Source organism: Salmonella sp. NW1250 (genome assembly GCF_051812965.1).
In the GTDB taxonomy this organism is placed as follows: domain Bacteria; phylum Pseudomonadota; class Gammaproteobacteria; order Enterobacterales; family Enterobacteriaceae; genus Salmonella; species Salmonella enterica.
In genome coordinates this window covers 57672-115342 of sequence record NZ_JAMNDD010000012.1, presented here as the reverse complement: position 1 = coordinate 115342, position 57671 = coordinate 57672, and the positions used below count along the sequence as shown (strand labels likewise).

The following is a 57671-nucleotide window of genomic DNA, read 5'->3' as shown; positions in this document are numbered from 1 at the left end:
TTTAACGGGCTGTGATTTCATTAATATATTAATGATTAGATTTATGCTTTCGCTGTACATTTAGCAAGCTGAAGTAAAGTATTTGTGATGTGATTAACAATATTTTCACAAATTTATTATTAAATGCATACATATCAAAGAGTTAAATAAAACTGCTTGTTTCTGTTAAACTTTGGACATAAAACAGATGTCATAGCTCACATCGGTAAACACGATTATTCAGGTATTAATAATTCTGCAAAAGAGAAACGCTTATGCATGATTCATTAACCATCGCCTTGCTTCAGGCGCGCGAAGCGGCAATGACCTATTTCCGCCCCATCGTTAAAAGCCACAATCTGACCGACCAGCAATGGCGCATTGTGCGAATCCTGGCCGATAGCCCCTCTATGGATTTTCACGAGCTGGCCTTTCGTACCTGCATTTTGCGTCCAAGTCTGACCGGAATATTGACGCGCATGGAGCGAGACGGACTGGTGTTGCGACTCAAGCCGGTTAACGATCAGCGTAAGTTATATGTCATGTTGACGGAGCAGGGACAAACGTTGTACGCCCGTGCCCGGAGCCAAGTTGAAGAGGCTTATCGAAAAATTGAGGCCGATTTCACGCCCGAAAAAACACAGCAATTGATGCTGCTGCTGGACGATCTTATTGCTCTGGGGCGCCAGCATCCTGATAGCGAAGCGGAAGCATAGTATTCTTACCTTCCCACGCCGCCGACACGGGAATCCCCTCCCGCTTACAACGTTGACGGCGATCGCATTTTACTCTTCTTCTTCGACGTTCATCTGAAAAGTACCCGCCGTTGTCCTGAAAGTCTCTTCACAGTTTACGCTTCTGTCTATTCAATTAAACAACAAATAAGAAACATATTATTAACAAAGCATTCCGATTAACGAGGAAGAGGCCGCAATGAAACCTGAAGATTTTCGTACTGATAACAAGCGTCCGTTAACGGGCGAAGAGTATTTAAAAAGCCTGCAGGACGGGCGGGAAATTTATATTTACGGCGAACGCGTTAAAGATGTTACAACACATCCGGCATTCCGCAATGCCGCAGCCTCTGTCGCACAACTGTATGACGCATTACATAAACCGTCGATGCAAGATACCCTGTGCTGGAATACTGATACCGGCAGCGGCGGTTATACGCATAAATTTTTCCGCGTGGCGAAAAGCGCTGACGATCTGCGCCAACAGCGTGATGCTATCGCCGAGTGGTCACGCCTGAGTTACGGCTGGATGGGACGCACACCGGATTACAAAGCCGCCTTTGGTTGCGCTCTGGGCGCTAACCCAGCCTTCTACGGCCAGTTTGAGCAGAACGCCCGCAACTGGTACACCCGTATTCAGGAGACCGGCCTGTACTTTAACCATGCAATCGTCAACCCGCCCATTGACCGCCACAAACCTGCCGACGAAGTGAAAGACGTCTATATCAAGCTGGAGAAAGAGACGGACGCCGGGATTATTGTCAGCGGGGCGAAAGTCGTCGCTACTAACTCCGCCCTGACTCACTACAACATGATTGGTTTCGGCTCAGCCCAGGTGATGGGCGAAAACCCGGATTTCGCTCTGATGTTTGTCGCGCCAATGGATGCCGAAGGCGTAAAACTTATTTCGCGCGCCTCGTATGAAATGGTCGCGGGCGCGACGGGCTCGCCGTTTGATTATCCACTCTCCAGCCGCTTTGATGAAAACGATGCCATTCTGGTGATGGACAAGGTGTTGATCCCGTGGGAAAACGTGTTGATTTACCGTGATTTCGATCGTTGCCGTCGCTGGACGATGGAAGGCGGTTTTGCCCGTATGTATCCACTGCAAGCCTGTGTTCGTCTGGCGGTTAAACTTGATTTCATTACCGCGCTGCTGAAAAAATCGCTCGAATGTACGGGTACCGTAGAGTTCCGGGGCGTGCAGGCCGATCTCGGCGAAGTCGTAGCCTGGCGCAATATGTTCTGGGCATTGAGCGATTCTATGTGTTCTGAAGCAACCCCGTGGGTAAACGGCGCCTGGCTACCGGACCACGCCGCGCTGCAAACCTATCGTGTGATGGCCCCAATGGCCTACGCGAAAATTAAAAATATTATTGAACGTAACGTTACCAGCGGCCTGATTTACCTGCCTTCCAGCGCCCGCGATCTGAATAATCCGCAAATCGACCAGTACCTGGCGAAATACGTACGCGGCTCTAACGGAATGGACCATGTTGAACGTATCAAAATTCTTAAATTGATGTGGGATGCCATCGGCAGCGAGTTTGGCGGTCGCCATGAGCTGTACGAGATTAACTACTCGGGCAGCCAGGATGAAATTCGTCTGCAGTGTCTGCGTCAGGCCCAGAGCTCCGGCAATATGGATAAGATGATGGCAATGGTCGATCGCTGCCTCTCCGAATACGATCAGAATGGCTGGACGGTTTCGCATTTGCACAATAACGACGACATCAATCAACTGGATAAGCTGCTGAAATAACGCGGCAGGAGGTTCTCATGCAAGTAGATGAACAACGTCTGCGTTTTCGCGATGCGATGGCAAGTCTGGCGGCAGCGGTCAACATCGTAACCACGGCGGGTCACGCCGGACGCTGCGGTATCACCGCAACAGCGGTCTGTTCCGTCACCGATACGCCGCCCTCCGTGATGGTATGTATTAATGCCAATAGCGCCATGAACCCCGTCTTTCAGGGCAACGGCAGGCTGTGCATTAATGTACTTAACCATGAGCAGGAGCTGATGGCGCGCCACTTTGCCGGTATGACGGGGATGGCGATGGAAGAGCGTTTTCACCAGCCATGTTGGCAAAACGGGCCGCTGGGCCAGCCGGTACTTAACGGCGCGCTGGCCGGTCTTGAAGGCGAGATCAGCGAGGTACAAACCATTGGCACGCATCTGGTGTATCTGGTGGCGATCAAAAATATTATTCTTAGCCAGGATGGGCATGGCCTGATTTATTTCAAACGCCGTTTTCATCCGGTCAGACTTGAGATGGAAGCGCCTGTTTAACCGTCACTCATGCCCACAAGCGGGATAACCACCGCTTGTGGGAGAAGAGTCGATACGCTGAAGATTTTTATTCCCGCCGCGATGTTTGCTCGCCATAAATCGCGGCGATTAATACAATCTAAGAGCCTATCCCACCAGGCGTTATTGGCGCAGCCAGTTTGGACACGGACAGCGCGCAAAAACCGGAGCGTACACGTAGTACGTGAGGTTTGACTCGCTACGCTCGCCCTTCGGGCCGCCGCTAGCGGCGTTCAAAACGCTAACGCGTTTTGGCGAGCACTGCCCAGGTCCAAAATGGCAAGTAAAATAGCCCTAATGGGATAGGCTCTAAATTAGCTCCCGCGATAGGTTGAATAACCATACTGACTTAATAACAGCGGCACATGATAGTGCTCATTCGTTTTGCTGATATGAAACTCGACGGGAATCTCCGGGAAAAACGTATCCAGTTTTTTACTTTCAAAATACTGGCCGGTTTTAAAAATAACGCGATAATCCCCCGGCGCGGCAGCTTTTTCGGGCCACAGTGCTTTAATACGTCCGTCCTGGTCGGTATGCCCGGTGTTTAATTGCGTCCATCCGTTATCCTTTTTCTGCTCCAGTACCACCTCCACGCCGGGCGCCGGTTTGCCTGTTTGCTGATCGAGAATATGTACGCTGAGAATATTGTTGCCAGCGGCCAGCGCCATTGCCGGGGCTGCAACAAGAGACGCTATCGCGGTAGCCAGTATATATCGTTTCATGCTTCACTCCTTTACGGTATTGATGCAGGAAAATATATCTGGCGCGTCCAGGATTAACCTTACACGGACATGACAATTATGTCATCTTGTTGGAGATTTACGGATTCGCTAACAAGCCTATGGCATACTGCGTTGATGAAGATTTTATTGATTGAAGATAACCAGAAAACCATTGAGTGGGTACGTCAGGGACTCACGGAAGCAGGCTATGTGGTTGATTATGCCTGTGATGGACGAGACGGATTACACCTGGCCCTTCAGGAACATTATTCATTGATTATTCTTGATATTATGCTGCCGGGGCTTGATGGATGGCAGGTTTTACGCGCGTTACGCACTGCGCATCAGTCCCCTGTTATTTGCCTGACGGCGCGCGACTCGGTTGAGGATCGCGTCAAAGGTCTTGAGGCGGGCGCTAATGATTACCTTGTTAAGCCTTTTTCCTTCGCCGAACTGCTGGCCCGGGTGAGAGCTCAACTCAGACAGCATGTCCCTGCCTTTACTCGACTGACGATCAATGGTCTGGACATGGATGCCACAAAGCAATCAGTGTCACGAAATGGCAAACCGATTTCCCTGACCCGCAAAGAATTCCTGCTCCTCTGGTTACTGGCGTCCCGGGCAGGAGAAATCGTGCCCCGAACCGCGATCGCCAGCGAAGTTTGGGGAATTAACTTTGATAGTGAAACCAACACCGTTGATGTCGCGATTCGTCGGCTGCGCGCCAAAGTAGACGATCCATTTGAAAAGAAGCTCATTATGACCGTCCGGGGGATGGGTTATCGATTACAGGCGGAAACGTCGCAGAATGGTTAAGTTATCAATGACGCTGCGCCTGACAATTTCTTTTATCGCCATCCTTATCCTCGCCTGTACCGGCATTAGCTGGACGCTCTATAACGCGCTGAGCAAAGAATTAACGTATCGGGATGATATGACGCTAATAAATCGGGCGGCGCAAATGCAGCAACTGTTACTGGATGGCGCCAGGCCGGAAAATCTGCCGCTCTATTTCAATCGGATGGTGGATACGAAGCAGGACATCTTATTGATCCATTCAGCAACAGGCCACAATGTTGCGATTAATCATAGCGGCATCCCCGACCAACGCTTTAACGAGATTCCGCTGACTAAAAACATCACCCACGAAACCTTATTTCGCCAGGCGGTACAAGGCACGGAGCTGACCGCGGTACGAGTAAACGCCAGAAGCGGCAATGACCCGCTGACCCTTACTATCGCCAGGCTGGCGACGGAAAGGCGGCAAATGCTGGCGCAATATCGCCGTAACAGTTTGCTGATTAGCCTTATCGCGATCCTCGTCTGTTCGGCGCTCAGTCCATTAGTCATCAGAAACGGGCTGCGGGCCATTACGTCGCTCAGCCGACTCACTGCGGCGACAGATAGCGGCACACTTCGCCAGCCGTTGGCGGAACAGGCGTTACCCGTTGAGCTCAGGCCGCTTGGACAAGCGCTAAATACCATGCGCCAGAAGCTTTCCGACGATTTTGAACGCCTGAACCAATTTGCCGACGATCTGGCGCATGAGCTGCGCACGCCGGTTAATATTTTACTGGGGAAGAATCAGGTGATGCTGAGTCAGGAACGCAGCGCCGAAGAGTATCAACAAGCCCTTGTCGATAATATTGAAGAGCTGGAGGGACTGTCGCGACTGACAGAAAATATTCTCTTTCTGGCACGCGCGGAGCACCAGAATATAGCGGTAAAAAAACAGCCTGTTTCGCTCAATGCGCTGGTCGAAAATATGCTGGATTATCTTAGCCCCCTTGCCGAGGAGAAGCGCATCTGTTTTATAAATCAATGTCAGGGAACGGTATGGGCTGACGAAATATTATTACAAAGAGTGCTCTCAAACCTGCTGACGAATGCCATCCGTTATTCTGATGAAAACGCCGTGATACGTATTGAAAGCGCTTATGATGATAACGTTGCAGAAATTCGGGTCGCTAATCCGGGCAGCCACCCCGCCGATGCGGATAAGCTTTTCCGGCGTTTTTGGCGAGGAGATAATGCCCGCCATACTGCCGGTTTCGGCCTGGGGTTATCGTTAGTTAACGCGATTGCTCTATTACACGGTGGTTCGGCATCTTACCGCTATGCCGATGAACATAATATCTTTTCGGTTCGTCTGCCTGATAGCGCTGATAGCTAAGGTCAGTACAGGTTCTGTTCCCCTTCCCTGCCACAGGGCTGTGGTTATCAATACAACCTCAATAAAGAGAAAATAAAGGATGCCGGCAAAGAATATTGCTGGCTCGATCACTTTCTCGGTTTCCAATCCAGGGTCAATTCATCCCATAACGCGTTATTCAGTGGGAACCTTTATGAAAAAGTATCTTGCATTCGCCGTTACGCTGCTGGGTATGGGTAAAGTCATCGCCTGTACTACCCTTTTGGTAGGCAATCAGGCTTCGGCTGACGGCTCCTTCATTATCGCGCGCAACGAAGATGGCTCGGCAAATAACGCCAAGCATAAGGTTATTCACCCCGTCGCGTTTCATCAACAAGGCGAGTATAAAGCACATCGGAACAATTTTAGCTGGCCGCTTCCGGAGACAGCGATGCGCTATACGGCGATTCATGACTTTGATACTAACGATAACGCCATGGGTGAAGCCGGTTTCAATTCGGCGGGCGTCGGAATGAGCGCAACGGAAACCATTTATAACGGCAGAGCGGCGCTGGCTGCCGATCCTTACGTGACAAAAACGGGAATCACGGAAGACGCCATTGAGTCCGTGATCCTGCCAGTGGCGCAATCGGCGCGTCAGGGCGCCAAATTACTGGGAGACATTATTGAACAAAAAGGCGCGGGCGAAGGTTTCGGCGTCGCGTTTATTGATAGCAAAGAGATATGGTATCTGGAGACGGGAAGCGGCCATCAATGGCTGGCAGTACGACTTCCGGCAGATAGCTATTTCGTTTCCGCCAATCAGGGACGTTTACGGCATTACGATCCGAATGATAATGCGAATTATATGGCGTCACCAACGTTAGTAAGCTTTGCGAAAAAGCAGGGATTATATGATCCGGCCCGCGGCGAATTCGACTTTCATCAAGCCTATTCGCAGGATAACAAAAACGATACCACCTATAATTATCCGCGCGTCTGGACGCTACAACATCAGTTTAATCCGCATCTGGATACGGTCGTTAGCGAAGGGGAAACATTTCCTGTTTTTTTAACGCCAATAACGAAAATTAGCGTGGCGGCAGTAAAAAACGCGTTACGCAATCACTATCAGGGAACGTCGCACGACCCTTATGCCAGTCATAATCCACAAGAACCATGGCGACCTATATCCGTTTTTCGTACCCAGGAGTCGCATATTTTACAGGTCAGACCGAAATTACCGCAGGCTATCGGTAACGTAGAATACATCGCCTATGGAATGCCATCTCTTAGCGTCTATCTCCCCTATTATCAGGGAATGCGTCATTATCAACCCGGAGATGATAAAGGAACCGATCGGGCGAGCAACGACTCTACCTACTGGACATTCCGCACGTTGCAAACGCTGGTTATGCAGGACTACAATGCGTTTGCGCCAGATGTGCAACACGCCTGGAAAACATTTGAACAGCAAACAGCTAAGCAGCAGTATAAGATGGAGCAGAGCTATCTGAGATTATATGCGTCGCATCCGAAAGAAGCGCAACGCTTACTGCAAAATTTTGAAGATAAAACGATGCAAAATGCGCAGACGCTCGCCCGTCGCCTGACCAATAATATTATTACGACAATGGCTTACCGCACAGATATGAAATATCACTTTTCAAGTACGCAACCATAAATTCAATGACAATCTATTAGCCACTCATACACAATAAGATAAAGCGGCACCAGAATTAGCCAGATATAAAAGACAATAATTATTATGGATTCATAGAGAGGATAGTTTATGACACTCCAGGCAAATATCAGCAGAGAGACAAAAGCGGCAAAAACCCAGGAGGTATATAAGCACGTTGTTCTTTTCAAAATGGCCGCCTCCTCTCACATAAAACGACAACTACAGCTTATGTCCCGTGTTACATAACTTTTCCCGACAGGCCTCTTTTACCCATGCTGAAAAATTCCGCGTCTTTTCAGATTTCAACGCGAATTCTATCTGTTCAAGCATGGAATAGGAAAAACGAATATTCTTCGTCACGGTCTTACTTGTCCGGGGCTTTGCTGGCATACACACACCTGTATAACATTTGATGTAACGCCGTTACTTTACGCAGGAGTAAATCGGTGAATTTGATCTGAGTCAAGAAGGTGGTTTTTCAATAAAAGTTGTGCCCTAAATTGTGAAGTTTGTAGATTTTATGAACATTTGGTGTACCGATCTCCCCCCATGATCGCCACTACGTATGGACGTCAGGATGCCTCCCCGCCTGATCAGAAGCGTTTCCTCATTAAAAAGGACATTTTTTTAAAGTTCCTGGCGCATAAAAGTCACATCCTTTTAAAGGGTTGTTAACCCTGTTGAATGTTCCCACTCCCCTATTCAGGAATATTAAAAACGCTATGCAAATACAGAGCTTCTATCACTCAGCTTCACTAAAAACCCAGGAGGCTTTTAAAAGCCTACAAAAAACCTTATACAATGGAATGCAGATTCTATCAGGCCAGGGCAAAGCGCCGGCTAAAGCACCCGCCGCTCGCCCGGAAATTATTGTCCTGCGAGAACCTGGCGCGACATGGGGGAATTATCTACAGCATCAGAAGACGTCTAACCACTCTCTGCATGACCTCTATAACTTACAGCGCGATCTTCTCAACGTCGCGGCAACCGTTCTGGGTAAACAAGACCCGGTTCTAACGTCAATGGCAAACCAAATGGAGTTAGCCAAAGTTAAAGCGGACCGGCCAGCAACAAAACAAGAAGAAGCCGCGGCAAAAGCATTGAAGAAAAATCTTATCGAACTTATTGCAGCACGCACTCAGCAGCAGGATGGCTTACCTGCAAAAGAAGCTCATCGCTTTGCGGCTGTAGCGTTTAGAGATGCTCAGGTCAAGCAGCTTAATAACCAGCCCTGGCAAACCATAAAACATACACTCACGCATAACGGGCATCACTATACCAACACGCAGCTCCCTGCCGCAGAGATGAAAATCGGCGCAAAAGATATCTTTCCCAGTGCTTATCAGGGAAAGGGCGTATGCAGTTGGGATACCAGGAATATTCATCACGCCAATAATTTGTGGATGTCCACGGTGAGTGTGCATGAGGACGGTAAAGATAAAACGCTTTTTTGCGGGATACGTCATGGCGTGCTTTCCCCCTATCATGAAAAAGATCCGCTTCTGCGTCAGGTCGGCGCTGAAAACAAAGCCAAAGAAGTATTAACTGCGGCACTTTTTAGTAAACCTGAGTTGCTTAACAGAGCCTTAGCGGGCGAAGCGGTAAGCCTGAAACTGGTATCCGTCGGGTTACTCACCGCGTCGAATATTTTCGGCAAAGAGGGAACGATGGTCGAGGATCAAATGCGCGCATGGCAATCGTTGACCCAGCCGGGAAAAATGATTCATTTAAAAATCCGCAATAAAGATGGCGATCTACAGACGGTAAAAATAAAACCGGACGTCGCCGCATTTAATATGGGTGTTAATGAGCTGACGCTCAAGCTCGGCTTTGGCCTTAAGGCATCTGATAGATATAATGCCGAAGCGCTACATCAGTTATTAGGCAATGATTTACGCCCTGAAGCCAGACCAGGTGGCTGGGTTGGCGAATGGCTGGCGCAATACCCGGATAATTATGAGGTCGTCAATACATTAGCACGCCAGATTAAGGATATCTGGAAAAATAACCAACATCATAAAGATGGCGGCGAACCCTATAAACTCGCACAACGCCTTGCCATGTTAGCCCATGAAATTGACGCGGTGCCCGCCTGGAATTGTAAAAGCGGCAAAGATCGTACAGGGATGATGGATTCAGAAATCAAGCGAGAGATCATTTCTTTCCATCAGACCCATATGTTAAATGCGCCTGGCAGTCTTCCGGATAGCGGTGGACAGAAAATTTTCCAAAAAGTATTACTGAATAGTGGCAACCTGGAGATTCAGAAACAAAATACGGGCGGGGCGGGGAACAAAGTACTGAAAAATTTATCGCCAGAAGTGCTCAATCTTTCCTATCAAAAACGAATTGGGGATGAAAATATTTGGCAGTCAGTAAAAGGCATTTCTTCATTAATCACATCTTGAGTCTTGAGGTAACTATATGGAAAGTCTATTAAATCGTTTATATGCCGCGTTAGGCCTGGATGCGCCAGAAGATGAGCCACTGCTCATCATTGATGATGGGATGCAGGTTTATTTTAATGAATCCGATCATACACTGGAAATGTGCTGTCCCTTTATGCCATTGCCTGACGACACTCTGACTTTGCAGCATTTTTTACGTCTTAACTACGCCAGCGCCGTCACTATCGGCGCTGACGCAGACAATACTGCTTTAGTGGCGCTTTATCGCTTGCCGCAAACCAGTACCGAAGAAGAGGCGCTCACTGGTTTTGAATTATTCATTTCAAACGTGAAGCAATTGAAAGAGCATTATGCATAATTTAATACGTCAACATACTTTCTTAATGAGATAAAACGCGATACGTATGCCCTTTACAAGAGATAAAACCAGAATCTTTGGTGGAAATGTAAGGGGCAAACGTTCCTCTTTCTCATTTTGCTCTGTTTGCGGGAGCATTTTTAGTGTGTAAGTATTCCTGCTCATCAGGTTTTTACGCCATCTACGCACATTTATTCTGCTATAAGTTGAAATGCTGCAAAAAATATTGGTACTTATTATTTTTTCTTTAAGTAAATTTTCGCTCAACAAACTTAATTGTTTATTCAATGATGATGAAGCGTAAGCTATGCTGGAAATGAAGGAAGTCAATAGCAAGGATAATCTGATTATTCATGGGTGATATTATGAGACATCGTATATTTTTACCATTGCTTCTGGTGTTGTCGGCTACAGCCTTTTCGGCATCGGCGATGGCTGCCAGTGATTCCCCCCCACCACCAGATAATACAAAACACGCCTCCCGTGACTGGCCACCAGACCCCGAAGCATTGATTCGCCCACGCTGGTGTGACAACTGGCCATCAGATATAGAGATACCAGATTTTTGGTGTCAAGTATGTGGTTGTTAATTTTTTACAGAAAACTATAACAACCATATCAGAACTGAGGGTATATCTGGTCATGTATGTTTCATCAGTTCCTGGTGAACTGAATATGACTTCAGGCTGGCGTGTTTTATTAACGTCAGCCTGATTTTTTACAACATCATATGACTGGCTCACAGGCACAGCCAGCGCGTTCTATATCTAAGCTGGTGATTGTAACGACCCCGACAGTACTCTTTCACCGTTATGGCAGAAATCATCGCCTCTTGTCAGGTGCCTGACACCTACTCATACTCAACCAAAGCTCTAAATACAAAAATCACCTTATATCCTTTTTTATTATTCCTTGTATAAATGTGACTTGACTCACACCTATAAGGAATCGACTCACATCTATAAGAAGGAATCAAAATGCCAATAACTAACGCGTCCCCAGAAAATATATTAAGATATTTGCATGCGGCCGGTACCGGTACGAAAGAAGCAATGAAAAGTGCAACTTCACCACGCGGTATACTGGAGTGGCTTGTCAATTTTTTTACCTGTGGTGGAATAAGAAGAAGCAATGAAAGATGCTTTCGGGAGGTAATTGGAAAACTGACCACATCATTATTATATGTAAATAAAGATGCTTTCTTCGATGGTAATAAAATATTTCTGGAGGATGTCAACGGGTGTACTATATGTCTGTCATGTGGAGCAGCATCCGAAAATACGGATCCCATGGTCATTATTGAAGTGAACAAAAATGGAAAAACTGTAATGGATAAAGTTGATAGCGAGAGATTTTGGAATGTATGTCGAATGTTAAAGCTGATGAGTAAACATAATATACAACAGCCTGATTCACTTATAACCGAGGATGGTTTTCTGAACCTGCGCGGAGTAAACCTGGCTTATAAAGATTTCCAGGGGGAAGATTTGTCAGAAATAGATGCTTCTGATGCAGATTTCCGTGAAACAACTCTTTCTAATGTAAATTTAGTCGGTGCAATTTTGTGTTGTGCAAATCTACACTCTGTAAATCTAATGGGTTCAAACATGACTAAAGCAAACCTGACTCACGCAGACCTGACTTGCGCTAACATGTCCGGTGTAAACTTAACCGCTGCAATTCTATTCGGCTCAGACTTAACTGACACCAAACTAAATGGTGCAAAATTAGATAAGATAGCTCTAACTTTAGCGAAAGCATTAACAGGAGCCGATCTGACAGGTAGTCAACATACCCCTACTCCACTCCCGGATTACAATGATAGAACTCTTTTCCCCCATCCGATATTTTAGTCGAGATAAAGGGATTTTATAAACAAGAAGTATTCAAACAGAGGCCCCCTTGTTTTATTAAATAAACCCCGCCCCTAAGTTTCATTATAAATAACATTTTCAGCGTATTACTTGTTGGCTTTGTCTGAATCATAGCGTTATCTGTATGTGGCACATTAACTAAAAACACTATTATTGTTTAATTTAAATAATTCATAATTGTAGTCAGGAAATAAGAAGTTATGCTTCCGGTCACCTACAGATTAATACCTCAAAGCGGAGTATCCACATATGGATTAAATACCGCAGATACACCTGTTTTCCCCGATATTCCCGAACATGCACCAAACCCCTCACGGCTACGCCTTGCTCATGACAGCCTTGCCATAAACAGTGAATTCCGTCTGGAGCCAGAGTGTGTGGTGGAGTACCTTATCTCAGGCGCGGGTGGAATAGACCCTGATACAGAAATTGATGACGACACTTATGACGAATGCTACGATGAACTATCCTCCGTACTTCAAAATGCGTATACCCAAAGCGAAACATTCCGCAGACTGATGAATTACGCATATGAAAAAGAACTACATGATGTGGAGCAGCGCTGGCTACTGGGGGCAGGCGAAGCCTTTGAAACTACCGTGGCTCAGGAACACTTCAAACTTTCAGAAGGCAGGAAAGTTATTTGTCTCAATCTGGACGATTCTGATGATTCATATACCGAACATTATGAAAGTAACGAAGGACCACAACTTTTTGACACAAAACGTTCATTTATTCATGAAGTTGTACATGCACTGACCCATCTTCAGGATAAAGAAGAAAATCATCCAAGAGGCCCTGTTGTCGAATATACCAACATTATTCTGAAAGAGATGGGGCATCCTTCACCTCCCAGAATGGTCTACATCTTCAATAAATAGACACATCGGGAAACGAAAAGAAACTAAAAACCCGCGTAGTCCGTTTTTTCGGGAAATGTTCTAGCAGTATTTTCTAACTATATTCTAAGCGCCAAAAAACAAAGGGGTTACCTTTCGGTAACCCCTTGTTTAATCTGGCGGAAGCGCAGAGATTCGAACTCTGGAACCCTTTCGGGTCGCCGGTTTTCAAGACCGGTGCCTTCAACCGCTCGGCCACACTTCCGGAATGAGGCGCACTATAAACATCCCGGTGCGTCATGTAAAGACCGAATGTGTTCGTTTGCGTGAAAAACAGGCAAAATTTCGTTAATTGACTGAAATAGCGGCACATTGACCATTTCTTCAACACAAAAACTGGCTTAATACGTGTTGATCGTCCCCACTGTTTTACCGCTGTGATTATCAATTTTTTATCGGTAACGCGTGGTTGGCGCTGCCGCCTGTTTTATGGCGTAGCGCCAGGCATGAGCAGACCGTTTTAACGACGGTAATCACCTGAAATCTCTTAAGGAAACTAAACGTAAACGAATGCGTAAAGATGGGTAAAACCACTGGGTGACAGTGACTGTTTTTATTATTCTCCTTTATTAATTACATCTGTCATAAGAGAGTGACTAATGGATCGTATCATTACATCATCGCGTGATCGTAGCTCGCTACTGAGTACGCACAAAGTACTGCGCAACACCTATTTTCTGTTGAGCCTGACGCTGGCTTTCTCCGCAATTACCGCGACAGCCAGTACGGTACTGATGCTGCCCTCCCCCGGCCTGATTCTGACGCTGGTCGGTATGTATGGGCTGATGTTCCTGACCTATAAAACCGCCAATAAGCCGGTCGGTATCCTGTCTGCTTTTGCGTTTACCGGCTTCCTCGGCTATATCCTGGGCCCGATTCTTAACGCCTATCTGTCAGCAGGCATGGGCGATGTCATTGGCCTGGCGCTGGGTGGGACCGCGTTAGTATTTTTCTGCTGCTCCGCTTACGTTCTGACCACCCGTAAGGATATGTCTTTCCTGGGCGGTATGTTAATGGCCGGGATCGTCGTCGTGCTGATTGGTATGGTGGCGAATATTTTCCTGCAACTGCCTGCATTGCACCTGGCGATTAGCGCGGTGTTTATCCTGATTTCCTCGGGCGCTATCCTGTATGAAACCAGTAACATCATTCACGGCGGTGAAACCAACTATATTCGTGCGACCGTCAGTCTGTACGTTTCGCTGTACAACATCTTTGTCAGCCTGCTCAGCATTCTGGGCTTCGCCAGCCGCGACTAATCGACATTCCCCTCTTCCAGCCCTGCTTATGCAGGGCTTTATTTTTTGCTACACTGCCGTCCGTGTTGATTACGCAGTGAAACGTTATGTTGATCTTTGAAGGTAAAGAAATCAGTACTGATAGCGAAGGCTATCTGAAAGAGACGACGCAGTGGAGTGAAGCGCTGGCAGTCGCTATCGCCGCCAATGAAGGCATTGAGCTCTCTGCGGAACACTGGGAAGTCGTGCGCTTCGTGCGCGAATTTTACCTGGAGTTTAACACCTCTCCCGCCATCCGAATGCTGGTAAAAGCGATGGCGAATAAGTTCGGCGAAGAAAAAGGCAACAGCCGCTATCTGTATCGTCTGTTCCCGAAAGGCCCGGCAAAGCAAGCGACCAAAATCGCCGGTCTGCCCAAACCGGTAAAGTGTATTTAATACCGAATACTAAAGCCTGTTAGCGTCTCGCGAGGGCTGTGCGGTTCAGTGAGGATTTTGTCCACACGAGCAGAGCGCGGCCCGCCCTCTTTCAGCCACTTGATGAGTTTTTCCACCTGCGCCGCGTCGCCACAGGCCACCACTTCTACGCTTCCGTCATCCATATTCTTCGCATAGCCGGTTAACCCCAGCCGCTGCGCCTCATGCTGCGTGGTATAGCGAAACCCGACGCCCTGAACGCGACCATAAACCCAGGCGATAATGCAGACGTTCGACATGATGGTTCTCCTTTCATAATCAGTGGTGGAGGCTCATACAGGACATACTTAACGTACCTGACTGGGCAGACACCCATAATGTTGGCGGAATCTGGCCGTAAATCTCGACCCCGACAGGTAGCCGCACCGTAGCGCTATTTCGCCGATCGGCAGCGTCGTCGATTGCAGTTGAGAAAGCGCGCAGGACATGCGCACCTCTTCAACAATTTGTCGATAACTCTGCGATTCACGCTGCAAACGCCGACGCAGCGTCGATGTTCCTATAGCAAGACGGCGGGCTATCTCCTGGGCTGTCCATAGCTTAGCAGGCGAGAGCATAATCAGTTGCCGCACCTGCTCCGTGAGGGTGTAACGCCGTTCAATAAGCAGCGGTCCCGCCGCGCCATCATGTAAAAGCGCTAACAGTAACCCCATCGCCTGATGTTCCTGTAGCCCAACGGGTAAACCCTGGCGCACAGCATCCAACACGTTCTCCCACATAAATGTCAGGCTACGGCTCATCGGCGTACACAGCGATGTCAGGTTTGCCGGTGGATAATCCTGAACGTACATCGTTTTAAAGCGAGCAATAATCTCCGGTGAAAGTAACAACAGGTCGGAGCGAAAACCGTTCTGCGCAGGCTGATTAATAATCTCCAGCGGCGTGTTCGCCGGAATAATAATCAACTCGCCCGGCCCGGCGACAAGGCGGCTATCATCCTGAATGATGACTTTACTGCCCTGCGTAATATGGCAGATAGCGGCGGAAAAAAGCGTAACACGATGCAAACGATGCAGATGACTGGAACGCACCTCTGCCGTCGTAAGATCCTGATGTCGAATATGCATCTCCTGCACCGTGCCGTCCTCTATTTTATCTTCCGTATGTGGCCGTGAATTGTGCTTTCGCAATCACATGCGCGTTAAGCATAAACCCTACCAACGCGCCACTCGACTCACTGTCGAGCGGCAGTGTTGCCGTATTCAGCGCCCACACAGTAAACTGATAGCGATGAGGCTTATCGCCCGGCGGCGGACAGGCGCCGCCAAAGCCAGCATAACCGAAATCATTCCGTCCCTGCACCACTCCAGCGGGTAACGTTTTTTTATCAGCCCCCGTCGGCAGGTCGTGAATCTGCGCAGGAATATTCACCATCGTCCAGTGCCACCAGCCGCTTCCGGTGGGCGCATCAGGATCGAAGACGGTAATAGCGTAGCTTTTGGTTCCGGCAGGCGGATTGCGCCAGCTCAGCTGCGGCGAAATATTTTCTCCGCTACAACCAAATCCTTTAAAGACATGCTGTTGCGTTAAACGAAAATCCGCCGGAATATCCGCGCTACTGAGGCTAAACGCCGACGCGGCAGATACGCCGCCACTCAATGCCATCATTGCGGCTGCGGTCAAAGAGAAGACTGTTTTCATTGTATTTCCTTCTTCATGTAAAGAAATAACACTATAAAAAGCGCCCACTGAAGAAACTGTGCCTTTACGATTCTATTTTGTGCAGAAACGCTCACCGCCATACGCTGGTGATTGCCTCTCTCATCTGTGCTACCCTACGCGCCATTTCGTTTTCACGGTCCCTGGCTGGAGCTATCATCCGGCTCGCGTCACTGTTTGTGAGAGGTTACTCCGCATGACTGAATCTACATTTCCGCAATATCCCCGTTTAGTCCTCAGCAAAGGGCGAGAAAAATCTTTACTCCGCCGCCACCCATGGGTCTTTTCCGGCGCCGTCTCCCGCCTGGAAGGCAAAGCCAACCTCGGTGAAACTATCGATATCGTCGACCATCAGGGAAAGTGGTTAGCACGCGGCGCCTGGTCGCCAGCATCCCAGATCCGCGCGCGCGTCTGGACATTTGATAAAGCAGAATCCATTGATATTGCGTTTTTCACCCGCCGCCTGCGCCAGGCGCAGCAGTGGCGCGACTGGCTGGCGAAAAAAGACGGCCTGGATAGCTATCGTCTGATCGCCGGTGAGTCCGATGGCCTGCCTGGCGTCACTATCGATCGTTTTGGCCATTTTTTGGTGCTGCAACTGCTCAGCGCCGGGGCCGAATATCAACGCGCCGCATTAATTAGCGCGCTGCAAACATGCTATCCGGATTGCGCTATTTACGATCGCAGCGACGTCGCCGTGCGGAAAAAAGAAGGGATGGCGCTGACGCAAGGCCCGGTCACTGGCGAACTGCCGCCTGCGCTTCTGCCAATTGAAGAACACGGTATGAAATTGCTGGTCGATATCCAGGGCGGCCACAAAACCGGTTATTATCTTGATCAGCGCGACAGTCGTCTGGCGACGCGCCGCTACGTGGAAAATCAGCGGGTACTGAACTGCTTCTCTTATACCGGCGGTTTTGCCGTGTCGGCATTAATGGGCGGTTGTCGCCAGGTTGTCAGCGTGGATACCTCACAGGATGCGCTGGATATCGCCAGGCAAAACGTTGAACTGAACCAACTGGACTTGAGCAAAGCCGAATTCGTGCGCGATGACGTGTTTAAGTTGCTGCGCGCTTACCGTGAACACGGCGAAAAATTCGACGTCATCATCATGGACCCGCCCAAATTCGTCGAAAATAAAAGCCAGTTAATGGGTGCCTGCCGGGGCTATAAAGACATTAACATGTTAGCGATTCAACTGCTCAATCCGGGCGGCATACTGCTGACATTCTCTTGCTCCGGACTGATGACCAGCGATTTATTTCAGAAAATCATTGCCGATGCCGCAATAGATGCCGGTCGTGATGTACAATTTATAGAGCAGTTCCGTCAGGCCGCCGATCACCCGGTGATCGCCACCTACCCGGAAGGGCTGTATCTGAAAGGGTTTGCCTGTCGCGTCATGTAACTTGAAAAGTGGAATAGTATCCTCATATAAAGGGTATCTATTTCCCGGGAGGTGACTATGATAGCCAGCAAATTCGGTATCGGCCAACAGGTCCGCCATTCCCTGTTAGGTTACCTCGGAGTGGTCGTCGATATCGACCCGGAATATTCGCTTGATGAGCCGTCGCCTGATGAACTGGCGGTTAACGACGAACTTCGCGCCGCTCCGTGGTACCACGTGGTAATGGAAGATGATGATGGTCAGCCAGTGCATACTTATCTGGCCGAGGCCCAGTTGCGAAGCGAAATGCGGGACGAGCATCCAGAACAGCCATCGATGGATGAACTGGCGCGTACCATTCGCAAGCAGCTTCAGGCGCCGCGACTACGTAACTGATTGTATTTAAAAGGCCGGAAAGCGATATCCGGCCATTTAAACTTTTATTTCGCCAGCCCCAGGCGAGGGATCTCAATCGCCGGGCAGCGATCCATCACCACGGTCATGCCTGCATCCCGCGCCAGTACCGCCGCCTGTTCGTTGATCACGCCAAGCTGTAGCCACAGCGTTTTTGCGCCGATGGCGATAGCTTCCTGCGCGACGCCCCATGCAGCTTCAGAGTTGCGAAAAACATCCACCATATCGACTTTTTCGGGAATATCCGCCAGCGTGGCATACCCCTGTTGCCCCAGCAATGTCTTACCCGCGACTTTTGGCGCAACCGGAATCACATGGTAGCCCTGTTCAAGCAGGTATTTCATTACCCGATAACTTGGACGATCGGGTTTATCGCTCGCACCTACCAGCGCGATAGTGCGAGTGGACGTCAAAACATCAGCAATATCGGTCTCTTTCATCATCTTTCTCCTGGCTGTTTTGCAAAGTGTACGACAAACCTGACATAGCAACCATTCATCCCATACCGATGTATGAGAGCAAAACGCCAAAATATGTCTATATGTTAGTAAACATGATCTAAGAAAAATTTCGATACATTATTAGCCAGACGGCCTTTGGACAGGAGAACCTTATGAAAACCGGCGCGCTAGCCACCTTCCTTGCTCTCTGTTTGCCGGTGACTGTTTTTGCCACAACGCTCCGTTTGTCTAATGAGGTTGATCTGCTGGTGCTGGACGGCAAAAAGGTATCCAGCTCTTTATTACGCGGCGCAGAGAGCATTGAACTGGAAAACGGGCCGCATCAACTCGTTTTCCGGGTGGAAAAAACCATCCGCCTGCCCGGTAATGAAGAGCGGCTTTATATTTCTCCGCCGCTGGTGATAAGTTTCGATACCCAACTGATAAGTCAGGTCAATTTCCAGCTCCCGCGGCTGGAAAACGAGCGCGAAGCCTCGCATTTTAACGCGGCGCCGCGTCTGGCGCTTTTGGACGGCGACGCCATGCCCATTCCGGTAAAACTCGATATTCTGGCCATTACTTCTACGGCTAAAGTGGTCGATTATGAAATAGAGACCGAGCGTTATAATAAATCGGCGAAACGCGCCTCGCTTCCTCAGTTCGCCACGATGATGGCAGACGACAGCACATTACTTTCCGACGTCTCAGAGCTTGATACCGTACCGCCGCAATCACAAACTCTGACAGAACAGCGGCTGAAATATTGGTTCCGACTGGCCGACCCGCAGACACGCCATCATTTTCTGCAATGGGCGGAAAAACAGCCGCCCTCTTGATATGAGTTGTCCCAGCACGCAATTTTTTTGTCTTTCTCTTGCAGCATCAAGCGCTTCCAGTAATCTGTAGACAGGTTAACTACGGAATCGAATTATGGAACTGACGACTCGCACCTTGCCGACGCGCAAACATATCGCGTTGGTTGCTCACGACCACTGCAAACAGATGTTAATGAACTGGGTGGAACGCCATCAGCCGTTGCTGGAAAAACACGTTCTTTATGCAACCGGCACCACGGGGAATCTGATCCAGCGCGCAACCGGTATGGACGTTAATGCGATGCTGAGCGGCCCGATGGGCGGCGACCAGCAGGTTGGCGCGCTCATTTCAGAAGGGAAAATCGACGTGTTGATTTTCTTCTGGGACCCGCTTAACGCGGTACCGCACGACCCCGATGTCAAAGCGCTACTGCGTCTGGCCACCGTATGGAATATCCCTGTCGCCACTAACGTCTCAACGGCGGACTTTATCATCCAGTCCCCGCATTTTAATGACGCTGTAGATATTCTTATTCCGGATTATGCGCGTTATCTGGCCGAGCGCCTGAAATAACCGCTACGCGGGCGGGATGCTGTACCGCCCGCGCTTTAGGGCTTCCTCGCCACTGGCACATCCAGCTGTTTAAGCGCCTCCACAAAGCGCGAGGGATTATCTTTATTAAAAAGCAGCCAGACCCGCGCGCGCGCGCGCGTCAACGCCACATATAACAAACGCCGCTCTTCAGCGTCCGGAAAATCCTCAACCTGAGGAAGAAGCGCACTTTCCATAATGGATTCGCGCGCCGGGGCGGGGAAACCGTCGTTACCCTCCTGCAATCCGACAAGAATCACGTAATCGGCCTGTTGGCCTTTGCTGGCATGGATAGTCATGAAGTCTATCTGTAACTTCGGCCAGCGAGTCGCCGCTTTTTGTAGACTCGCGGGTTTCAGATGGTGATAGCGCGCCAGCACCAGGATACGTTCATCTTCCTTCGCATAGCCGGATAATTTATCCAGTAACGCGTCCAACTGGCTTTCATCCAATAACGTCACCGCTTTTTTATCGCCTGGGGTCAGACTATTTAACGGTTTTTTAAGCTGGTGCGGATTCTGCTGTACAAAGCGATTGGCAATATCGCCAATCCGACTGTTAAAGCGGTACGTGGTGTCCAGGTGGCAATGCTCGCCCTCGCCGAACGTCTGATGAAACGCCGTCGTTAAGGAGAGCTGCGCCCCGCTAAAACGGTAAATCGCCTGCCAGTCATCGCCAACGGCAAACAGCGTAGTCTGGCTATTCTGCTTGCGCAGCGCCTCTAACAGCGCCGCCCGTTGCGGGGAAATATCCTGAAATTCATCGACCAGAATATGCTTCCACGGGCTGATAAAACGCCCTTTTTCGAGGATCACCATTGCCTGATGGATCAGCCCGGAGAAATCAACGGCATTTTCCGCTTTCAACGCGCTTTTCCAGGCCTTTAGCAGCGGCGCCATCAGCTTAATGCGTTTGCCAAACAGCTCGCGGCACTCCTCTGGCGCGCCAGCGATCATTTCTGCCTGCGCGCCGCCGTGCATACGCATCAAACTGACCCAACGATCCAGGCGAGGGGCCAGACGCCGCTGTAATGTCTCATCGTCCCAGAAATTACCTTCCGGCACCGCCCACTGCATCTCCTCTTCCAGCCACTGACGCCAGCCTTTGGCCTGCGCTTTTTTCTCGCTACACTGCTGACGCCAGGTGCGCAGAAATAGCTGATGCCGCGCGGTGGCGTCACTTTCCAGCTTACTGACAACCGGCGCTTTTTTACTGCCTTGCTGAATAATATACAGCGCCAGCGAATGGAACGTACGGGCAGTAATCTCTTCCGTATGTAAGCGCTCGCGGATACGCTCATCCATCTCCTCTGCCGCCTTGCGACCAAACGCCAGTAAAAGAATTTGCCCCGCATCTGCTTGTCCGCGCGCCAACAGCCAACCCGCGCGCGCCACCAGCACCGAGGTCTTACCGCTTCCCGCGCCCGCCAGTACCAGTAACGATGATTCGCCGTTAACCACCGCCCTGGCCTGGGAAGGATTAAGCGGAGAAGATTCTATCTGCGTAAAAAAGTCGGCATGCGCTTCCAGCATGGCATCAGCATACGCCTGATTATGCTGCTGCCGACTTCCCTCGCTATCCTGTAACCAGGCCAGACACTTACGCCATATCTCGCGACAGTGAGCAAACTCCTCCAGACGTGAGACCGGCAGCGGCAAGGCGGCAAACGTCTGGCGAATTTCGTGTTCCAGCCCCCGAACGCGTTCACGGGTAAGCCATTGGTTTTCGCCCGTTCGCTCACTAATACGCGCCCATTGCTCTTGTAATGCCTGCGCGGCGACATCACTCATCTCCTGGCTCCAGCGACGCCAGTGCGCGTCCAGATAGCGATGGAATTGCTGGGTTTCCGACCACTCGGTACCGTGCAAACGCACGACTTTATCCTCCGGCAGGACAAACTCCAGCTCGCCCCATACCAGCCCACGCTTACAGTGAATCGCCAATAACTGATTGAATGGAATAAGATATTCATGCCTGTCGCCAGACACTTTCACCCCAGCGTTGAGGATCACGGCACGATCATACGGGTGTTGCGCCAGACGTTTTCCAAGAGAAGTAGCTTTCAGTTCCATGACTCAGCGAATCCAGACGTAAAGATGTGCTTATCAGTGTAACCGCCAGAGAAAACGTGCTCCAGTCTAAAAAAACGTTACAATTGCCCGCAGTGATAGAAAACCGGAATGAACTGAGGGTTTATGCGTACCGTTCTGAATATTTTAAACTTTGTACTGGGCGGCTTTGCCACTACGCTGGCCTGGCTGCTGGCGACGCTGGTCAGTATTGTGCTTATTTTTACCCTGCCGTTGACCCGCTCCTGCTGGGAGATAACCAAACTGTCCCTGTTCCCTTACGGTAATGAAGCCATTCACGTTGACGAACTTAATCCGGCGGCGAAAAGCGTATTAATGAATACTGGCGGTACCTTGCTGAATATTTTCTGGTTACTTTTTTTCGGCTGGTGGCTATGCCTGATGCACATTGCCTCCGGTATCGCGCAGTGTGTCACTATCATCGGGATACCTGTCGGTATTGCGAACTTTAAAATTGCCGCGATTGCGCTTTGGCCTGTCGGTCGCCGCGTCGTCTCTGTAGAAACCGCTCGCGCCGCGCGAGAAGCTAACGCGCGCCGCCGTTTTGAATGATCGGGACAAATAGCCTTTATGTTAAGTCCGTTGATTCGCCGTTATACCTGGAACAGTACCTGGCTGTATTACATCCGCATTTTTATCGCTCTGTGCGGCACCACCGCCCTGCCCTGGTGGCTGGGCGACGTCAAACTGACCATCCCGCTCACGCTCGGTATGGTTGCCGCGGCGCTAACCGATCTCGACGACCGCCTTGCCGGACGCTTGCGTAATTTAATCATTACCTTAATTTGCTTTTTTATCGCGTCGGCTTCTGTGGAGCTGCTCTTTCCCTGGCCGTGGCTATTTGCGTTGGGCTTAACGTTATCCACCAGCGGATTTATTCTGTTGGGAGGACTAGGGCAACGCTATGCCACCATCGCGTTCGGCGCGTTACTCATTGCCATCTATACGATGCTGGGTACCTCTTTATATGCGCACTGGTATCAGCAACCACTGCTCCTGCTAGCAGGCGCAGTATGGTATAACCTACTGACGCTAACCGGGCATCTGCTATTTCCGATCCGCCCGTTGCAGGATAATCTGGCACGCAGTTACGAACAGTTGGCGCACTATCTGGAACTGAAATCACGTCTGTTTGATCCTGATATTGAAGATGAAAGCCAGGCGCCGCTCTATGATTTAGCGTTAGCGAACGGGCAGTTAATGGCGACGCTGAACCAAACGAAAGTGTCGTTGTTGACTCGACTGCGCGGCGATCGCGGTCAACGCGGTACGCGCCGCACCCTCCATTACTATTTTGTGGCGCAGGATATTCATGAACGCGCCAGTTCTTCGCATATTCAATACCAGACGCTGCGCGATTATTTTCGCCATAGCGACGTCATGTTCCGCTTTCAGCGTCTGATGTCGATGCAGGCGCAGGCCTGTACGCAGCTGGCGCGCTGTATCTTACTGCGTACGCCGTACCAGCATGATCCGCGTTTTGAACGCGTCTTTACCCACATTGACGCCGCGCTTGAACGTATGCGCGCCAGCGGCGCTTCTTTAGAGCTGTTAAATACGCTTGGATTCTTATTAACCAACCTACGCGCCATTGATGCGCAACTGGCGACGATCGAGTCGGAGCAGGCCCAGGCAATGCCGCGCAATGAGTCAGAAAACCAGTTGGCTGATGATAGCCTGCACGGGTTTAGCGACATCTGGCTGCGTCTGAGCCGTAATTTTACCCCGGAGTCCGCTCTCTTTCGCCATGCGGTACGCATGTCACTGGTATTGTGCATCGGTTATGCTCTCATCCAAATTACCGGGATGCGCCACGGGTACTGGATATTGCTCACCAGCCTGTTCGTTTGTCAGCCTAACTATAACGCGACCCGCCATCGCCTTGCGCTCAGGATTATCGGCACGTTGGTAGGCGTTGCGATCGGCCTGCCGATTTTATGGTTTGTCCCTTCGCTTGAAGGACAGTTAGTTCTGCTGGTGATTACCGGCGTGCTTTTCTTCGCATTCCGTAATGTGCAGTATGCCCATGCGACGATGTTCATCACCCTGCTGGTATTACTCTGCTTTAACCTCCTGGGCGAAGGCTTTGAGGTAGCGTTACCGCGCGTCGTCGACACGTTAATTGGCTGCGCTATCGCCTGGGCTGCGGTCAGCTTTATTTGGCCGGACTGGCGCTTTCGCAACCTTCCCCGGGTACTCCAGCGCGCCACCGATGCTAATTGCCGCTACCTTGATGCGATCCTTGAGCAATATCACCAGGGACGGGATAACCGCCTGGCCTATCGCATTGCCAGACGCGACGCGCACAACCGCGATGCAGAACTGGCATCCGTGGTTTCTAATATGTCGAGCGAACCCGACGTCACGGCTGAAACCCGGGAGGCGGCGTTCAGGCTGCTTTGCCTCAATCACACTTTTACCAGCTATATCTCCGCCCTCGGCGCGCACCGCGAAAAGCTCAGTAATCCGGACGTGTTGGGGCTTCTGGATGACGCGGTCTGCTACGTTGATGATGCGCTCCATCATCAACCTGAAGACGAACAGCGCGTACACCAGGCGCTGGAGGGTTTAAAGCAGCGAGTTCAGTCGCTGGAAACACGTCCGGACAGCAAAGAACCTCTGGTTGTTCAACAAATTGGTTTGCTCATTGCCTTACTGCCCGAGATTGGACGCTTGCAACGGCAAATTTCACCGCCGACTTCTACATTAATTACCCAGCCGTAAGCGAATGAGCCCAGTCGGCAAGCTCCTGGCGACGACTCGCCGGGAGCGCCGCTTCATGTACGCCGACAATTGCGCCTTCCAGGGCATACAAAACTTTCACCGTCAGCAAGGGATTGCTTTGTCGCAACCTTAGCCAGCACATTTTCGCGCCCAGTATGCGTAACATATTTTCGTCCTTTATCCCTGACTCATTGAGCAATGTTTCCAGATGGAAGGTCATATTGGGGAGATCTTTGAGTCTGTGCTGTAAAATACGGCTGTGTTTTTCCTTCATTGCCGCGTCAAGAGAATACTTCGATAAACGTACCAGCTGCTGCTGATCGCGCCACAGGCTTTCATCCACCCGGTAATAGTTGAGCATAACGGGACGTCCACATTTCATAAACATGAGCCAGGCGGGAGGATGCTTCACACAGTAGGGTACGCTTTCTTCACAGGCGCGGAGATAAAGCTCGCCATTAGCCACCATCGCAAAGACGGTATCCTCCACGGTCAGACTATAGCTACCGAATAAAGATCGATACTGGATCGTCCCCAAAGAGGCCAAATATTCTTGCGATTTATAGATCCTGTCATAAGAGAGTGCTCTCATAAAATTCCTTTTAAATCATAAAGTAAAAGAATGATTTGCAGTAACGGATCCGTTAATGACGAAAATAGGCAACTTATACTCCGCGAGCAAGATGATTTTTATTTTTGACGCCACTAAGAATAAAAATTGCGAGACAGTTTCCGAAAATAGAGTTGATCTTTCATCGCCACAGGGGTACTGTATGAATATACAGTAACTCACAGGGCTGGATTGATTATGTACACTTCAGGTTATGCAAATCGTTCTTCGTCATTTCCTACCACTACCCACAACGCTGCGCGCACCGCTACGGAAAATGCCGCGGCAGGACTGGTCAGTGAAGTTGTCTACCACGAAGACCAGCCCATGATGGCGCAACTCCTGCTTTTGCCTTTACTCCGTCAGTTAGGCCAACAATCACGCTGGCAGCTCTGGCTCACGCCGCAGCAAAAGCTCAGCCGTGAATGGGTACAGTCTTCAGGTTTGCCATTAACGAAAGTGATGCAAATTAGCCAGCTTGCGCCTCGTCATACGCTGGAGTCGATGATCCGCGCTTTGCGTACAGGAAATTACAGCGTGGTAATTGGTTGGATGACTGAAGAACTGACAGAAGAAGAACATGCCAGCCTGGTTGAAGCAGCGAAGGTAGGTAATGCGGTAGGGTTTATCATGCGCCCTATACGTGCGCACGCTTTACCCAGGAGACAGCATTCCGGGCTAAAAATTCACTCTAATTTGTATCATTAAGTAAAATTAGGATTTATCCTGGACTTTTTTTTACGCGAACGTATCTCCTTTGAGTGCTAACGTTTTTTTTGTGAGAACGCTTGTCAGAAGCGGTTTCCGCAATTTTTGCTGTACGATTTATCATCTGAAACTGTTAAATGATGTGTATATCCGTCATGTTTTTTTCACATGTCTGACGGAGTTCACACTTGTAAGTTTCCAACTACGTTGTAGACTTTACATCGCCAGGGGTGCTCAGCATAAGCCGTAGATATCGGTAGAGTAACTATTGAGCAGATCCCCCGGTGAAGGATTTAACCGTGTTATCTCGTTGGAGATATTCATGGCGTATTTTGGATGATAACGAGGCGCAAAAAATGAAAAAGACAGCTATCGCGATTGCAGTGGCACTGGCTGGTTTCGCTACCGTAGCGCAGGCCGCTCCGAAAGATAACACCTGGTACGCTGGTGCTAAACTGGGCTGGTCTCAGTACCATGACACCGGCTTCATTAACAATGATGGCCCGACTCATGAAAACCAACTGGGCGCAGGTGCTTTTGGTGGTTACCAGGTTAACCCGTACGTTGGCTTTGAAATGGGCTACGACTGGTTAGGCCGTATGCCGTACAAAGGCGACAACATCAATGGCGCTTATAAAGCTCAGGGCGTTCAGTTGACCGCTAAACTGGGTTATCCAATCACTGACGATCTGGACGTTTATACCCGTCTGGGTGGTATGGTATGGCGTGCAGACACCAAGTCTAACGTCCCTGGCGGCCCGTCTACTAAAGACCACGACACCGGCGTTTCCCCGGTATTCGCGGGCGGTATCGAGTATGCTATCACCCCTGAAATCGCAACCCGTCTGGAATACCAGTGGACTAACAACATCGGTGATGCCAACACCATCGGCACCCGTCCGGACAACGGCCTGCTGAGCGTAGGTGTTTCCTACCGTTTCGGCCAGCAAGAAGCTGCTCCGGTAGTAGCTCCGGCACCGGCACCGGCTCCGGAAGTACAGACCAAGCACTTCACTCTGAAGTCTGACGTACTGTTCAACTTCAACAAATCTACCCTGAAGCCGGAAGGCCAGCAGGCTCTGGATCAGCTGTACAGCCAGCTGAGCAACCTGGATCCGAAAGACGGTTCCGTTGTCGTTCTGGGCTTCACTGACCGTATCGGTTCTGACGCTTACAACCAGGGTCTGTCCGAGAAACGTGCTCAGTCTGTTGTTGATTACCTGATCTCCAAAGGTATTCCGTCTGACAAAATCTCCGCACGTGGTATGGGCGAATCTAACCCGGTTACCGGCAACACCTGTGACAACGTGAAACCTCGCGCTGCCCTGATCGATTGCCTGGCTCCGGATCGTCGCGTAGAGATCGAAGTTAAAGGCGTTAAAGACGTGGTAACTCAGCCGCAGGCTTAAGTTTCCGTCTGATAAAAAACCCCGCGTCGCGGGGTTTTTTGCTCTGGTCTGGATGACAACGCCTTTCAGCGTTACTTCTTGCCTAATAACGCCTGTAAGTCCTGCTTTAACGTGGTCATTTGCGTGGCATATTTCTCTTTATGCTCCGCGTCTTCTATCAGTTGCACTATCGTTTCGGATAATGTTTTACCGCGTCGCTGCGCAAGGCCCGCCAGACGCTGCCAGACCATAAACTCTAAATCGATAGATTTTTTGCGCGTATGCTGATGTTCCGCATTGAAGTGTCGTTTGCGTCTTGCCCGAATGGTTTGTTTCATCCGATTAAGCAAGGCAGGATTCATATGCCTGTCTATCCAGACATTTACCCGCACCGGTTCATTTTCGAGGGCCAACAACAAATTGACGGCTTCCTGGGCAGCACTGGCTTCCACGTAGCGGGTGATCAACTCCCCTTCGCGGTGCTTTTTCACCAGATATTTCCATTTCCAACCGCTTTCAAGATTTTCAAGTTGTTGATATTTCATTGTGATCCCAATGTTACCGTGTAACTGTTATCAGAATATCAGTTTTTTAGCCATCTGAAGAAAAGAATCTCGAACCTGTGAATGGTTACACGTCTTCATATTACTTTGCATTCGCTTTCCGCGTGTGCAGCGTGACGGGTTAGGCTATAATCCCCCCTTTTACAACAGACTAAAAAACCTCAACTTTGACCATTACGAAACTTGCATGGCGTGATCTGGTTCCGGATAGCGAAAGCTATCAGGAGATATTTGCACAGCCACACGCGACTGACGAAAACGACACTTTACTCAGTGATACTCAGCCACGACTGCAATTTGCGCTTGAGCAACTTATACAGCCGTGGAGCTCATCCTCTTTTATGCTGACTAAAGCGCCTGAAGAGCAAGAGTATCTCACTTTACTTTCAGATGCCGTCCGCGCTCTGCAAACCGATGCCGGACAATTAACCGGCGGACATTATGACGTTTCCGGGCATACTGTTCATTACCGCGCCGCGCAGAATGCGCAAGACAACTTTGCCACCGTCACACAAGTCGTCAGCGCGGACTGGGTCGAAGCCGAACAGCTCTTTGGTTGCCTGCGGCAGTATAACGGCGACATTACCCTGCAGCCGGGACTGGTTCATCAGGCGAACGGCGGCGTGCTGATTATTTCCTTACGAACCCTTCTGGCGCAGCCGTTACTGTGGATGCGTCTGAAAGCCATCGTTAGCCGCGAGCGTTTTGACTGGGTGGCCTTTGACGAGTCGCGTCCATTACCGGTCTCCGTGCCATCCATGCCGCTCAAACTAAAGGTGATTCTGGTTGGCGAACGTGAATCACTGGCTGATTTTCAGGAGATGGAACCGGAGCTCGCGGAACAGGCTATCTACAGTGAATTTGAAGACAATTTACAGATAGCGGACGCAGAAGCTATGACCCTGTGGTGTCAATGGGTGACGCGTATCGCTTTACGCGATAATTTGCCCCCTCCGGCACCGGACGCCTGGCCCGTTCTGATACGCGAGGCTGTGCGCTATACCGGCGAACAGGATACGCTGCCTCTTTGCCCACTGTGGATAGCCCGCCAGTTTAAGGAGGCGTCGCCTTTATGCGAAGGCGATACCTGCGGCGCAGAAGCGCTCAGCCTGATGCTTGCCCGACGCGAATGGCGAGAAGGCTTTCTGGCGGAACGGATGCAGGATGAGATTCTGCAAGAGCAGATCCTGATTGAAACCGAAGGCGAACGCGTTGGACAAATCAATGCGCTTTCCGTCATTGAATTTCCCGGGCATCCGCGCGCCTTTGGCGAACCGTCGCGAATTAGCTGTGTTGTGCATATCGGCGATGGCGAATTTAACGATATTGAGCGCAAGGCCGAACTTGGCGGGAATATCCACGCTAAGGGAATGATGATTATGCAGGCCTTCCTGATGTCGGAGTTGCAGCTGGAGCAACAAATTCCCTTCTCTGCCTCGTTAACCTTTGAGCAGTCCTACAGCGAAGTGGATGGCGATAGCGCCTCAATGGCGGAATTATGTGCGCTCATCAGCGCGCTGGCCAATGTGCCAGTGAATCAAAACATTGCGATTACCGGCTCGGTCGATCAGTTTGGTCGCGCGCAACCGGTGGGCGGGCTAAACGAAAAAATTGAAGGTTTCTTCGCCATCTGCGAGCAGCGGGAATTAAACGGTAAACAGGGCGTAATTATCCCTGCCGCCAACGTCCGCCATCTCAGTCTTAAATCTGAACTGCTGCAAGCGGTTAAAGAAGAGAAGTTCACTATCTGGGCGGTAGACGACGTGACCGACGCCTTACCGCTACTGTTAAATCTGGTGTGGGATGGCGAAGGTCAAACGACGTTGATGCAGACTATCCAGGAGCGTATCGCGCAGGCGACGCAACAGGAAGGCCGTCATCGTTTCCCGTGGCCATTACGTTGGCTGAACGCTTTTATTCCGAACTGATCGGACTTGTTCAGCGTACACGTGTTAGCTATCCTGCGTGCTTCAATAAAATAAGGTTTACATAAAACATGGTAGATAAACGCGAATCCTATACAAAAGAAGACCTTCTTGCCTCTGGTCGTGGTGAACTGTTTGGCGCTAAAGGGCCGCAACTCCCTGCACCGAACATGCTGATGATGGACCGCGTCGTTAAGATGACCGAAACGGGCGGCAATTTCGACAAAGGCTATGTCGAAGCCGAGCTGGATATCAATCCGGATCTATGGTTCTTCGGATGCCACTTTATCGGCGATCCGGTGATGCCCGGTTGTCTGGGTCTGGATGCTATGTGGCAATTGGTGGGATTCTACCTGGGCTGGTTGGGCGGCGAAGGCAAAGGCCGCGCTCTGGGCGTGGGCGAAGTGAAATTTACCGGCCAGGTTCTGCCGACAGCCAGGAAAGTCACCTATCGCATTCATTTCAAACGTATCGTAAACCGTCGCCTGATCATGGGCCTGGCGGACGGTGAGGTTCTGGTGGATGGTCGTCTGATCTATACCGCACACGATTTGAAAGTCGGTTTGTTCCAGGATACTTCCGCGTTCTAAGTGTTGAATTGATATTCCGCGCTATCGGTATCATGCTTGCAAAACCAATAAAGGCGAAACCTCCGCACTGCGGAGGTTTCTTTTTCTAAAGAGACAGAATCAGGCCATTACCGCCCTGTCCTCCATGGCTTGTCGCCAACCTCCCAACCAGTATGACCGTTGATTCAGCGTCTGATAGGGACACATTTCTTTTGATCGTCCGGCGATGCCGGCCTGATATCCACGTTGATGTGCCCGTTCCAGGCGATCTCGTTTTTGTCTCTTCATGCCTCGTTTCCCTCATATTTGTATCTGGTGGAAAAGAAAACAGTGATTACAAAATGTGCAATCACACTACACGAATACCTCTAAATGGATCGCCCGTCAATGCGCAAAATTCACACCAATGTCATATTTGTGAGCTATACGGTAAATCATTTGTACAAAAAATGTGAGCCATAACAACTATTTTTCCGGCGTCAAAAATAAAAAACCGCCTCAGGCGCACGACCTGAAGCGGTTAAATTTACATTACTTTTATCTCAGGGAAGGCGCTTTATCTCATCTGCGATAGCGGCTGCTTCCTGACTCCATGCGCTTGCCAGTACTTTGACCATCTCATCATAGCCATCTTTCTGCTGGCTGGCTTCGATATGGAAAGGCCGCTTAATCAGTTGTCCGTTGTGGTTTAATAGCCACTCCCCGCTGACGATAACCTTACCATCGTAACGTCCATGGAATCCGGTTACGGTAACGTTTAACGTATCCTGGGTGGTTCCCAACGGCTGGGAAGCGACGACCCAGCCAGGAAGCCGGGCGCTAAGATTCGCCACCAGCGTGTTACGCAATTGCTGATCCAGCGGGCTGGCCCACAGATTGTTATTGGCAATCACATACTGAACATCACTGGTTTGATACACCACGCCGTTACCTGCCAGATAGTCAGGTACGGAAACCTGCTCTACCCATAAGAGACGGTTGCCCTGACTTGCGGTGCTTTGCACACCGCTTTGCGCTATCGGGAGCTGATAATAGCTTTTATTCTCTCCGCCGGAGCTACATGACGCCAGCCAGAACGCCATTATCACGACTAGCCATTTTTTCATTGTTTCGCCCTCTTAGGCTCAGGATCTTTTTTATCCTTCGCTTCAAATACCAGCGCGTTGCTCTTCTCGTTCAGAGTTTTCAACACCGGTTGTAACTCACGAAGCACCTGATCGAGACGCTGCATATCCGCCACCATTTTGTTATACGCCGCCGATCCAGGCTGGAAGCCTTGCATACTGCGGTTAAGTTCGCGTAACGTCGTTTGCATATCCGCCGGAAGCTGCTGCATCGACTGACTGGAGGTAATCTTGTTCATATTATCCAGCGTGGTTTGCAGCCGACGCATAGTACGCTGGCTTTCAGACAGCGTATTGGTCGCTTGTTCAATCATCGGATTCAGCGGCAGGTTGTTGATCTTATCCAACGTTTCCACCAGTCGCTGTTGAATTTGCGCCAGGCCGCTGCTGACGGTGGGAATAATTTCATAACCATCAAATTCGCGTAGCCCGGTAATCGGCGGCTCCTTAGGATAAAAGTCCAGATCGACATACAGCGCCCCGGTCACCAGGTTACCGGTTTTAAGCGAAGCGCGTAAACCGCGCTTAAGCAGTTCCGTCAAATGCGCGGCAACATCCGCATTTTCTCCCAGTTGCGCTTTCAGACGCTCCGGTTCAATGCGCACCAGCACAGGAATACGGTAATCATCGTTAAATACCTGGCGCATTTTAGACGCAAAGAAAGGCACTTTGCTTACCGTCCCCAGACGAATACCGCGGAACTCCAGCGGCGCGCCAGGTTGTAATCCGCGCACCGAATCTTTAAAGAACATCAGGTAATCGATATGATCGGTGTACAGCGAATCCTGAATACTTTTTTGATCGTCGTAGAGGTTAAACGCCGTTTTTTCGGCGACGGGTTGCCCCTGCTCAAGTCCTTCCGGCACATCAAAACTCACGCCGCCGCCAAACAACGTCGTCAACGATCCCATTTCCACGCGCATTCCCGCCGATGTCAGATCCACAGCGATACCGCTATCTTTCCAGAATCGGACATTACTGGTGACCAATCGATCGTTTGGCGCCTTAATGAACAACTGATAACTCATTGTCCGTTTTTGCGGATCGAAAGAGCTGGTTTCAACGGATCCTACCCGATAGCCCCGGAACAGAACGGGATCGCCAGGACTGAGCTGACCGGCCTTTTTGCTGTCCAGAATCACACGAATACCTTTGGCATCGGGCGGCGCCAACGGCGGTGAGTCAAGAAGCTGATAGCTTTCCGGCTGACTGCCCTTACTTCCTGGTTGTAGTTCAATATACGCGCCTGATAGCAGCGTCCCAAGCCCGCTGATGCCTTCACGCCCCACCTGCGGTTTTACGACCCAAAATACCGAGTCTTTATGCAGCAACTTCTCCATACCGGAATGAAGCCGCGCTTTGATTTGTACATGGGTCAGATCGTCAGTCAGCGTCGCGCTTTCAACCACGCCGACATCCACGCTGCGACTTTTGATCGTCGTTTTTCCGCCTTCAATGCCTTCCGCATTGGTGGTAATTAAGGTAACTTCCGGTCCCTGGTGGCTGTAGTGATAAAACAGAATCCAGGCTCCAATAAGCGCAGTAACAATCGGAAATATCCAGACAGGCGACCAATTTTTCACCTTTTGTACTTTGGCTTCCCCTTTTTTAGGTTCCATGCTATCAGGACTCCTCATGGCCTGGTTCGTATTCACGATCCCACGACAGACGCGGGTCAAAGGTCATCGCAGAAAACATTGTCATTATGACGACTAAAGCAAACATCAACGCACCCATCGCAGGATAAATATTCATCAACCCTCCCATGCGCACCAGCGCAGAGAGTACGGCAATGACAAAGACATCAATCATTGACCAGCGCCCCACAAACTCCACTACTTCATAAATAAAATGCATCCGTTCACTGTCGCGCTTACCGTGGCCTTTCGCATCCCAACAAAGCCAGGCAATGGCGATCATTTTTAGCGTCGGCACCATAATACTGGCGAGAAAGATAACCGCCGCCACCGGATAAGACCCCTCGCTCCACAGCAAAATCACGCCAGCCAGAATGGTCGACGGCATTTTCGAGCCCAGTAAGTCGGTAATCATAATCGGCAAAATATTGGCGGGCAGATAAAGCATGATCGAGGTAAATAATAACGCCAGCGTCCACTGCAAACTGTTTTTACGCCGGACATAGCCTTTCGTATGGCAACGCGGACAGACGAGACTCTCCGCAGGCAGGATCGCCGTACAGCAGGCGCAAGAACGCAACGACTGCCGGATACCGGTAATCCCCGGCGTTAACGGCTGCGCCAGTACAGGCTGCGGGGCGATATCATCCCACAACCAGCGGCGATCGACACACTGGAACGCCCGCAGTTGAACGAGACAAAATAAGCACCAGGGAATAAAACTGCTGCCGATGCCGATATCGCCGTAGGCCATCAGCTTAACAAAACTGACCAACACCCCGGCGAGAAATATTTCCGCCATTCCCCACGATTTGAGGAGGAAAAAGATCCTTGCCAGCGTTTTTTTTACCGACAACGGCAGACTGGCGCGGTTGACAAGTAATAGAATGGTCACCAGGCAAAATGCCGGCACCAGTTGGACAAATAACAAAAAGAACGTGCCGAGGCTGGCGTAATCTTCAGAAAACATGACGCCGGGGATTTCCAGAAGCGTGACTTCGCTGGTGACGCCCGCGACATTCATATTCACGAAGGGAAAAAGGTTAGAAAGCAGCAACATAAATAGTGCCGCTAACGCATAGGCGGTAGGACGCTGCCGGGGCGCGTCCCACTCGGTCGTTAACGTTGCGCCGCATCGTGGACATGCTGCTTTTTGCCCATGCGAGAGGCGGGGTAAAGCCACCAGCATGTCGCATTGCGGGCACAATATGTGCTTCGCAGCATGGTGATGTTCACACATAGGCGCTCCTTTCGTTATGCCCCGTTTTTCAGGCCTTCAAGATACTCCCAACGTTCGAAGGCTTGCTCAAGTTCTTGCTCCGCCTGACTTAAATCGGCCAGAACTTTTTGCGTTTGCTCATGGGGTTGGCTAAAAAAGGCCGCATCCGCAACCTGCGCCTGTAGCGCTTCCAGCTTCGCTTCCAGGTCTTCAAGCTGACCGGGTAACTGCTCCAGCTCGCGCTGCAGTTTATAGCTTAGTTTGCTACTGCCACGTTTTACAATTTCTGCTTTAGGGGCAATAACTTCCTCATTTTTTCTCGCCATCGGCTGTTTCGTCGCCAGATGCTGCTCTTGCTGCGCGCGCGCATCATGGTAGCCGCCGATATAACGTCCGATTTTGCCGCCGCCCTCAAAAATCCAGCATTCCGTCACGGTATTATCGACAAATTGCCGATCGTGGCTGACCAGTAGTACCGTGCCCTGATAGCCATCAATTAATTCTTCTAATAGTTCCAGCGTTTCGACGTCAAGATCGTTCGTTGGTTCATCGAGAATTAAAAGATTGCTCGGCTTGAGGAACAGTCGTGCCAGCAGCAGACGGTTACGTTCGCCGCCGGAAAGCGCGCGGACGGGTGTCATCGCCCGTTTGGGGTGAAACAGGAAGTCCTGCAAATAGCCCAGTACATGGCGCGGCTTACCGTTTACCATCACCTCTTGCTTGCCTTCCGCAAGGTTATCCATCACGGTTTTTTCCGGATCCAGTTCGGCGCGATGCTGATCGAAGTAGGCGACTTCCAGCTTCGTTCCTACGTGGATGCGCCCGCTGTCAGCCTGAAGCTGTCCCAGCATCAGTTTTAGTAGCGTGGTTTTACCGCAGCCGTTCGGGCCAATTAACGCAATCTTGTCGCCGCGCTGTACCTGAGCGGAGAAATCTTTTACCAGTTGTTTTCCTTCTACCTGGTAATCGACGTTTTCCATCTCAAAAACGATTTTACCGGAGCGCGTCGCCTCTTCGACCTGCATCTTCGCCGTGCCCATCACTTCCCGGCGCTCGCTGCGTTCACGACGCATCGCTTTTAACGCCCGCACGCGCCCTTCATTACGGGTGCGGCGCGCCTTGATACCCTGGCGAATCCAGACTTCTTCCTGCGCCAGTTTGCGATCAAATTCCGCGTTTTGTAATTCTTCTACGCGCAGCGCTTCTTCTTTCTCCAGCAGGTATTGATCGTAATTTCCCGGATAGGTGACCAGTTTGCCACGATCGAGATCGACAATGCGGGTTGCCATATTGCGAATAAACGAACGATCGTGAGAGATAAAAATAATCGTTCCGTTAAAGGTTTTCAGAAACCCTTCCAGCCAGTCGATAGTTTCAATATCCAGATGGTTAGTCGGTTCATCCAGTAACAATACGCGCGGATTGCTGACCAGCGCCCGACCCAGCGCGGCTTTACGCAGCCAGCCGCCGGAGAGCGACGACAGCGCGGCGTTAGGATCGAGTCCAAGCTGCTCCAGCACTTCATTAATACGGTTTTCCAGCTGCCACAGATTATGATGATCGAGCTGTTCCTGTACGCGCGCCATTTCATTGAGGTTTTTCTCGCTGGGATCGGTCATCACCAGACGGGAAATCTCATGATAACGCTTGAGGTATTCCGCTTGTTCTTCGATACCTTCGGCGACAAAGTCATAGACGCTGCCCGCAATATTACGGGGCGGGTCCTGTTGCAGACGCGCGACGATCAGATCCTGCTCATAAATAATACGCCCATCGTCCAGACCCTGTTCGCGGTTAAGAATCTTCATCAAGGTGGATTTCCCGGCGCCGTTACGCCCCACCAGACAGACGCGTTCGTTATCTTCGATATGCAACTCTGCGTTATCGAGAAGCGGCGCGTCGCTGAACGACAGCCATGCGCCATGCATACTGATTAATGACATTTACTTTTCCTTTCAGGCGGCGCGGATCAGCCAGCAGTTATGAATCTGACGGTTACGGGCAAAATCCGGGGAGAGCGTTTTTTGCGTAATTTCTTGTGCGGTAAGCCCCAGTTCCGCCAGCCCTTCTAGATCCATACGGAATCCGCGCTTATTATTTGAGAACATGATGGTGCCGCCTTTACGCAGCAGGCGTTTTAAATCTTTCATTAACGCGACATGATCGCGCTGAACATCAAACGACTCTTCCATACGTTTTGAGTTAGAGAACGTCGGCGGATCGATAAAGATCAAATCGAACTGTTCATTCGCCTCGCGCAGCCAGCCCAGGCAGTCGGCCTGAATCAGGCGATGCGCGCGGCCGCTCAGTCCGTTCAGACGCAAATTACGTTCGGCCCACTCCAGATAGGTGCGGGACATATCCACCGTTGTGGTGCTGCGTGCGCCGCCCAGACCCGCATGTACACTGGCGCTGCCGGTATAAGAAAAGAGATTCAGGAAATCTTTGCCTTTGCTCATTTCTCCCAGCATTCTGCGGGCAATACGGTGATCGAGGAACAGACCGGTGTCGAGATAATCCGTCAGATTTACCCATAAGCGCGCATTATATTCGCTGACCTCAAGGAACTCGCCCTTCTCGCTCATTTTCTGATACTGGTTTTTTCCTTTTTGCCGTTCACGGGTTTTTAACACCAGTTTATTCGGCGGAATACCGAGCACTGACAAGGTTGCCGCAATAATATCGAACAGACGTTGCCGCGCTTTTTGCGCATCCACTGTTTTCGGCGGCGCATATTCCTGAATCACCGCCCAGTCGCCGTAACGGTCTACCGCCACGTTATATTCCGGCAGGTCGGCATCATACAAGCGATAGCATTCAATCCCTTCCTGGCGCGCCCATTTCTCCAGCTTTTTAAGATTTTTACGCAGGCGATTAGCGTAATCTTCCGCCACCGTCGCCGGCTTACTGTCCGCCGTGGTTTCCGCAATATGATAGTTTTTCTGCACGCAGTCCAGCGGGCCATTCTTGGCTTTAAACTGTTTGTCGGCACGTAATTGCAGGCTGCCCAGCAAATCGGGCGAAGCGCTGAACAGCGACAGGTTCCAGCCGCCAAACTGATTTTTCATGGTACGGCCCAGCAGGCTGTGCAACGCAATCAGCGCCGGTTCGCTGTCCAGACGTTCGCCGTAAGGCGGGTTACTGATCACCGTACCATACGGGCCTTTCGGCAATGGATTACTCAGTTGCGCCACATCTTTCACTTCAAAGGTGATAAGCTCGCCGATACCGGCGCGACGGGCGTTGCTGCGCGCCCGCTCAATGACGCGCGCATCGCTGTCGGAACCGTAGAAATGAGAGGAATACTCCGCCAGTCCCTTACGCGCCCGGGTCTGCGCTTCGGCTTTCACTTCCTGCCAGATAGTTTCGTCATGCTGTGCCCAGCCGCTAAATCCCCAGTGACCACGGTGCAGGCCCGGCGCGCGATCGGTCGCCCACATCGCGGCCTCAATCAACAGTGTCCCCGAACCACACATAGGGTCGAGCAGCGGCGTACCTGGTTGCCAGCCGGAACGCATAACAATCGCTGCCGCCAGCGTCTCTTTAATTGGCGCCAGCCCGGTGCGATCGCGATAACCGCGCAGGTGCAGGCCATCACCACTGAGATCCAGCGCAATGCTGGCAGTTTCTTTATTCAGCCAGACGTTAATACGGAGGTCCGGCGATTCGCGGTCCACATTTGGCCGCGGAAGATTTTTCCGCGTAAACGCATCGACAATCGCGTCTTTAACTTTCATCGCGCCATACTGACTATTACGGATGGTGTCGTTCAGGCCGCTGAAATGCACCGCAAACGTCGCGCCAGGATTAAAAATCTCTGTCCAGTTTATCGCCTGAACGCCGAGGTAAAGATCGAGATCGCTGTAGACCTTGCACTCACCCATCGGCAGGATAATACGCGAGGCCAGGCGGCTCCACATCAGGCTCTGGTAAATAAGCCGCGTGTCGCCCTGAAAATGGACCCCACCCTGAACAACCTGACACCCTACGGCGCCCAGTTTTTCCAGTTCAGTTTTTAACAGCTCTTCCAGCCCGCGGGCCGTACTGGCAAACAGAGAATTCATATTGTCACTTTTACGCTAAGAAAATTGTTGCGCATTATAGCTAATCTCACGCCCATGTCATAAAGTTGAAGGCTTATTTTCATTTGAGGGACTGTACGGTGGCGACGTTATCACGGCTCTTTATTCATCCGGTCAAATCCATGCGCGGCATTGGCCTCACTCATGCGCTGGCAGATATCAGCGGCCTGGCTTTTGATCGCATCTTCATGGTGACCGAGCCTGACGGCACATTTATTACCGCCCGCCAGTTTCCACAAATGGTACGTTTTACCCCCTCTCCCTTACACGACGGCCTCCATTTGACCGCGCCAGACGGCAGTAGCGCGCTGGTTCGCTTTACGGATTTCACCCCGCAGGATGCGCCGACCGAGGTCTGGGGAAACCATTTTACCGCTCGCGTTGCCCCGACGGCGATTAATCAATGGTTGAGCGGCTTTTTCTCCCGCGATGTCCAGTTGCGCTGGGTTGGGCCGCAGTTGACGCGCCGGGTTAAACGGCATAACGCGGTGCCGCTGGGATTTGCCGATGGCTACCCGTATTTATTGACCAACGAAGCCTCGCTGCGCGATCTGCAACAGCGTTGTCCGGCAGGCGTACAAATGGAACAATTTCGCCCAAACTTAGTGGTTTCCGGCGTAGCGGCCTGGGAGGAAGATAGCTGGAAAGTGCTTCGCATTGGCGATGTGATTTTTGACGTCGTGAAGCCCTGTAGCCGCTGTATTTTTACAACCGTCAGCCCTGAAAAGGGGCAAAAACATCCTTCCGGAGAACCGCTGGCGACACTGCAAGCTTTTCGTACCGCCCAGGACAATGGCGATGTGGATTTCGGTCAGAATCTGATTGCCCGCAATAGCGGCGTTATTCGCGTCGGCGATGAAGTGGAGATTCTGGCGACAGCCCCGGCAAAAGCTTATGGCGCCACAATGGTCGACGACAGCGTTACGCCAGATAAACACCCGGACGCGAGTGTAACCATCGACTGGCAGGGGCAAACCTTCTGCGGGAATAATCAACAGGTACTACTGGAACAGTTGGAGAATCAGGGGATTCGTATTCCGTATTCTTGCCGGGCTGGTATCTGTGGTTGCTGCCGGATACGTTTGCTGGAAGGCGAAGTAAGTCCGCTGAAAAAATCGGCTATGGGTGACGATGGTACGATTCTGAGCTGTAGCTGCGTGCCTAAGACCGCGTTACGACTGGAAAATTAAACCGCTTGTTCAAGGCTGAAACTGTGACAGTGAACCTGCGGTTTCAGCCTGTCGTTCATAATTTTAATCGCATCGCCAAGCTGCATGGTTCGGCCTGCTATCACCACGCCCGGCTGGGCCAGCAGACACAACGCGGCATTTTCTCCCGGCTCAACGACCAGCAAATTAACCTGTTCCGCCGTATCGCTTAACCAGACGCTTGCGGCATCGCCCGTTCCCGGGGCCCACATTTCGCCATGCGCCACAAAATGCCAGCTTTTTGGCATCTGCGGTTTGAGATAGCGAATCGCCACCAGCGCATTCAACACCAACTCCGCGCGTTGCTCTTTGGTTAATTCGAAATCCCGGCATTTTTCTTCAAAGGAAAAATAGAGCGCGGCGTCATCCACACAAAAACCGGTCGGGCAAAACGCGTCCGGCGTAAGCATTTTACGAGAGAAGCGCGAGCGAAAAAGCATGCCATTGGCGAGATCGAGCATCATACGATCGTGCTCTTCATCATAATACCAGCGCCAGTTATCGTCAGGTTTAATTCGCATTACCTCTCTCCCGCTTTTAAGCAACTCGTAACAGCATTGTCCTTTTGCCGCTTCGTTTATTACCCCAATAATAAAAGCCTAAAATGTCTAAATAAGCAACAGTGGAGAAATATAAAACAACCAGCGCCGGAAATAAAGCCCTGGTTGTCTGATAAAGGGTAAAGTTTAGATGTGCGTTACGATTTCTTTAATCAATGGCGGGCCTTTAAAAATAAAGCCGGAATAAATTTGTACCAGCGTAGCGCCTGCCGCTATCTTCTCGCGCGCGGCGATAACTGAGTCAATGCCGCCGACGCCGATAATAGGCAATTGTCCTTTTAACTCCTGGGATAAACGGCGAATAATTTCTGTGCTTTTTAATTGTAATGGCCGGCCACTTAATCCCCCCGTTTGCTGGCAATTTTTCATTCCTTGTACCAGAGAACGATCGAGGGTGGTATTTGTCGCAATCACCCCATCAATATTATGACGAAGCAGGCTATCGGCAACCTGGATCAATTCCTCTTCACAAAGATCCGGCGCGATCTTTACTGCCACCGGCACATATTTATGGTGGATCGCCTGAAGATCGTTTTGCTTATTTTTAATGGCAGTTAACAGATCGTCCAGCGCATCGCCATACTGGAGCGTACGTAGCCCTGGCGTATTCGGCGAAGAAATATTAATGGCGATATAACCCGCATAAGCATAGACTTTTTCCATACAAATCAGGTAGTCATCTTTGCCATTTTCGACAGGCGTATCTTTATTTTTACCGATGTTAATTCCCAGAATACCATCAAAATGGGCTTTTTTAACATTCTCGACCAGGTTATCGACGCCCAGATTATTAAAGCCCATCCGATTGATGAGACCTTCAGCATCCACCAGACGAAAAAGACGCGGCTTATCGTTACCCGGCTGTGGGCGCGGCGTCACGGTGCCGATTTCCAGAGAGCCAAACCCCATCGCGCCTAACGCGTCGATGCACTCCCCGTCTTTATCCAGACCGGCAGCCAGCCCCAGTGGATTTTTAAAGGTAAGTCCCATGCAGGTAACCGGCTTTGTCGGTACTTTCTGGCGCACCAGCGCTTCCAGTGGCGTACCTGTAATGCGGCGTAATTGTTGAAATGTAAATTCATGAGCGCGCTCTGGATCGAGCTGGAAAAGGGCTTTACGAACGAAGGGATAGTACATGAACTCTCCTGGATTCCCGGTGTGCAAACCGGGGGCGTATTATGGGCGATAACAAGGCAAAAGGGAATTGACCTACGGCAATAAATAGCAATCGTTTTCCTTCATTCTCACTTCACGTTTCGCCAGCGAGCGTCATCGTCCGGCAAAAAAATGCCCGGCAGCGCTAACGCTTACCGGGCATGTCTTACCTCTTTATAACGGATACTGTCAGGCTAACGCTTTAGTTATCTTCTCGTACAGATCGCCGGAAAGATTCTCCAGCCCTTTTAACTGCTCCAGCGCCGCGCGCATTTTCTCCTGACGCTTATCATCATAACGTTTCAGACGAATCAGCGGTTCAATGAGGCGAGATGCTACCTGCGGGTTACGGCTATTCAGATCGGTCAGCATTTCGACCAGGAACTGGTATCCGCTACCGTCTTGCGCATGGAACGCCGCCGGGTTGCTGCCAGCAAACGCGCCAATTAATGAACGGATGCGGTTCGGGTTGCTCATACTGAAAGAACGGTGTTTGAGCAGGCCGCGTACGGTTTCCAGTACATTTTCCGCCGGGCTTGTGGATTGCAGGATAAACCATTTATCCATCACCAGGCCGTCCTGATGCCACTTATCGTCATACTCCTGCATCAGCATATCGCGGCACGGCAACTGCGCCGCCACCGCAGCAGACAGGGCCGCCAGCGCATCGGTCATATTATTAGCGTCGCGATACTGTTTGCTGACCAGCGTATTAGCCAGCTCCGTCTCGCCGAACGCCAGGAAGCGCAGGCAAGCATTGCGCAGCGTGCGCTTACCGATATCGCCGTGATCAACACGATACTCATCCACATGATTGGCGTTATAGATAGCCAGGAACTCATCCGCCAGTTCTGCCGCCAGCGTACGCGTTAGCGCTTCACGAACTTGCGCAATGGCGATCGGGTCAATGACCTCAAACAGCTCCGCAATTTCATTGGCCGAAGGCAGCGTTAAAATTTCTGCGGCCAACGCCGGATCGATTTTCTCATCCAACAGTACTGCGCGGAACGCATCAGCGACATGCACCGGAAGCGATAGCGGTTGCCCCTGCTGATGACGCGCCACATTCAGTTTAATGTATGTGGCCAGCAGGCTTTGAGCCGCATCCCAACGGGAGAAATCATTGCGCGCATGGCGCATCAGGAACGTCAACTGCTGATCGCTCCATTTATATTCCAGTTTCACCGGCGCTGAAAACTCGCACAGCAAGGCCGGAACAGGCTGGAAGTAAACATTATCGAAGGTAAATGTCTGCTCCGCCTGCGTGACGTTCAGCACGGCGTTGACCGGATGACCACCTTTTTGCAACGGAATGACGTTGCCTTCGTTATCGTACAGTTCGATGGCGAATGGAATATGCAGCGGCTGCTTCTCCGCCTGATCCGCCGTCGCCGGAGTGCGCTGGCTGATGGTCAACGTGTACTGCTCGGTTTCCGGATTATAATCATCTTTTACCGTTACAATCGGCGTGCCGGACTGACTGTACCAGCGGCGGAAATGGGACAAATCGACATTAGAAGCATCTTCCATCGCCTGTACGAAGTCATCACACGTCGCGGCGCTGCCGTCATGGCGCTCAAAATAAAGCTGCATCCCCTTCTGGAAATTTTCCTCACCCAGCAACGTGTGGATCATGCGAATGACTTCCGCACCCTTTTCATAAACGGTGAGGGTGTAGAAGTTATTCATTTCGATTACTTTATCCGGGCGGATAGGATGCGCCATCGGGCTGGCGTCTTCCGCGAATTGTAAACCGCGCATGGTACGCACGTTACTGATGCGGTTCACCGCGCGTGACCCCAAATCAGAGCTAAACTCCTGATCGCGGAACACGGTTAGCCCCTCTTTCAGGCTCAACTGGAACCAGTCGCGGCAGGTGACGCGGTTGCCGGTCCAGTTGTGGAAATACTCATGACCTATCACGCGCTCAATATCGAGATAATCTTTATCCGTCGCGGTATCGGTTCGCGCCAGCACGTATTTGGAGTTAAAGATATTGAGACCTTTATTCTCCATCGCGCCCATATTAAAGAAATCCACCGCGACAATCATATAGATGTCGAGGTCATATTCGAGCCCAAAACGCGTTTCATCCCATTTCATGGAATTTTTCAGCGAGGTCATTGCCCACGGCGCGCGATCCAGATTGCCACGGTCAACGTACAGTTCTAATGCGACTTCACGCCCGGAGCGGGTGGTAAAGGTATCGCGCAGCACGTCAAAATCACCGGCCACCAGCGCAAACAGATAACACGGTTTCGGGAACGGATCTTGCCACTGAACCCAGTGACGGCCATTCTCCAGTTCCCCCTGCGCAACACGGTTGCCATTGGAAAGCAGGAACGGATATTTGCTTTTATCGGCAATAATTTTGGTGGTAAATCGCGCCAGTACGTCCGGGCGGTCAAGATACCAGGTAATATGGCGGAAGCCCTCCGCTTCACACTGGGTACAGAGCGCATCGCCGGACTGGTACAATCCTTCCAGCGCCGTATTCGCCGCCGGACTTATCTCGTTGACAATGCGTAACGTAAAACGCTCTGGCAGGTCGCTGATGATAAGCGCGCCCTCTTCTTCCTTATATGCTGTCCACGGCGCATCGTTGACGTGGATAGATACCAGCGTTAAATCTTCCCCATCAAGGCGAAGAGGCGCATCAGGCGCGCCATGACGAACAGCCTGGCTTATTGCGGTGACCACGGTTTTTTCGGCATCGAGGTCAAAGGTCAAGTCAATATCAGTAATCTGGTAATCCGGCGCGCGATAGTCATGGCGGTATTTGGCTTGTGGCTGTTGTGTCATAAAAAACCTTTCGCATCTTTGTGTAGAGTGTCGACTCCAGTCTATTCCTGTTGCGCAAATCGCGCTACGCAGAATGTTCATCTTTTCAGGCACAAACGGCCTATTTGCTACATTTTTATAACATGGGGCACGAAATGCGCTCGACCCTAAAGACAGCTTATGGTGTGATCGGGGTTCAATAAATCGCTAAACAAGGTATACTCCAGCGGTTTTCTTAGTTGTTTATTGTACTAAACGCTCCCGTGAGAGGACGCAACAGCGCACCTATGACACAATTCGCTTCTCCTGTTCTGCACTCGTTGCTGGATACAGATGCTTATAAGTTGCATATGCAGCAAGCCGTTTTTCACCACTACTATGATGTGCAGGTAGCGGCTGAGTTTCGTTGCCGTGGCGACGACCTGCTGGGTATTTATGCCGATGCTATTCGCGAGCAGGTGGACGCGATGCAGCACCTGCGCCTCCAGGAGGACGAGTTCCAGTGGCTCTCCGGCCTGCCCTTTTTTAAACCGGATTATCTGAACTGGTTACGCGAGTTTCGCTATAACCCGGCTCAAGTCTGTGTCACCAACGATAACGGCAAGCTGAATATTCGCTTAACCGGCCCGTGGCGTGAAGTCATTATGTGGGAAGTGCCGCTGCTGGCCGTGATCAGTGAGCTGGTTCATCACTACCGCTCGCCAAACGCGGGGGTTGATCAGGCGCTCGACGCGCTGGAAAGTAAGCTGGTTGATTTCACTGCGTTAACCGCCAATCTCGATATGTCCCGCTTCCACCTGATGGACTTCGGCACCCGCCGCCGTTTCTCTCGTGAAGTGCAGCAGGCGATAGTTAAACGTCTCCAGCAGGAGTCATGGTTCGTCGGCACCAGCAACTATGATCTCGCGCGTCGCCTGGCGCTGACGCCGATGGGCACTCAGGCGCACGAATGGTTCCAGGCGCATCAACAAATCAGTCCGGACCTGGCGACCAGCCAGCGTGCCGCGTTGGCCGCCTGGCTTAACGAATATCCGGACCAGCTTGGTATCGCATTGACAGATTGCATTACAATGGATGCGTTTTTACGCGATTTCGGCATTGAATTCGCCAGCCGTTATCAGGGGTTACGCCACGACTCAGGAGACCCTGTCGCATGGGGCGAAAAGGCGATTGCCCATTATGAAAAGCTGGGGATTGATCCGCTGACAAAAACACTGGTCTTTTCAGATAACCTTGATCTGCAAAAGGCGGTCGAGCTCTATCGCCATTTCGCCTCTCGCGTGCAGTTAAGCTTCGGCATCGGTACCCGACTGACCTGTGATATCCCTCAGGTAAAACCGCTCAATATCGTGATTAAGCTCGTGGAATGTAACGGAAAGCCGGTGGCTAAACTTTCCGACAGCCCCGGTAAAACGATCTGTCATGATAAAGCGTTTGTGCGCGCGCTGCGTAAAGCGTTCGATCTCCCGCAGGTGCGTAAAGCAAGTTAACCATGCCTGTGCGAAGCGCCCGGAAAGTGGGCGCTTTGTTACTCTTCTGACCATCTTACCTGTTCTGGCCGCGATGGTTACTCCTCTTTCCCTTCACTCTTCGACATATTTACGTGCGTGATTTGCGTTGTTTTTACAGAATTAGTGTCCCGCTGTGTACGCGTTCTGAATATATTGAATTCGCTAATAAATTCTTTACGCAGCAAGAACAGAGCAATTACGTTGGGGATAACCAGAAAACCGACAGCAATATCAGCCATTAACCAGATTACCGGGATTTCCATATTAACGGCAATCAGTGGTGGCAAAAAATATAGCCATTTAATGATGCGTTCTAGCTTATCGCCAAAGATATAGTTTATCGAAGTGCGAAATTTAATATATGAACCAAGATAAGAAGTAAACAGAATCAACGCCACACCGAGACAGAGAACCTGAACAATAATCGGATGCCATGTTTCTTTTAAGGCGGCAAAGATAATCTGAATACCTTGATAACTGGCGTCTGTCCACATACCAGAAGCAAGTACAGCAAATGCGGTAAAGTTACAGGTAATCATTGAGACAAAAAATACTTCCACTGCCCCCCACATTCCCTGACGGAAAGCATAATCCACGTTGGCAGTAGCATGTACTGTGGCCGAGGTACCCATGCCGGCTTCGTTAGTGAATATTCCGCGACTGGCTCCTTTACTGATGGCCATCATGATGGTTGACCCGACAAAGCCACCGGCTGCTGGCGCAGGGGCAAAGGCATAATAGAAAATACTTTTTATAACCTGTGGGATAGCCTCGATATTCAATACCACTACACCAGCGGCACCAATGAAATAGGCAATGGTGATCGGTGGAAGTGCAATCGTACAGAATTTACCAAGACTGGAGAGTCCTTTTAAAATAACCAACGCGCCTACGATGACAATAAATCCCCCGATGACGCTTGTTGGGATTTCAAACGTATAGTGAATGACCGCCGCCATCGTATTAGTTTGCACAAAACAGGCATCCGTAATAACCAGAATCATTAATGCAAACGCATATAATCCTGCCAGGGGATGCCATTTTTTATTGAGCCCTTTCTTAATATAATGCATTGGGCCGCCATAATATTCGCCATTCTCACCTTTACTTCGGTATTTCACCGCCAGCGTCACTTCAACCATTTTGGTCATCATACCCACGACCGCAATGATCCACATCCAGAAAATTGCCCCAGGTCCGCCAACCGCAATAGCCGCAGCAACACCTGCGATCGTTCCCGCGCCTAATGAGCCGGATAGCACAGTGGCAGCCACTTCTATTGATTTTAAGGATTTTTTAGACGCTGCCTCGCCAGTAGTGTTTTGTTTATTTTTTCCGGCAAGTGTACCAATTGTATTACGGTAAATTTCTTTTAAATTGATAATCTGGAAAAATTTGAGGCGTACTGTAAAATAAAAGCCAATGCCGATAACACACAAAAATAATGGGCCACCCCATAGAAATTCAAAGAGTTGTGAAAGTTGCTCTAACATAATGACCTCGGATTTAAATTAATTCGTTCAGTCTCAGAAATAATCTTTCCAGTTCAGCGTATTCCTGAATTTTGCCAACAAAACTAAACTGGAAAGTCAGCGGGTAGGAGCATCCCTTACTCACTAAATGCCGTTTCAATGGTATATTGTTATGAAGTTTTGCTTCCTGCATTAGGTTTATTATGCGTATAAAAAACGCGATTTTTACATGCTGCCTTTATTATCTAATTTTTTAGTCGTAATGTTTAAGCACTGCGTCCGTTCCAGACTATATCTTCATAAATATCTGGGGACGTATCGCCTTCGGTGCTAATAAGCAGAACATGAGCACTGGCATCAAGCTGTAAGCGATTAGCAAGATCCTGATAATGCATATTGTTCATTAACTCATAAAGTAACCCTACGCCAATAGCTCCGGACTCGCCGGAAATAAAAGGCGTATCAGTGCCTGGACGCGGCGCGGCAGAAATGCGCATACCCTTAGCCGCCAGACAATCATCAGCGGAAATAAAACAACTGGTGTTGTCCCGAATAATAGGCCAACTGATAATATTCGGCTCCCCACACGCAAGCCCGGCCATTATCGTCGCCATATCGCCAGTGACGCAGTGAGGTTGACCATCATTCATAACTGCGGATTGATAAAGACAGTTGGCCTGATGCGGCTCAACCACAATAATGTTAGGGATATTTTCCTGCATTTTTTCAACAAAATAACCCATAACACTGCCAGCAAACGATCCCACCCCCGCTTGTAAAATAAGATGGGTTGGCAACGGACTGTTTGTTTCTGCGAGCTGCTCATAAGCTTCAACCGCTAGTGTCATATAGCCTTGCATAATCCATGTTGGGATCTCTTCATACCCTGTCCAGGCTGTATCCTGCAAAAGCACCCAGCCTTTTGTTTGCGCCATTCTATGGGCCAGTCGCACTGCATCATCGTAGTTCAGATCGGTGATGGTGCATTCAGCTCCATGATGGCGAATATTCTCTGCCCGGATTAACGATGATCCTTTAGGCATATAAACGACGGCTTTTAGACCTAATTGCTCTGCCGCCCACGCCACACCACGGCCATGATTGCCATCCGTCGCGGTAACAAAAACACAATCTTTAATTTTTTCTTTAATCTCAGGAGTGTTAAGGGCAGCAAAACTTAACGAGTTAATATCACATTGCAATTTATCAGCGAGATATTTTCCTACAGCATAAGAGCCGCCCAGACCTTTAAAAGCATTCAAGCCAAAACGCCAGGACTCATCTTTAATATGGATGGACCCCAGTCCAAGCCGCCGGCTTAGATGCGCCAGATTATGTAACGGCGTGACGGCATAATTGGGTAATTTTTTATGAAATGCTAACACCTCATGCCCAACATTTCCGTTAAGCAAACTTAAGGCCGCTCCTGTACCATATTTTTTCCGACGTGTATTAAACTGATATTTAATAAGCTCATGCATAATGATACCTTTTGTTAAAGTTTATTTATTGAAATAATATGTTTTTGTCAATTATTGAGTAGAAACAAGCAAAGAACTCGCGTTTTGTGGCTGTAGTAGTGGTTATCCTCACTTTAATAAACGTACTGATAAAAGAGTCGCACAATATCTATTACGTCCTTTTCTTTATTCCACTGATTATGATAGTACTATGCTTATTGCTGTTAAATGGCGCGAAAATGCCCATCGTCGTGCAATTTTCACCTTTTTTTAACGACCTGGACGCGGCAAAATTGCGCACAGTGATAGTCATCACATTAAAGAGGTTATTTGCGATATGAAGCTTGACGCCTGGGATAAAAACATTCTGACATTATTGCAGCGCGATAATCGTCTTTCTCAGCGGGAAATCGCCGAACAGGTCAATCTTTCACCTTCGGCAGTGAATCGTCGTATCGCGGCACTGGAGGAGGCGGGCATAATTAAAGGCAATGTTAGCCTTATTGATGCTGGCAAAGTGGGACGCCCGGTCACGATTGTGGTGCAGGTGGTGATCGAAAACGAGCGATTCAATTTACTGGAAGAGGCTCGTCAACGGTTTGTCAGTTGCCCGCAGGTGCAGCAGGTCTACTACGTAACGGGCGATTTCGACTTTTTACTGGTGCTCAATGTTCGTGACATGGCGGAATATGAAGCGCTTACCCGTGAGCTTTTCTTTTCCTCAGGCAATATTAAGTCTTTTAAAACGATTGTCGTGATGCAAAACGCCAAGCAAGAGATGCGCGTCCTGATCGAGTAACGTGCGCAAAGCTTGCAAAACCAGCCTAAATTCTCAATGGTTCGCGAGCAGGTGCGAACTTTTTACAGGTTTCTTTCTGAAAACCTGCTTCCAGATGCGATTTCTGCTTGTCTGATTGCAGATGCCAGGTAACATAGGAATACCCCCATTTCGGGTGGACAAGTGTTTATTTTTTCCGACTATTAACTAGAGAGAATATTATGAGCGTTGTGCCTGTAGCCGACGTACTCCAGGGCCGCGTAGCCGTTGACCAAGAAGTCACCGTGCGCGGATGGGTGCGTACCCGCCGAGATTCAAAAGCTGGCATCTCCTTCCTCGCCGTTTATGACGGCTCCTGCTTTGATCCTGTACAGGCTGTCATTAATAATTCTCTGCCCAATTATAATGAAGAAGTATTACACCTGACGACAGGCTGCTCCGTGGTAGTAACAGGTAAGGTTGTCGCGTCGCCGGGACAGGGGCAAAGTTTCGAAATCCAGGCCACGAAAGTAGAGGTCGCAGGCTGGGTGGAAGATCCGGATACCTACCCGATGGCGGCAAAACGCCATAGCATTGAGTATCTGCGTGAGGTCGCGCATCTGCGCCCGCGCACCAACCTGATTGGCGCGGTAGCGCGCGTCCGCCATACTCTGGCGCAGGCGCTGCATCGCTTCTTCGATGAGCAGGGTTTCTTTTGGGTCTCTACCCCGCTGATTACCGCTTCCGATACCGAAGGCGCTGGCGAAATGTTCCGCGTTTCAACGCTGGATCTGGAAAACCTGCCGCGTAACGACCAGGGCAGAGTAGATTTTGACAAAGACTTTTTTGGCAAAGAATCATTCCTGACCGTCTCCGGCCAGCTCAACGGTGAAACGTATGCCTGTGCGCTGTCCAAAATCTATACTTTTGGGCCGACCTTCCGCGCGGAAAATTCCAACACCAGCCGCCACCTGGCGGAGTTCTGGATGCTGGAGCCGGAAGTGGCGTTCGCCGATCTGGAAGACAACGCCCGTCTGGCGGAAGCCATGCTGAAATATGTCTTCAACGCGGTTCTGGAAGAGCGTGCGGATGACATGAAGTTCTTTGCCGAACGCGTGGATAAAGACGCAATCGCTCGTCTGGAGCGTTTTGTCTCCACCGACTTCGCTCAGGTGGATTACACCGATGCGGTCGCCATTCTGGAACGCTGTGGTAAGACATTTGAAAACCCGGTGTTCTGGGGCGTCGACCTCTCTTCCGAACACGAACGTTATCTGGCGGAAGAGCATTTCAAAGCGCCGGTAGTGGTGAAAAACTATCCGAAGGAAATTAAAGCATTTTACATGCGCCTTAACGAAGATGGCAAAACCGTGGCGGCCATGGATGTGCTGGCGCCGGGAATCGGCGAAATCATCGGTGGTTCCCAGCGTGAAGAGCGTCTGGATGTGCTGGATGCCCGTATGGCCGAAATGGGGCTGAATAAAGAGGATTACTGGTGGTATCGCGACTTGCGTCGCTACGGTACTGTACCGCATTCCGGCTTTGGCCTGGGCTTTGAACGCCTTATCGCTTACGTCACTGGTGTGCAAAACGTGCGCGATGTTATTCCGTTCCCACGGACCCCACGCAACGCCAGCTTCTGATTTTTACGTCACACTCAAGGCCAGCTATGCTGGCCTTTTTTTTCGCCTGAATGTCAGTTTTATTATCAATAAGTAAATAAATTTAATTACAACCCTCTGAATTACCACATCTTGTTACTGTATATTTCACGAAAATATTTACACATAAAAATTAATCCTTAATTTTATTGCGGATTAGATTTTTCTGCTCTAATAGCACAATTTTTCACCACAATTTCGGACATCAAGACTTCTAAATGGCTATTTTTATGAAATAGCTCGTCTGCTGCTTTTTCAGGCACAACGGTTCTACAAGCCAATAATTACAATAAAATCATAGTGATAAAAGAAAAACGATCAAATCAAAGCGAGAACTCAGGGGAAGTTTGACGTTGTTCACAAAGTTCCTCAAAAATAACATTTGTTTACATATTTTTTCCTTTCGAAACAAAATCTTTATATTTGTAGCACTTTCACGGTAGCGAAACGTTAGTTTGAATGGAAAGATGCCTGTCAGACACATAAAGACACCAAACTCTCATCAATATTTCTGTAAAGTTTTATTGACGGAATTTATTGACGGCAGTGGCAGGTGTCATATAAAAAAACCAATGAGGGTAATAAATAATGATGAAGCGCAAAATCCTGGCAGCGGTGATCCCTGCCCTGCTGGCTGCTGCAACCGCAAACGCAAACGCAGCAGAAATTTATAATAAAGATGGTAATAAGCTGGATCTGTACGGTAAAGCCGTGGGTCGTCACGTATGGACAACGACCGGCGATAGCAAAAATGCCGACCAGACTTATGCCCAGATTGGTTTTAAAGGGGAAACGCAGATTAACACCGATCTGACCGGTTTCGGTCAGTGGGAATACCGTACTAAAGCAGACCGCGCTGAAGGCGAACAGCAGAACTCGAATCTGGTCCGTCTGGCTTTCGCGGGTTTGAAATACGCGGAAGTGGGTTCAATCGATTATGGTCGTAACTACGGTATCGTTTACGATGTTGAATCCTATACCGATATGGCCCCCTACTTCTCCGGCGAAACCTGGGGCGGCGCCTATACTGATAACTACATGACCAGCCGTGCTGGCGGTTTGTTGACCTACCGTAACTCTGACTTCTTTGGTCTGGTGGACGGTCTCTCTTTCGGTATTCAGTATCAGGGTAAAAATCAGGACAACCACAGCATTAACTCTCAGAATGGCGATGGCGTAGGTTACACCATGGCATATGAGTTCGACGGCTTTGGCGTCACCGCAGCATACAGCAACAGCAAGCGTACTAACGATCAGCAGGATCGCGATGGTAATGGCGATCGCGCAGAATCGTGGGCCGTTGGCGCGAAATATGATGCAAACAACGTCTACCTGGCTGCCGTATATGCTGAAACCCGCAATATGAGCATTGTTGAAAATACGGTTACCGATACCGTGGAAATGGCAAACAAAACGCAGAACCTGGAAGTGGTCGCTCAGTACCAGTTTGACTTCGGCCTGCGTCCGGCAATCTCGTATGTGCAGAGCAAAGGTAAGCAGTTGAACGGCGCCGACGGCTCGGCCGATCTGGCGAAATATATTCAGGCGGGCGCGACTTACTACTTCAACAAAAACATGAACGTATGGGTTGACTACCGTTTCAACCTGCTGGACGAAAACGACTACAGCTCCAGCTACGTTGGCACCGACGATCAGGCGGCTGTCGGTATTACTTACCAGTTCTGATCAGCAGACCCCTTTGTTTTATGCCTCAAAAACAGGACTTCGGTCCTGTTTTTTTATCTCTCTTAGAGAAAATGTGCGTCTTTTAAAAACAGGCGGGCTTTTTAGCGCTAACGGTTGGCATTTTGTAAATCTGCCGTTAACCTGATAGCGGATTTCCCTTCTGTAACTATAATGGAACCTCGTCATGTTTGAGAACATAACCGCCGCTCCTGCCGACCCGATTTTGGGCCTGGCCGATCTGTTTCGCGCCGATGACCGTCCAGGGAAAATTAACCTTGGCATTGGCGTATATAAAGATGAAACCGGCAAAACACCGGTGCTCACCAGCGTTAAAAAAGCCGAGCAGTATTTACTGGAAAATGAAACGACGAAAAACTATCTCGGCATTGACGGGATTCCGGAATTTGCTCGCTGCACTCAGGAACTGCTGTTCGGCAAAGGCAGCGCGCTGATTAACGATAAGCGCGCACGCACGGCGCAAACGCCGGGCGGTACCGGCGCGTTACGCATTGCCGCCGACTTTTTGGCAAAAAATACTCCGGTAAAACGGGTGTGGGTGAGCAACCCCAGCTGGCCGAACCACAAAAGCGTGTTTAACGCTGCCGGCCTGGAAGTTCGGGAGTACGCTTACTACGATGCGGAAAATCACACGCTGGATTTTGAAGCGCTACAAGCCAGCCTGAGCGAAGCACAGGCCGGCGATGTGGTTCTGTTCCACGGTTGCTGTCATAACCCAACCGGCATTGACCCTACTCTGGAACAGTGGCAGGTTCTGGCTGAGCTTTCCGTTGAAAAAGGGTGGCTGCCGCTATTCGATTTCGCTTACCAGGGCTTTGCCCGCGGCCTGGAAGAAGATGCGGAAGGTCTGCGCGCCTTTGCCGCGCTGCATAAAGAGCTCATTGTCGCCAGCTCCTACTCCAAAAACTTCGGCTTATATAATGAGCGCGTCGGCGCCTGCACCCTCGTTGCCGCCGATGCGGAAACCGTGGATCGCGCTTTTAGCCAGATGAAATCCGCCATTCGCGCTAACTACTCCAACCCGCCAGCGCACGGCGCGTCCATCGTCGCGACTATCCTGAGTAATGACGCCCTGCGCGCTATCTGGGAACAGGAACTGACGGACATGCGCCAGCGTATTCAGCGTATGCGTCAACTGTTCGTGAATACCTTGCAGGAAAAAGGCGCGAACCGTGACTTCAGCTTTATTATCAAGCAGAACGGGATGTTCTCATTCAGCGGTCTGACCAAAGATCAGGTGCTGCGTCTGCGTGAAGAGTTTGGCATTTATGCCGTGGCTTCTGGTCGCGTGAACGTGGCGGGCATGACCCCGGATAATATGGCGCCGCTGTGCGAAGCCATTGTTGCGGTACTGTAAAAAACTGTCGACTGGCGTGACCGATAAAAAAGCCTGCAATGTGCAGGCTTTTTCATTCCGCTTACCAGACCGGCATCTCATCTTGCAGGAAGGGATTATGCAGACGCTCGTACCCGAGCGTAGAGAGCGGGCCGTGGCCAGGAATAAAGGTCACATCATCGCCAAGCGGCAATAATTTACGCTTAATGGCGTCAATCAACTGGGTGTGATCGCCGCGAGGAAAATCGCTGCGCCCGACGCCACCTTTGAAAATCACATCGCCGGAGATCAGCAGTTGCGACTGTTCATCAAAGAAAACCACGTGTCCCGGCGTGTGTCCCGGACAATGTAACACCTGTAACGTCACATTCCCCACGCTGACGCGATCGCCGTCGTTCAACCAGCGATCAGGCGTCAGCGGCTGACACTCATCCAGACCAAACATGCGGCTTTGCGCCGGCAGTCCTTGCAGCCAGAACTCATCTTCTTTTTCCGGACCGATAACAGGAACGCCGTAATGCTGCGCCAGTTCACTCGCCGCGCCGACATGATCGAGATGCCCATGCGTGAGTAAAATTTGCATCAACGTCACGCCGCTGGCGTCCACTTCCTGTTTAATTTTTTCCGCGTCGCCGCCCGGATCGACCAGCGCCGCCAGCCGGGTTTGTTCGCACCAGATTAATGAACAGTTCTGGGAGAACGCGGTGACCGGAATAATACGATAGTTCATACTGCTCCTTTGATTAAGCCTCGCTGATTACCAGTGCCGCGCCGGCCCGGTATCAATATGCACAAAGTTACTACGTGGGTAATATCCTACACCACCTGCGCGCATAGATAACGCCGCTTTGCGAATATTGCTCAGCGCCACGCCTTCAATATGAAAATCCATCGCCTGCCCTTTTGTATGGTAGCTTTTTTTCGCTACGCCGCTGCTACGGGCGCGTAATTCATTATTGGTATCAAGAGAACGGTAGCCTGAGATGAGCTGCACAGGTTTACGCGTCCCTAACAGCCCCTGAAGTCGGTAAAGTTGGTCAAACAGGCGGGGATCGATTGATCGGACTTTATTCGCGCGATAGTCACGGAAAAAATGGTTTAACTTTGCTAATTCATCCTGAATGTAAGCTCTTCCATCGAAAAACTCCGCCTTGATTGACTCTCCGGTATGGAGATTGTTTAACGTCAAAATGCGCGGGCGTGGGGTCGAGAGTGTGGCAAACGCTGGCGCGGGCAGGATGGCGGCGCCGAGAGCGACACCACCAAGCGCCAGCAGCTTGCGGCGATTAGCGTCAAATTTGTCCATGATAATCAGGTCTACAGGTCAATGTTATCGTTAATACACTTCTACCTTTAAGCAGACATGATACCGGCTGGCACAGACTTCTGAACGGCCCGGTCGACTTAAAGGTTGTTGTATATGCACTTCTGGCGCACGAAAGGCACCTTAACTGCCGATAAAGCCCGCGTCAAGATGGCCCTCCCCCAGCCACAACGGGGGTCTACAGCGAAACGCCCCGTTGAAGCCAAACATTAGGACAACATATTTACCAGAACTTCTTCATTTACCTGATTAATTGTTCAACCTTTGGCACAATTTGTGCGCTGGATCGCGCTGTGAGATCGTAATTGTAAATATCTGTACGATATTGCATACGTCCATCTGCGCCGACAAACGCGGTCAGATAGTAAAGATTTACTGGAATGTTCTGCCGGATATTGACATACCGCGTGTCGCCTTGCTTCAGGGCGCCTGAGATCCGCGCATCGTTCCAGCCAGCATCCTGCAAGAGCATATTCGCCAGTTCAGAGGCCTTATTGACCCGCACGCAGCCGGAACTTAACGCCCTGGCGTCACGCTGAAAGAGATTATGGTTAGGCGTATCGTGCAGATAGATCGCATCTGAACTCGGCATATTAAATTTATAACGCCCCAGCGAATTGTGCGCGCCTGGCGCCTGCTGGAAACGGAACGGAAGATTCGATGGCGTAATGGTGGCCCAGTCAACCTGCCACGGATCGATCGCTTCTTTGCTGTTCCAGCCGCGCATCACGGTGTAGCCATGGCGCTCCAGATAGCCTGGGTCATTCCACACCTTCGGTAAAATGTCTTTACGCGCAAGCGTGGGCGGAACGTTCCACGGCGGGTTCACCACCACATTATTCAGCGCGCTGCTCATCATCGGCGTTTTACGATCGGGACGCCCGACGATCACCCTTGAAGCCAGCACCTGGTTGCCATTCTGATAGTAGACCAGCGAATAAGCGGGAATGTTTACCATAATACCGGTAGAGAGTTCCGCCGGCAGCAGGCGTAAACGTTGGATATTCAGTGCCAGTACGCCTGCGCGTTGCGCGGGAGTCATATTAAGCCAGTTACGCGTCGCCGGGCCAATAACGCCATCCGCCCCCAGCCCTTGCCATGCCTGAAAACGCTTTACCGCCTCGACCAGTTCACGATCGTAGGCGCGTGCCGCTGGAGCCGGCTTACTACGGCGGGCCGTTTGTTCGTCGACCGGCTGCGCCACCGATGTTTCGTCGACCACGGCGGAGGGGCTGACGACGGCGCTATCAGCAGTGTTATCGCCGGGTAAGGCTATCTTTGGACCGCCATCCAGCATCCCCGTACGCTGTAATATTTCGCGCAGCGCAGGCACATCGTTACTCCATTGCCCCGGGCGCAGCGTTGCGGTATTGGCCAACTGCGGCCACGGGCGAGAGTCCGCCACCAGCTTCAGTAGCGCGTCATGCATGGGCGCATACTGTGGATGCTGCGGCGCCAGGCTGGCGACAAACATCGGCAACTGGCCCTCTTCCAGCGCGATTTGCCACTGGTTAATCACCGAGACTGGCGGCGTCGCCAATGCGTAAGGTTTGTTGCTATATAACCAGCGCTGGCCTTTGACGGGGATATTCGCAATGAAATGGAGATAGCCCATCATGGCGTCTGACAACACAACATCGCGCGCCATACCGTTTACGGCGGGATCGGTCAACAATGCCACCCAGGCGGTAAACTGCGGCTGGAATCCGGCAATCGCCACCTCCGCCAACTGTTGCTGAAAGGCTTTCACCGCATCGCGATTATCCCACATGGGCTTCATGTCGCGCGCGGCATACAGCAATGTCAGCTGGCTCATATAGACCGGCGTATAGCCGGAAGGAAGCTGCGACTGTAAATCAGCCCGGACTTTCTCGGCTGAAACGCCCTCCGGCAGCGGCTGAATCCCGGCCATAATCGCCGTCGCGGCGGATTGCTTCTGCGGCCCAGCCTGATCCGTCGCGGCAACGGCGCTATCGCCAG

The 57671-nt window shown here is 50.5% G+C and carries 54 protein-coding genes and 1 tRNA gene (1 of these 55 only partly in view); 30 read left to right on the top strand and 25 right to left on the bottom strand.

Going from position 1 to position 57671, the window contains the following annotated elements; all coding sequences use genetic code 11:
* Positions 1-254: 254 nt before the first annotated feature.
* The 3 genes from hpaR to NBA72_RS19250 all read left to right on the top strand — a co-directional run bounded on the left by hpaR (position 255) and on the right by NBA72_RS19250 (position 3005).
* A complete protein-coding gene (gene hpaR / locus NBA72_RS19260; RefSeq protein ID WP_000543922.1) occupies positions 255-695 on the top strand; it encodes a homoprotocatechuate degradation operon regulator HpaR in 441 nt (146 codons plus the stop codon).
* Between the two features lie 217 nt (positions 696-912).
* A complete protein-coding gene (gene hpaB, locus NBA72_RS19255) occupies positions 913-2475 on the top strand; it encodes a 4-hydroxyphenylacetate 3-monooxygenase, oxygenase component (protein ID WP_000801496.1) in 1563 nt (520 codons plus the stop codon).
* A gap of 17 nt (positions 2476-2492) precedes the next feature.
* Entirely contained in the window at positions 2493-3005 is a 513-nt protein-coding gene (locus NBA72_RS19250; RefSeq protein WP_001195556.1) for a 4-hydroxyphenylacetate 3-monooxygenase reductase subunit, read from the top strand.
* A gap of 332 nt (positions 3006-3337) precedes the next feature.
* On the opposite strand, the gene hiuH is transcribed toward NBA72_RS19250, so the two are convergent.
* Complete coding sequence (gene hiuH, locus NBA72_RS19245) at positions 3338-3748, bottom strand: hydroxyisourate hydrolase (RefSeq protein ID WP_000833182.1); 411 nt, start codon at positions 3746-3748, stop codon at positions 3338-3340.
* 135 nt (positions 3749-3883) lie between these two features.
* Here hiuH and hprR point away from each other — a divergent pair, with 135 nt between their 5' ends.
* From hprR to NBA72_RS19225, 4 genes are all read left to right on the top strand, one after another.
* Positions 3884-4564 (top strand): response regulator transcription factor HprR, encoded by a 681-nt coding sequence (hprR, locus tag NBA72_RS19240; RefSeq protein WP_000698205.1) that lies wholly within the window; start codon positions 3884-3886, stop codon positions 4562-4564.
* On the top strand, positions 4557-5921 hold the full coding sequence (locus tag NBA72_RS19235; RefSeq protein WP_042949588.1) for a heavy metal sensor histidine kinase: 1365 nt from the start codon (positions 4557-4559) through the stop codon (positions 5919-5921). Before hprR ends, NBA72_RS19235 begins: the two co-directional genes overlap by 8 nt.
* 172 nt (positions 5922-6093) lie before the next feature.
* Positions 6094-7563: a C69 family dipeptidase gene (locus NBA72_RS19230; RefSeq protein WP_023195817.1), complete on the top strand. Its 1470-nt coding sequence runs from the start codon at positions 6094-6096 to the stop codon at positions 7561-7563.
* 108 nt (positions 7564-7671) lie between these two features.
* Positions 7672-7809 carry a hypothetical protein gene (locus NBA72_RS19225; RefSeq protein WP_023181920.1) on the top strand — a complete coding sequence of 46 codons (138 nt, stop codon included), beginning with the start codon at positions 7672-7674 and terminating at the stop codon, positions 7807-7809.
* Here NBA72_RS19225 and NBA72_RS19220 read toward each other — a convergent pair.
* Positions 7783-7953 carry a YlcI/YnfO family protein gene (locus NBA72_RS19220; protein WP_001111006.1) on the bottom strand — a complete coding sequence of 57 codons (171 nt, stop codon included), beginning with the start codon at positions 7951-7953 and terminating at the stop codon, positions 7783-7785. The two genes, NBA72_RS19225 and NBA72_RS19220, sit on opposite strands and share 27 nt — an antisense overlap.
* A gap of 332 nt (positions 7954-8285) precedes the next feature.
* Here NBA72_RS19220 and sopB point away from each other — a divergent pair, with 332 nt between their 5' ends.
* Together sopB and sigE are read left to right on the top strand one after the other, a co-directional pair.
* Positions 8286-9971: an SPI-1 type III secretion system effector inositol phosphate phosphatase SopB gene (gene sopB / locus NBA72_RS19215; protein ID WP_042949586.1), complete on the top strand. Its 1686-nt coding sequence runs from the start codon at positions 8286-8288 to the stop codon at positions 9969-9971.
* Positions 9972-9987: 16 nt separating this feature from the next.
* Positions 9988-10329 (top strand): type III secretion system chaperone SigE, encoded by a 342-nt coding sequence (gene sigE / locus NBA72_RS19210; protein ID WP_042949584.1) that lies wholly within the window; start codon positions 9988-9990, stop codon positions 10327-10329.
* 9 nt (positions 10330-10338) lie between these two features.
* On the opposite strand, the gene NBA72_RS19205 is transcribed toward sigE, so the two are convergent.
* Positions 10339-10659, bottom strand: a complete 321-nt coding sequence (locus NBA72_RS19205; protein WP_077905117.1) for a hypothetical protein — start codon at positions 10657-10659, stop codon at positions 10339-10341.
* 23 nt (positions 10660-10682) lie between these two features.
* Between NBA72_RS19205 and NBA72_RS19200 the strand changes: the two genes are divergently transcribed.
* The 3 genes from NBA72_RS19200 to pipA all read left to right on the top strand — a co-directional run bounded on the left by NBA72_RS19200 (position 10683) and on the right by pipA (position 13084).
* Positions 10683-10919: a PagK family vesicle-borne virulence factor gene (locus tag NBA72_RS19200; RefSeq protein ID WP_071527456.1), complete on the top strand. Its 237-nt coding sequence runs from the start codon at positions 10683-10685 to the stop codon at positions 10917-10919.
* Positions 10920-11306: 387 nt separating this feature from the next.
* Positions 11307-12182 carry an SPI-2 type III secretion system effector PipB gene (gene pipB, locus NBA72_RS19195; protein ID WP_042949581.1) on the top strand — a complete coding sequence of 292 codons (876 nt, stop codon included), beginning with the start codon at positions 11307-11309 and terminating at the stop codon, positions 12180-12182.
* A 221-nt stretch (positions 12183-12403) separates the two neighbouring features.
* A complete protein-coding gene (gene pipA / locus NBA72_RS19190; protein ID WP_000938180.1) occupies positions 12404-13084 on the top strand; it encodes a type III secretion system effector protease PipA in 681 nt (226 codons plus the stop codon).
* Between the two features lie 135 nt (positions 13085-13219).
* Here pipA and NBA72_RS19185 read toward each other — a convergent pair.
* Positions 13220-13307: transfer RNA gene (locus NBA72_RS19185), tRNA-Ser, on the bottom strand.
* Positions 13308-13701: 394 nt separating this feature from the next.
* Here NBA72_RS19185 and yccA point away from each other — a divergent pair.
* Both yccA and tusE read left to right on the top strand, forming a co-directional pair.
* Positions 13702-14361 carry an FtsH protease modulator YccA gene (gene yccA, locus NBA72_RS19180; RefSeq protein ID WP_000374046.1) on the top strand — a complete coding sequence of 220 codons (660 nt, stop codon included), beginning with the start codon at positions 13702-13704 and terminating at the stop codon, positions 14359-14361.
* A gap of 86 nt (positions 14362-14447) precedes the next feature.
* Positions 14448-14777, top strand: coding sequence for a sulfurtransferase TusE (gene tusE, locus NBA72_RS19175; RefSeq protein WP_000904446.1), 330 nt, complete (start codon positions 14448-14450; stop codon positions 14775-14777).
* Here the strand turns inward: tusE and yccX are convergent.
* Genes yccX through NBA72_RS19160 form a run of 3 tightly spaced genes read right to left on the bottom strand, consistent with a single transcriptional unit; the run spans position 14774 to position 16457 of the window.
* Positions 14774-15055, bottom strand: a complete 282-nt coding sequence (gene yccX, locus NBA72_RS19170) for an acylphosphatase (protein WP_000072884.1) — start codon at positions 15053-15055, stop codon at positions 14774-14776. The genes tusE and yccX overlap by 4 nt on opposite strands.
* A 48-nt stretch (positions 15056-15103) precedes the next feature.
* Positions 15104-15883 (bottom strand): helix-turn-helix transcriptional regulator, encoded by a 780-nt coding sequence (locus tag NBA72_RS19165; RefSeq protein ID WP_017440930.1) that lies wholly within the window; start codon positions 15881-15883, stop codon positions 15104-15106.
* 25 nt (positions 15884-15908) lie between these two features.
* On the bottom strand, positions 15909-16457 hold the full coding sequence (locus NBA72_RS19160) for a YbhB/YbcL family Raf kinase inhibitor-like protein (protein WP_000859417.1): 549 nt from the start codon (positions 16455-16457) through the stop codon (positions 15909-15911).
* A 214-nt stretch (positions 16458-16671) separates the two neighbouring features.
* Here NBA72_RS19160 and rlmI point away from each other — a divergent pair, with 214 nt between their 5' ends.
* The gene (gene rlmI, locus NBA72_RS19155; RefSeq protein ID WP_000140480.1) at positions 16672-17883 is read left to right on the top strand and encodes a 23S rRNA (cytosine(1962)-C(5))-methyltransferase RlmI; all 1212 of its coding nucleotides are present in this window, start codon (positions 16672-16674) and stop codon (positions 17881-17883) included.
* 57 nt (positions 17884-17940) lie between these two features.
* The gene (gene hspQ, locus NBA72_RS19150) at positions 17941-18258 is read left to right on the top strand and encodes a heat shock protein HspQ (protein ID WP_000561983.1); all 318 of its coding nucleotides are present in this window, start codon (positions 17941-17943) and stop codon (positions 18256-18258) included.
* 44 nt (positions 18259-18302) lie between these two features.
* Here the strand turns inward: hspQ and NBA72_RS19145 are convergent, their stop codons facing one another.
* Entirely contained in the window at positions 18303-18716 is a 414-nt protein-coding gene (locus tag NBA72_RS19145) for a CoA-binding protein (RefSeq protein WP_001537782.1), read from the bottom strand.
* Positions 18717-18889: 173 nt separating this feature from the next.
* On the opposite strand from NBA72_RS19145, the gene NBA72_RS19140 reads away from it, so the two are divergent.
* Both NBA72_RS19140 and mgsA read left to right on the top strand, forming a co-directional pair.
* Positions 18890-19552, top strand: coding sequence for a DUF2057 family protein (locus NBA72_RS19140; RefSeq protein WP_000847719.1), 663 nt, complete (start codon positions 18890-18892; stop codon positions 19550-19552).
* Between the two features lie 94 nt (positions 19553-19646).
* Positions 19647-20105 (top strand): methylglyoxal synthase, encoded by a 459-nt coding sequence (mgsA, locus tag NBA72_RS19135; RefSeq protein ID WP_000424187.1) that lies wholly within the window; start codon positions 19647-19649, stop codon positions 20103-20105.
* Between the two features lie 35 nt (positions 20106-20140).
* Here mgsA and helD read toward each other — a convergent pair whose 3' ends face one another.
* Positions 20141-22195 carry a DNA helicase IV gene (gene helD / locus NBA72_RS19130; RefSeq protein ID WP_023228225.1) on the bottom strand — a complete coding sequence of 685 codons (2055 nt, stop codon included), beginning with the start codon at positions 22193-22195 and terminating at the stop codon, positions 20141-20143.
* A gap of 123 nt (positions 22196-22318) precedes the next feature.
* On the opposite strand from helD, the gene NBA72_RS19125 reads away from it, so the two are divergent.
* Together NBA72_RS19125 and yccS are read left to right on the top strand one after the other, a co-directional pair.
* Positions 22319-22765: a YccF domain-containing protein gene (locus tag NBA72_RS19125; protein ID WP_001261222.1), complete on the top strand. Its 447-nt coding sequence runs from the start codon at positions 22319-22321 to the stop codon at positions 22763-22765.
* A gap of 18 nt (positions 22766-22783) precedes the next feature.
* Positions 22784-24937 carry a YccS family putative transporter gene (gene yccS, locus NBA72_RS19120; protein ID WP_001726973.1) on the top strand — a complete coding sequence of 718 codons (2154 nt, stop codon included), beginning with the start codon at positions 22784-22786 and terminating at the stop codon, positions 24935-24937.
* Here yccS and NBA72_RS19115 read toward each other — a convergent pair.
* Entirely contained in the window at positions 24924-25529 is a 606-nt protein-coding gene (locus NBA72_RS19115) for a TfoX/Sxy family DNA transformation protein (RefSeq protein WP_001202375.1), read from the bottom strand. The two genes, yccS and NBA72_RS19115, sit on opposite strands and share 14 nt — an antisense overlap.
* 216 nt (positions 25530-25745) lie before the next feature.
* Here NBA72_RS19115 and sulA point away from each other — a divergent pair, with 216 nt between their 5' ends.
* The gene (sulA, locus tag NBA72_RS19110) at positions 25746-26255 is read left to right on the top strand and encodes an SOS-induced cell division inhibitor SulA (protein WP_023195822.1); all 510 of its coding nucleotides are present in this window, start codon (positions 25746-25748) and stop codon (positions 26253-26255) included.
* Positions 26256-26611: 356 nt separating this feature from the next.
* Positions 26612-27664: a porin OmpA gene (gene ompA, locus NBA72_RS19105; RefSeq protein WP_001670727.1), complete on the top strand. Its 1053-nt coding sequence runs from the start codon at positions 26612-26614 to the stop codon at positions 27662-27664.
* 71 nt (positions 27665-27735) lie between these two features.
* On the opposite strand, the gene matP is transcribed toward ompA, so the two are convergent.
* Positions 27736-28188 (bottom strand): macrodomain Ter protein MatP, encoded by a 453-nt coding sequence (gene matP / locus NBA72_RS19100; RefSeq protein WP_000877172.1) that lies wholly within the window; start codon positions 28186-28188, stop codon positions 27736-27738.
* Between the two features lie 185 nt (positions 28189-28373).
* Between matP and NBA72_RS19095 the strand changes: the two genes are divergently transcribed.
* Together NBA72_RS19095 and fabA are read left to right on the top strand one after the other, a co-directional pair.
* Positions 28374-30134 (top strand): AAA family ATPase, encoded by a 1761-nt coding sequence (locus tag NBA72_RS19095; protein ID WP_000156458.1) that lies wholly within the window; start codon positions 28374-28376, stop codon positions 30132-30134.
* A 68-nt stretch (positions 30135-30202) separates the two neighbouring features.
* Positions 30203-30721 (top strand): bifunctional 3-hydroxydecanoyl-ACP dehydratase/trans-2-decenoyl-ACP isomerase, encoded by a 519-nt coding sequence (gene fabA, locus NBA72_RS19090; protein ID WP_000227928.1) that lies wholly within the window; start codon positions 30203-30205, stop codon positions 30719-30721.
* Positions 30722-30820: 99 nt separating this feature from the next.
* On the opposite strand, the gene rmf is transcribed toward fabA, so the two are convergent.
* From rmf to rlmKL, 6 genes are all read right to left on the bottom strand, one after another.
* A complete protein-coding gene (gene rmf / locus NBA72_RS19085) occupies positions 30821-30988 on the bottom strand; it encodes a ribosome modulation factor (protein WP_001537784.1) in 168 nt (55 codons plus the stop codon).
* A gap of 254 nt (positions 30989-31242) precedes the next feature.
* The gene (gene pqiC / locus NBA72_RS19080) at positions 31243-31806 is read right to left on the bottom strand and encodes a membrane integrity-associated transporter subunit PqiC (RefSeq protein WP_000759136.1); all 564 of its coding nucleotides are present in this window, start codon (positions 31804-31806) and stop codon (positions 31243-31245) included.
* Positions 31803-33443 carry an intermembrane transport protein PqiB gene (gene pqiB, locus NBA72_RS19075; protein WP_039520520.1) on the bottom strand — a complete coding sequence of 547 codons (1641 nt, stop codon included), beginning with the start codon at positions 33441-33443 and terminating at the stop codon, positions 31803-31805. Before pqiB ends, pqiC begins: the two co-directional genes overlap by 4 nt.
* Positions 33444-33447: 4 nt before the next feature.
* Positions 33448-34701 (bottom strand): membrane integrity-associated transporter subunit PqiA, encoded by a 1254-nt coding sequence (gene pqiA / locus NBA72_RS19070; RefSeq protein ID WP_000333153.1) that lies wholly within the window; start codon positions 34699-34701, stop codon positions 33448-33450.
* 14 nt (positions 34702-34715) lie between these two features.
* The gene (locus NBA72_RS19065) at positions 34716-36623 is read right to left on the bottom strand and encodes an ABC transporter ATP-binding protein (RefSeq protein ID WP_042949567.1); all 1908 of its coding nucleotides are present in this window, start codon (positions 36621-36623) and stop codon (positions 34716-34718) included.
* Between the two features lie 12 nt (positions 36624-36635).
* Positions 36636-38744, bottom strand: coding sequence for a bifunctional 23S rRNA (guanine(2069)-N(7))-methyltransferase RlmK/23S rRNA (guanine(2445)-N(2))-methyltransferase RlmL (rlmKL, locus tag NBA72_RS19060; protein ID WP_001086485.1), 2109 nt, complete (start codon positions 38742-38744; stop codon positions 36636-36638).
* A gap of 98 nt (positions 38745-38842) precedes the next feature.
* Between rlmKL and NBA72_RS19055 the strand changes: the two genes are divergently transcribed.
* The gene (locus NBA72_RS19055; RefSeq protein ID WP_000224070.1) at positions 38843-39952 is read left to right on the top strand and encodes a YcbX family protein; all 1110 of its coding nucleotides are present in this window, start codon (positions 38843-38845) and stop codon (positions 39950-39952) included.
* On the opposite strand, the gene zapC is transcribed toward NBA72_RS19055, so the two are convergent.
* From zapC to pepN, 3 genes are all read right to left on the bottom strand, one after another.
* Positions 39949-40491, bottom strand: coding sequence for a cell division protein ZapC (gene zapC / locus NBA72_RS19050; RefSeq protein ID WP_042949561.1), 543 nt, complete (start codon positions 40489-40491; stop codon positions 39949-39951). The genes NBA72_RS19055 and zapC overlap by 4 nt on opposite strands.
* 165 nt (positions 40492-40656) lie before the next feature.
* Complete coding sequence (pyrD, locus tag NBA72_RS19045; RefSeq protein ID WP_000291723.1) at positions 40657-41667, bottom strand: quinone-dependent dihydroorotate dehydrogenase; 1011 nt, start codon at positions 41665-41667, stop codon at positions 40657-40659.
* A 207-nt stretch (positions 41668-41874) separates the two neighbouring features.
* Positions 41875-44487, bottom strand: a complete 2613-nt coding sequence (gene pepN / locus NBA72_RS19040) for an aminopeptidase N (protein WP_042949557.1) — start codon at positions 44485-44487, stop codon at positions 41875-41877.
* 266 nt (positions 44488-44753) lie between these two features.
* Between pepN and pncB the strand changes: the two genes are divergently transcribed.
* Positions 44754-45956 carry a nicotinate phosphoribosyltransferase gene (gene pncB, locus NBA72_RS19035; protein WP_000191406.1) on the top strand — a complete coding sequence of 401 codons (1203 nt, stop codon included), beginning with the start codon at positions 44754-44756 and terminating at the stop codon, positions 45954-45956.
* 77 nt (positions 45957-46033) lie between these two features.
* Here the strand turns inward: pncB and NBA72_RS19030 are convergent, their stop codons facing one another.
* Together NBA72_RS19030 and dpaL are read right to left on the bottom strand one after the other, a co-directional pair.
* Positions 46034-47470 (bottom strand): alanine/glycine:cation symporter family protein, encoded by a 1437-nt coding sequence (locus NBA72_RS19030; RefSeq protein ID WP_000893199.1) that lies wholly within the window; start codon positions 47468-47470, stop codon positions 46034-46036.
* A 245-nt stretch (positions 47471-47715) separates the two neighbouring features.
* Positions 47716-48930, bottom strand: a complete 1215-nt coding sequence (gene dpaL, locus NBA72_RS19025) for a diaminopropionate ammonia-lyase (RefSeq protein WP_042949478.1) — start codon at positions 48928-48930, stop codon at positions 47716-47718.
* Between the two features lie 316 nt (positions 48931-49246).
* On the opposite strand from dpaL, the gene NBA72_RS19020 reads away from it, so the two are divergent.
* The 4 genes from NBA72_RS19020 to aspC all read left to right on the top strand — a co-directional run bounded on the left by NBA72_RS19020 (position 49247) and on the right by aspC (position 54388).
* Positions 49247-49708 (top strand): Lrp/AsnC family transcriptional regulator, encoded by a 462-nt coding sequence (locus NBA72_RS19020; protein ID WP_000762342.1) that lies wholly within the window; start codon positions 49247-49249, stop codon positions 49706-49708.
* A 200-nt stretch (positions 49709-49908) separates the two neighbouring features.
* Positions 49909-51309: an asparagine--tRNA ligase gene (asnS, locus tag NBA72_RS19015; protein ID WP_000117870.1), complete on the top strand. Its 1401-nt coding sequence runs from the start codon at positions 49909-49911 to the stop codon at positions 51307-51309.
* A 606-nt stretch (positions 51310-51915) separates the two neighbouring features.
* Positions 51916-53013 carry a porin OmpF gene (gene ompF, locus NBA72_RS19010; protein ID WP_001539614.1) on the top strand — a complete coding sequence of 366 codons (1098 nt, stop codon included), beginning with the start codon at positions 51916-51918 and terminating at the stop codon, positions 53011-53013.
* A 184-nt stretch (positions 53014-53197) separates the two neighbouring features.
* Positions 53198-54388, top strand: a complete 1191-nt coding sequence (gene aspC / locus NBA72_RS19005) for an aspartate transaminase (RefSeq protein WP_023201778.1) — start codon at positions 53198-53200, stop codon at positions 54386-54388.
* Positions 54389-54449: 61 nt separating this feature from the next.
* Here aspC and NBA72_RS19000 read toward each other — a convergent pair whose 3' ends face one another.
* The 3 genes from NBA72_RS19000 to ldtD all read right to left on the bottom strand — a co-directional run.
* Positions 54450-55097 (bottom strand): MBL fold metallo-hydrolase, encoded by a 648-nt coding sequence (locus NBA72_RS19000; protein WP_001109471.1) that lies wholly within the window; start codon positions 55095-55097, stop codon positions 54450-54452.
* Between the two features lie 27 nt (positions 55098-55124).
* Positions 55125-55673 (bottom strand): YcbK family protein, encoded by a 549-nt coding sequence (locus NBA72_RS18995; RefSeq protein WP_000357052.1) that lies wholly within the window; start codon positions 55671-55673, stop codon positions 55125-55127.
* 259 nt (positions 55674-55932) lie between these two features.
* A protein-coding gene (ldtD, locus tag NBA72_RS18990) for a L,D-transpeptidase (RefSeq protein WP_042949468.1) crosses the window boundary here: on the bottom strand, positions 55933-57671 show its 3' portion. It continues 109 nt past the right edge of the window; 1739 of the gene's 1848 nt are visible here — the last part of the coding sequence; its start codon lies beyond the right edge, outside the window; its stop codon occupies positions 55933-55935.

Coding starts and splice junctions, on each gene's coding strand:
- fabA (WP_000227928.1), top strand. CDS start 30,203: ATGGTAGATAAACGCGAATCCTATACAAAAGAAGACCTTCTTGCCTCT.
- NBA72_RS19225 (WP_023181920.1), top strand. CDS start 7,672: ATGACACTCCAGGCAAATATCAGCAGAGAGACAAAAGCGGCAAAAACC.
- NBA72_RS19160 (WP_000859417.1), bottom strand. CDS start 16,457: ATGAAAACAGTCTTCTCTTTGACCGCAGCCGCAATGATGGCATTGAGT.
- NBA72_RS19235 (WP_042949588.1), top strand. CDS start 4,557: ATGGTTAAGTTATCAATGACGCTGCGCCTGACAATTTCTTTTATCGCC.
- NBA72_RS19125 (WP_001261222.1), top strand. CDS start 22,319: ATGCGTACCGTTCTGAATATTTTAAACTTTGTACTGGGCGGCTTTGCC.
- pipA (WP_000938180.1), top strand. CDS start 12,404: ATGCTTCCGGTCACCTACAGATTAATACCTCAAAGCGGAGTATCCACA.
- sigE (WP_042949584.1), top strand. CDS start 9,988: ATGGAAAGTCTATTAAATCGTTTATATGCCGCGTTAGGCCTGGATGCG.
- hiuH (WP_000833182.1), bottom strand. CDS start 3,748: ATGAAACGATATATACTGGCTACCGCGATAGCGTCTCTTGTTGCAGCC.
- NBA72_RS19030 (WP_000893199.1), bottom strand. CDS start 47,470: ATGTTAGAGCAACTTTCACAACTCTTTGAATTTCTATGGGGTGGCCCA.
- asnS (WP_000117870.1), top strand. CDS start 49,909: ATGAGCGTTGTGCCTGTAGCCGACGTACTCCAGGGCCGCGTAGCCGTT.
- hspQ (WP_000561983.1), top strand. CDS start 17,941: ATGATAGCCAGCAAATTCGGTATCGGCCAACAGGTCCGCCATTCCCTG.
- pqiB (WP_039520520.1), bottom strand. CDS start 33,443: ATGGAACCTAAAAAAGGGGAAGCCAAAGTACAAAAGGTGAAAAATTGG.
- NBA72_RS18995 (WP_000357052.1), bottom strand. CDS start 55,673: ATGGACAAATTTGACGCTAATCGCCGCAAGCTGCTGGCGCTTGGTGGT.
- pqiA (WP_000333153.1), bottom strand. CDS start 34,701: ATGTGTGAACATCACCATGCTGCGAAGCACATATTGTGCCCGCAATGC.
- pepN (WP_042949557.1), bottom strand. CDS start 44,487: ATGACACAACAGCCACAAGCCAAATACCGCCATGACTATCGCGCGCCG.
- hpaR (WP_000543922.1), top strand. CDS start 255: ATGCATGATTCATTAACCATCGCCTTGCTTCAGGCGCGCGAAGCGGCA.
- sopB (WP_042949586.1), top strand. CDS start 8,286: ATGCAAATACAGAGCTTCTATCACTCAGCTTCACTAAAAACCCAGGAG.
- pncB (WP_000191406.1), top strand. CDS start 44,754: ATGACACAATTCGCTTCTCCTGTTCTGCACTCGTTGCTGGATACAGAT.
- NBA72_RS19140 (WP_000847719.1), top strand. CDS start 18,890: ATGAAAACCGGCGCGCTAGCCACCTTCCTTGCTCTCTGTTTGCCGGTG.
- NBA72_RS19145 (WP_001537782.1), bottom strand. CDS start 18,716: ATGAAAGAGACCGATATTGCTGATGTTTTGACGTCCACTCGCACTATC.
- dpaL (WP_042949478.1), bottom strand. CDS start 48,930: ATGCATGAGCTTATTAAATATCAGTTTAATACACGTCGGAAAAAATAT.
- NBA72_RS19165 (WP_017440930.1), bottom strand. CDS start 15,883: ATGCATATTCGACATCAGGATCTTACGACGGCAGAGGTGCGTTCCAGT.
- NBA72_RS19200 (WP_071527456.1), top strand. CDS start 10,683: ATGGGTGATATTATGAGACATCGTATATTTTTACCATTGCTTCTGGTG.
- NBA72_RS19230 (WP_023195817.1), top strand. CDS start 6,094: ATGAAAAAGTATCTTGCATTCGCCGTTACGCTGCTGGGTATGGGTAAA.
- NBA72_RS19250 (WP_001195556.1), top strand. CDS start 2,493: ATGCAAGTAGATGAACAACGTCTGCGTTTTCGCGATGCGATGGCAAGT.
- ompA (WP_001670727.1), top strand. CDS start 26,612: ATGAAAAAGACAGCTATCGCGATTGCAGTGGCACTGGCTGGTTTCGCT.
- yccX (WP_000072884.1), bottom strand. CDS start 15,055: ATGTCGAACGTCTGCATTATCGCCTGGGTTTATGGTCGCGTTCAGGGC.
- zapC (WP_042949561.1), bottom strand. CDS start 40,491: ATGCGAATTAAACCTGACGATAACTGGCGCTGGTATTATGATGAAGAG.
- rmf (WP_001537784.1), bottom strand. CDS start 30,988: ATGAAGAGACAAAAACGAGATCGCCTGGAACGGGCACATCAACGTGGA.
- NBA72_RS19065 (WP_042949567.1), bottom strand. CDS start 36,623: ATGTCATTAATCAGTATGCATGGCGCATGGCTGTCGTTCAGCGACGCG.
- tusE (WP_000904446.1), top strand. CDS start 14,448: ATGTTGATCTTTGAAGGTAAAGAAATCAGTACTGATAGCGAAGGCTAT.
- yccS (WP_001726973.1), top strand. CDS start 22,784: ATGTTAAGTCCGTTGATTCGCCGTTATACCTGGAACAGTACCTGGCTG.
- yccA (WP_000374046.1), top strand. CDS start 13,702: ATGGATCGTATCATTACATCATCGCGTGATCGTAGCTCGCTACTGAGT.
- sulA (WP_023195822.1), top strand. CDS start 25,746: ATGTACACTTCAGGTTATGCAAATCGTTCTTCGTCATTTCCTACCACT.
- rlmI (WP_000140480.1), top strand. CDS start 16,672: ATGACTGAATCTACATTTCCGCAATATCCCCGTTTAGTCCTCAGCAAA.
- helD (WP_023228225.1), bottom strand. CDS start 22,195: ATGGAACTGAAAGCTACTTCTCTTGGAAAACGTCTGGCGCAACACCCG.
- NBA72_RS19000 (WP_001109471.1), bottom strand. CDS start 55,097: ATGAACTATCGTATTATTCCGGTCACCGCGTTCTCCCAGAACTGTTCA.
- pqiC (WP_000759136.1), bottom strand. CDS start 31,806: ATGAAAAAATGGCTAGTCGTGATAATGGCGTTCTGGCTGGCGTCATGT.
- ompF (WP_001539614.1), top strand. CDS start 51,916: ATGATGAAGCGCAAAATCCTGGCAGCGGTGATCCCTGCCCTGCTGGCT.
- NBA72_RS19020 (WP_000762342.1), top strand. CDS start 49,247: ATGAAGCTTGACGCCTGGGATAAAAACATTCTGACATTATTGCAGCGC.
- rlmKL (WP_001086485.1), bottom strand. CDS start 38,744: ATGAATTCTCTGTTTGCCAGTACGGCCCGCGGGCTGGAAGAGCTGTTA.
- hpaB (WP_000801496.1), top strand. CDS start 913: ATGAAACCTGAAGATTTTCGTACTGATAACAAGCGTCCGTTAACGGGC.
- pipB (WP_042949581.1), top strand. CDS start 11,307: ATGCCAATAACTAACGCGTCCCCAGAAAATATATTAAGATATTTGCAT.
- matP (WP_000877172.1), bottom strand. CDS start 28,188: ATGAAATATCAACAACTTGAAAATCTTGAAAGCGGTTGGAAATGGAAA.
- hprR (WP_000698205.1), top strand. CDS start 3,884: ATGAAGATTTTATTGATTGAAGATAACCAGAAAACCATTGAGTGGGTA.
- NBA72_RS19220 (WP_001111006.1), bottom strand. CDS start 7,953: ATGCCAGCAAAGCCCCGGACAAGTAAGACCGTGACGAAGAATATTCGT.
- mgsA (WP_000424187.1), top strand. CDS start 19,647: ATGGAACTGACGACTCGCACCTTGCCGACGCGCAAACATATCGCGTTG.
- NBA72_RS19115 (WP_001202375.1), bottom strand. CDS start 25,529: ATGAGAGCACTCTCTTATGACAGGATCTATAAATCGCAAGAATATTTG.
- aspC (WP_023201778.1), top strand. CDS start 53,198: ATGTTTGAGAACATAACCGCCGCTCCTGCCGACCCGATTTTGGGCCTG.
- pyrD (WP_000291723.1), bottom strand. CDS start 41,667: ATGTACTATCCCTTCGTTCGTAAAGCCCTTTTCCAGCTCGATCCAGAG.